Here is a 56747-nt window from a genome sequence, read left to right as displayed (position 1 = left end):
CCGGGGAGATCTGAGCGATGCGACCGCCCATTCCTCTGCGCAGGCTGCGCCCCGGGGCGGTGCCGTCAGCGGGTGTGCTGGCCGGGCTGACCGGGCTGGCCGCGCTGGCCCCCTTGCTGCTGCACCCGGCGGCCCGGGCTGAAACCGCGGGGAAGCGCATCCTGGCCGAGGTCACCCTGTCGAAGGCGATCAGCGCGGCCTTCGCGGTGCTGGTGGCCTACGGCGCCATCTTCCTGATCGAGCGGCTCACCGTTTGGCTGTCGGAGCAGGTGGCCCGCCGCTACCGGCTGCTGATCAAGCAGTCGGTGCCCTTCCTGAAGGGGCTGGTGCTGATCGCCACGGTGTCCTACCTGCTCGACCAGTTCCTCAACCTCACCCAGAACAATCTGCTGGCCCTCACCGGCACCCTGGCGGTGGCCCTGGGCTTCGCCTTCAAGGACTACGTGAGCTCGATCATCGCCGGGGTGGTGTCGCTGTTCGAGGCCTCCTACCGGGTGGGCGACCGGGTGCGCATCGGCCAGCACTACGGCGAGGTGGTGGGCTACGGCCTGCGCAGCCTGCAGCTGGTGACCCCGGACGACAACACGATCACGGTTCCCCACAACCTGGTGTGGACCGACCCGATCTCCAATGCGAACAGCGGCAAGCTCGAAGCCCAGGTGTCCACGGATGTGTACTTCGACCACCGGGTGGACGTGGACCTGGTGGTGTCCATCCTCTACCAGGCGGCCTACAGCAGCCAGTACACCCAGCTGCGGCTGCCTGTGCTGGTGGTGATGGAGGAACACCCCTGGGGAACGCAGTTCAAGCTGCGCTCCTATCCGATGGATGCCCGCGACGAATTCACCTACCGCACCGATCTGCTGATGCGGGCGAAGCGGGCTTTCGCCCACCACGGCCTCAGCTACCCCAACACGGCGCTGTCGCTGCTCGATCAGGAGCAGGAAAACAGGATCACACGAGGCAAGCGCTGAACCGGCTACGCCGAGAGGCCATGGCGCAGGCGCCGCTCCAGCTGGGTGAGGCGATGGCGGTTCTCCGCCGTGGGCTCCCGGCTGTAGCGATGGCGGAAGTCCTGCAGCATGGCCGCCATGCTGGCGGGCAGCAGGGGATGGTCATCCTCCGTGTCCAGCCCGAGCCTCAGGCTCGAGGCTGCCACGGTTTCGAGCAGGATCGGCTCATCGCCGGAAGGACCGTAGATCAGCACCTCGGCGCCGGGCGGGGCCAGGAAGGTGAGCAGTTCGAACGGAAAGATCACTCGTTCCAGCACCACCCCCTCCTCCACGCTGCAGCAGAGGATCACCAGGTGGGAGCGCTCGTTCCGGTAGCCGCAGTTGAGCATGGCCAGGATCCTCAGCTGGACATCCACTCTTGGGGAGGGAACCCAGGAAGAACAGTCGCACCCGCCACCGAACCGGGAGGATTAGGTAGGTACACCCAGCGGCAGGATCGAAAGACGCCCTGAGCCGGCCTAGATCCCCTCCCAGATCACCTGAATCCAGCGATCGGCCGCAAACAGGCCCTGGCCCCAGCGCTCCTCCAGATCGGCCAGGGGAGCGGCCGCCACCACGGCCTCCACAGCGAGACCCTGCTGCTTCAGCGCCGTGAGCCGTTGCTGCGCCGTGGCCAGCATGGTGCGGTAGGCCTGCAGATCGGCCTTGCTGCCCACAGGACCATGGCCCGGGATGATGCGGGTGTCATCGTCCGCCAGCTCCAGCACCTGATCCACTCCGGCGATCGCACCGGCCAGGGTGCCGCCGTTGAGGGTGTCGATGAAGGGGTACATGCCGTTGAACCAAACGTCACCGGCGTGGATCACGTTGGCCTGGCGGAACTGCACCACCACGTCGCCGTCGGTGTGGGCGGCAGGAAGGTGGCGCAGCTCGATCGTCTGGCCGTCCAGCAGCAGTTGGAGCGTGGTGTCGAAGCTGATCACGGGCAGCGCCTCGGGCGGTGCCGGCGGCGTCACCATGGAGAAGGCCGGGATGGTGGAGCCCTCCGCCAGCCGGCGCCGCACAGTGGTGTGGGCCACGATCCGGGCTCCGGTTCGGGCAAAGCCGGCGTTGCCGTCCGTGTGGTCGAAGTGGAAGTGGGTGTTGATCAGCCAGGCCGGATCGCCGCCCCCCAGGGCCTTCACCGCTCCACGCACGGGTGTGGCCAGGCGGGCGAACTTGCTGTCCACCAGCAGGGTGCCATCCGGACCGGTGAGCACCCCGATGTTGCCCCCCTCGCCGCCGATCACCGACACTCCCCCCTGCACGGGTGAGGCCAGGAGCGGGGTGGGGGCTTCCGGGGGCGGCGCTGTCCTGCCCGGCAGCTGGCCGAACAGGCTCACCGCCACGGCCACCGCCAACGCCAGCACCAGACGGGGAACCACGGTCGGAAGCTCGAGATGCGGCCGTTGGACGTGCAGACGGCCGGTGGGGCCACCGGAGAATCGGTGCAGCATGGAGCGCTGGGCAGGCTCGCCCATTCTCACCACTGGCCGGCACCGAAACGCCCAGCCCCAGAACGCCCAGCCCCAGGGGGTTGGTGCAGATCTGGCACCGGCGTTGCGGCACTCATGCGGCAGCAAGGCCGGTGAGCGCGTGCCACTGCTGCTGCAGGGCGGCCGGCAACCGCCGGGGCCGGTAATCGCGCCCATCACTGGGGCCGTGGCGAACCACGGCATTCACCAGCAGTGCCGGAGTGCGGCCACGGTTGATGGCGCCGTGGGGCACCCCCGGCGGGATCCGCACCCAGGCAGCCTCGTCCTCCCGCAGCGGGATCGAGCGCAGGCGACCGTCCTGCACCACCACGAGGTCGATGCTGCCGCGCAGCACCCTCAACTGATCGGTCTGGCGGCGGTGGCAGAAGAGTTCGCCGCAGGTCTGGGGGCTGATCTCGGCGATCAGGGTTTCGTCACAGGGCTGGGGATCGGAGAAGTAGGCGTGGCCGGAGTGACTGCCGGCGATCGGCAGGATCTCCACCTGGCGGGAGAGGCGCATGGGTCTGGGGTGCGTTGGAAACCTAGTGCTTGAAGTTTCACAACCATCCGCCCAGTTCAGGCGTAGTCCCTGGTACTGGATCGCCCAAGCAGGGGTCCACGGTCACGGTTCCCGCACGCGCCGGCCAGCCCCGGGTGAACGAGGGCTGGCGCGGCGATGTGCGTCAGCCCAGGTCCGCGTGCAGCAGATCCATCACGGAATGCACCGGGATGGTCACCGCATCCCCGAGTTCAAGCGTGGCGGCCAGGTTGCTGAGGATGTTGCGCTCGTCATCCTCGAGTGGACCGTCCGAGCGCATGATCTCGGCCGCCACCGCATAGGCCGTGGCCCGCTGGTTGGGGTTGAGCGCCTCGGCGGCCATCACCATCAGGTGCTGGGGCCCCTGGCGCCGCAGGATCGCCATCAGCCCGTCCAGCAGGGCCACGGTCTGGTCGGGGGCGTAATCGCGGTAGGGATGGCGGTAGTCGAGCGAATGGCGCAGGGCCCGTGACCCCGCCATGGTCAGCACGCCGTCCCAGGACACGGCGGAGAGGGCCACCGCCACGAAGGCGCTGGCCGGATCGAGGGGCTCATCGGTGCCCAGCCTTGCTGGCGAGGAGAGGGTGGTGGTCATGGGCGCAGGTCCGTAGGGGGAAGGCCACAGGGGGCCGTGGATGGTTCCACCCAACGTCCGTGGCTTCCACCCTGGCGGTAGCGAGAGCGACCGATAGCGCGAAATAGCGAGGAATACTCACCCGAGCTCTCGCCCGGTTGGCGCCGGAGGGTCAGTCCAGCCAGGAGTGCTGAATCGCCTTGATCCGGCCCGAGCGGCTCAGGCGCAGGAGGCTCACGTCCAGGGGCCGCTCCAGGGGGCTGCCGGTGGGGAACACGAAGCCGTAGGTCTCCTGCGCCAGGCTGAAGCGGGCCACCCGCATCGGCAGATCCGGATTGGTGCGCAGGTGGTAGCGCAGGGCCGGTGCGTCGTAGATCACCGCATCCACCTCCCCCACCGCCAGCTGGTTCACCGCCGCCTCCAGACTGGGCTGGGCACTGAGGCGGGCGCCGCTGCGGCGGCCCCACTTCTCGCTGGTGGTTCCCCTCACCACCGCCACCGGGCGCTGGCGCAGATCCTCCACGTCGCGGATGCCGCCGGCCGGCACCTGGGCCAGGGACACGGTGAAGGCCGAAGCCAGGCCGGCCGTGATCGACGAGACGGCCAGCAAGGTGATGATCATCCACACCCCCGTGATCACACGGCCGCTGCGGGTAACCGGCGAGCGGTCCCCGTAGCCCACGGTGGTGAGGGTCACGATGGCGAACCACATGCCGTTGCCCACACCGTGCAGGTAGGCGCGTGGAAACTGCTCCGGGTTGCGCCGCCGCTCCGCCAGCCAGATCAGGTTGCCCACCACGAACAGGGCCAGCAGCAGCACCCCCACCGAGGAGAGGGCCGCCATGCCGAAGAAGGGGCGGATGCGGCTCCAGAGGCCAGCGTCGCGCAGGGGCAGGAGCACCCCGATCCGGCCGACGAAGTAGGGCTGGGTGAACTCGATGTCCGCCTGGGCGAGCCGTTCGGGCGTGATGCTGATCGGGCCGATCGCCAGATCAAGGTCGCCGCGGGCCACGGCGTCCAGGTTGGCCTGGGTGTTGTCCTGAGGGATCAGCTCGAAGGCAAGCTCCTGCTCGCTGGCCACCTCACGCCACACGTCGGCGCTGATGCCGCCGATGCCACCCGGCTGCTCGACCAGGAAGGGCTCGCTGCCGCTGATGCCCACCCGCAGCCTGGCGGCTGCTGCCATGGGCAGGAGCAGCGCCGCCAGGGCCACAGGGACCGTGCAGCGGGCCAGACAGCGAACGCTCGGCATCAGGGCTTCGGCGACTTCCAGGGGTGACCCTAGGGGTCGCGCCCACGTCACGAGACCAGGGCTCAGCGGCGCCCGGAGCGCATCAGCGACACCACCAGCCACACCCCGAGCACATTGGCGGCCACGAAGAGGCCCTGGCTCACCTGGCGCAGCAGCTGCAGCTCCGACTGGGTGGCCATGACCGTGGCGCTCAGCAGCAGGGAGGCCACCAGGATCGCCAGGGCGATACGGCGCGAGAGCACATCCAGGTTGCCCAGCAACTTCTCCAGGCCCTGGAGCTGGAAGGCGAACACCAGCTCGTCGCCGCTGAAGCGCTGCAGCAGACCACTCAGCTGGCGGGGCGACTCCAGCAGCAGGGTGCGCAGGTCGAGACCGAGCTGCATCACGCGCTGCTGAGGCAGCAGCAGGGCCCTGGCCATCAGCCGGCTTACCAACGGTTTCATCGCCTCGGTGAAGCTGAACCCGGGATTGAGTTCCCGGCCCACCCCCTCGAGGTTGGTGATGGCCTTCACGAACAGGCCCATGTTGCCGGGTACCTGCAGTCCGGCGCGGTTGGCGATCTGGAGCAGGTCGGCCAGGAAGCGGGCGAAGTTGAGCTGGTTGAGCGGCTTGGCGAAATTGGCGCGGATCAGCTGATCGAGCTGCCGCCGCAGACGCCGCCGGTCGGCCGTGGCCCGCAGCGGCGGCGCCAGCTGCACCAGCAGGTCGGTGGCCCTGGCGGGGTCCTCGTTGATCAGCGCCAGCACCAGATCCAGCACCAGGGTGCGGGTCCGGGGGTCGAAACTGCCCACCATGCCCAGATCGAGCAGGGTGATCGTGCCGTCGGCGGCCACCATCAGGTTGCCGGGATGGGGATCCGCATCGAAGAACCCCTCCACGAAGAACTGCTCCACGAAGGCGCCGAGCAGGTTGTTGGTGGCCCCCTCGAGTCCTTCCGGGCAGGCCTCGAGGGCACCGCGGCCGGCGGGGCTGAGGATCGGGTCGCCGTCCAGCCACTCCAGCACCAGCACCGCCGGCCCGGAGAGCTCGTTGTAGACGGCGGGAACCCGCAGACCTCCGTCCCCCACGAAGCTGGAGCGGCGCAGCACCTCCGCCAGCCGTTCGGTATGGCTGGCCTCGCTGCGGAAATCGATCTCACCTTCCAGCGCACCGATCAGCTGATCGGCCAGACCGGACAGGTCGTAGCTGGCCCCGAGGGGGGTCTGGGCCGCGAGGGCGGCGATCTGGCGCAGCAGCTGGCCGTCCTCCTCCACCTGCCGCTCGATGCCGGGCCGCAGCACCTTCACGGCCACGGCGGTGCCGTCGAGGAGGGAGGCCCGGTAGACCTGGCCGATGCTGCCGGCCGCCACCGGTGTGGTGTCGAATCCGGCGAACGCCTGCTCCAGCGGGCAGCCCAGCTGGGCCAGCAGCACCGACTCCACCGCCGACCAGGGGGCCGGGGCCACGCCGCTCTGCAGCCGGGCCAGTGCACTGATGTAGGGCTGGGGGAGCAGATCGGGCCGGGTGCTGAGCAGCTGGCCCACCTTCACGAACACCGGGCCGAGCTCGGTGAGCACCCGGCAGAGCACCTCCGGCGCCGGCAGGCTGGGCTGGGCCTCGCCGGCCTGGCCGAGCTGGGCGCTGAGCAGGCCCAGCAGATAGTCCCACTGGTGCTGGGACACCACCCGCACGATCTCGAGGGCGCGGGAGGATCCACTGAGCATGGAAGGAGTGGGCCAGGTGGGGCCCCAATGTTGACCTGGGGCGGCGCAGCCGGGAAAGCAGGGCCAGGCTGGGGCCTGGTGCAGGCGCGATGGTGAGCAGGGCCAACCCAGCGGCGGCGGCGGGCCAGGGGCTGATCCGGCCCCTCGGCCGCAAGGACATCCCCCAGGTGGTGGCATGGGCACGGGCGGAGGGCTTCTGCCCGGGAGAAGGCGATGTGGCGATCTACCGCCACACCGACCGCCAGGGCGTATGGGTGAAGGAGCTCAACCAGCGGCTGATCGGCTGCATCGCCGGCGTGCGCTACAACGCCGAGTACGGCTTCATGGGGATGTTCCTGGTGGACCCGGACCACCGGGGGCGAGGCCATGGCCTGTCCTTGTGGCGCAGGGCCATGGAGCACCTCGGCGATCTGCCCTGCGTGGGGCTGGAGGCCGCCCTCGAGCGGGTGGAGGACTACCGCCGCTGGGGCTTCGAGCCAGCCTCCCCGACCCACCGCTGGCAGCTGGTCGCCAGCGGAGAGGAGCCCGCCGGAGCGGGCCGGGCGGGCCTGGAGCTCGTGCGGGGGGATCAACTGCCGCAGCGGGCAGTGCAGGCCTACGACGCCCAGCGCGAACCCAGCCCGCGTCCCCACTTCCTGGCGGACTGGCTGGGCCATCCGGCCGGCACGGTGCTGGCCCTGATGGACCGCGACGGTCAGTGCCATGGCTTCGGGCGGATCCGGCCCTGCCTGCTGCGCCAGGGGAGTGGCTGGAGGATCGGACCCCTTCTGGCCGATGACCCCGGGCTGGCGGAGGCGCTGCTGCTGGGGATGCTGGCCCGCCATCCGGGCGTGGTGCTGATCGATGTGCCGGGTGCCAACCCCGAGGGGGACCGGCTGATGGAACGCCTGGGGTTCCGCCACACCGCCACGATGGTGCGGATGTACCGCGGCCGGCCACCGGCGGTGGGACTGGCGGACGTGTTCGGCCTGGCCTGCCTGGAGCTGGGCTGAGGCCCGCCTCGCGGGGGGTGGAGCCGTGCTGGCCCGCTCACACCCGTGGCCGATCGCGCCGATCAGCACTAACCCAGGACAAGTGCAGCGATCGCGAGCGGCATGCGTTCCCCCTTCCGGCAGGCGCCGCCACTGCGGGCCCTGCGCCGCAGCCGCACCTGGGCCAGCTCACGGCTCGAGAACTGGCGCGGCGACCTCACCGGCGGCATCACCACGGCCGTGGTGGCCCTGCCCCTGGCCCTGGCCTTCGGGGTGGCGTCGGGAGCCGGGGCGATCGCCGGACTGTGGGGGGCGATCGTGCTGGGGCTGATCGCGGCGCCCCTGGGAGGTACCCCCTCCCAGGTGTCGGGACCCACGGGACCGATGACCGTGATCATGGCCGGCATCATCAGCCTGCTCGGCGCCCGTTACGGCAGTGAGTCGGGCCTGGCGATGGCCTTCACCGTGGCGTTGCTGGCCGGCGGGTTCCAGGTGGTGTTCGGGCTGCTGCGGCTGGGCCAGTACATCACCCTCATGCCCTACTCCGTCATTTCCGGGTTCATGTCCGGCATCGGGGTCATCATCGTGGTGCTGCAGCTGCCGGCCCTGCTGGGGTTGAGTCTGCGCGGCTCCGTGCCCGCCATCCTGGGGGCGCTGCCCGGCGCCCTGGGCGGCATGAGCGGCTGGGCGCTGCTGTTCGGGCTGGCCACCTTCGCCCTGGTGCGTCTCTATCCGCGGCGATGGAATGCCTGGTTGCCCGGCCCCCTGGCGGCACTGGTGCTGCTGACGCTGCTGAGCCAGCTTCTTCCCGCCGAGGCCCTGCCCCGGCTCGGCACCATCCCCCAGGGTCTGCCGCAGCTGCGGTGGCCCCAGCTGGACCTCAACGACCTGCGTCTGCTCGGCGGCTTTGCCCTAACCCTGGGGGTGCTCGGCTCGATCGATTCCCTGCTCACCTCCCTGGTGGCGGACAACATCACCCGCAGCCAGCACGATTCCGACCGCGAGCTGATCGGCCAGGGGATCGGCAACATGGCCGCGGCGCTTCTGGGTGGGCTGCCGGGAGCCGGGGCGACGATGCGCACGGTGACCAACGTGCAGGCCGGGGGGCGCACCCCGCTCTCCGGCATGGTGCACAGCCTGGTGCTGCTGGTGCTGACCGTGGGGGCCGGCGGCCTGGCCCGGCCGATTCCCCTGGCCGTGCTCGCCGGGATCCTGCTGCACGTGGGCATCGAGATCATCGACTGGGCCTTTCTCGCCCGGGCCCCCGCCCTCTCCTGGCGGACCACCGGCCTGATGTGGCTGGTGCTCCTGCTCACGGTGTTCTGGGATCTGGTGACGGCGGTGGTGATCGGCGTGTTTCTGGCGAACGTGCTCACCATCAAGGGGCAGGCGGAAGCACTGGCGCGGAGCAGCCAGCAGGTGCGCGGCGGCGGGGAAGGCGCCAGCTATCTCGATGCCCGCGAGCAGGAGCTGGTGGAACGGGCCGGCTCGGATCTGCTGCTGCTGAGTTTCACGGGCCCGCTGAGTTTCGGCTCGAGCCGCTATCTCACCCAGCTGCTGAACAACAGCTCCGCCTACGGCACTCTGGTGCTGGATCTAAGCACCGTGACCCATCTGGGGGTCACGGCGTCGCTGGCGATCGAGGCGCTGTGCCGTGACGCCGTGCAGCAGGAGCGCCGGATCCTGATCGCCGCCACCGATCCCCAGCAGGTGGAGCGCTTGCGCCGGCTGGGGCTGGGCCGCAACCGGGCGGTGCAGCTGGTGGGCAGCCGTCGTGAGGCCCTCGAGCGGGCGAGCGGTGAACAGGAGGTGATCCCGCCGACCGAACTCTCCAGCCCTGCACCCGCCCCACAGGAGCCGCCTGAGGGGATCGCAGGCGGCAGCCGCCCATCCGCAACGGCGGCTCAGCGGTAGAACCTTCAGGTTCTGTGTTGATCCCCATGGCGCGCCCACCCGAGGTCGCCGCCCCGCGGCGCCGGCGATGGCTGTTCCCCCTGGCGGCTGTGCTGGGGGGGCTGCTGACCCTGCCGCTGCTGATCGGCCGGCCGGTTCCCCTGCCGATCGGGGCGGCCCAGGCCAGGGTGCTGCCCGATCCAGCCCTGGATCCTGGCCGCCGGGCCGGTCCCATCCAGGTGGCGGTGCTGGCCGGCGGCTGCTTCTGGGGCATGGAGGCGATCTTCGAGGAGATCCGGGGCGTGCGGCAGGTGGAAACGGGCTACGCCGGCGGCTCGGCCGGCACCGCCACCTACAGCCAGGTGAGCCGCGGTGGAACCGGCCATGCCGAGGGCATCCGCATCACCTACGACCCCGGCCAGGTGAGCTACGGCGAACTGCTCAAGGTGTTCTTCGCCGTGGCCCACGACCCCACCGAGGTGAACCGCCAGGGGCCCGATGTGGGCGAGCAGTACCGCTCGGCGATCTTCACCACCGATCCGGAGCTGCAGCGTGTGGCGCGCGCCTACATCCGCCAGCTGGACGCGGCCGGCGTGTTCCCCAGACCGATCGCCACCACGGTGGAGGCCAGTGACCGCTTCTTCCCCGCCGAGGCCTACCACCAGGATTTCGTGCGCCGCAATCCGGCCCACCCCTACGTGGTGGTGCACGATCTGCCCAAACTGGCCACGTTCCGGGACACCTTTCCGGAGCTGCGCCGCCAGGAGCAAGGGACTGGAAACTAGGAGTGGGGGCCTAGGAGCCGCCGGTTTCACCACCGTGTTCCTGCCCTGCAACAGCCGCACGATGCTCCGATGCGGTGGTGCGGATGGCCTCGAGCTCCGTTTCCGGCAGCTTCTCAAGCTGCTTCATCACCAACGCCATGCGGAGATTGCGGCCCAGGGAATCGCGGTGGCGATCGAGAAACTCCCAGTACAGGGCATTGAAAGGGCAGGCAGTGGGGCCCGTGCGCTGCTTGACCTCGTAGCGGCAGCCCTTGCAGTAGGTGCTCATCCGATTGATGTAATTGCCGCTGGCGGCATAGGGCTTGCTGGCCAGCAGGCCGCCGTCGGCGAACAGCCCCATGCCGAGCACGTTGGTCTGCATCACCCAGTCGTGGCCGTCGATGAACATCCGGTGGAACCAGGCAGTGAGGGCCTGGGGATCGAGACCGGCGATCAGGCCATAGTTGGCGAGCACCATCAGCCGCTGGATGTGGTGGGCGTAGCCGCTGGTGGCGAGCTCGGCGAACACGCTCTCCAGGCAGTTCAGACCGCTGCCGCCGAGGCTTTCGAACCAGGGCGGCAGCGGGCGGTGGTGCTGGAAATGGTTCCGGGCCGGGTAGTCGGAGCCGAACCAGTGGTAGAGGCCATGGGTGTATTCCCTCCAGCCGAGGATCTGGCGGATCACCCCCTCCAGGCTGGCCAGGGGGGTGCCGCGCTCCCGGCCGGCCTGCTCCAGCCGCTGGATCACCTCCAGAGGGTGCAGCAGACCGAGATTCAGATAGGGCGAGAGCAGGCCATGCCAGAGGGTGGGCTGACCGCCCACCATGGCGTCCTGATAGGGACCGAACCCATCCAGCCGGGTGCTGATGAAGTGCTCCAGCACCTCCAGCGCCTGGCCACGGGTCACGGCCCAGTTGAAGGGGCGGGCGGTGCCAGGCAGGTCGGGCAGGGCCTCCACCCGGGCGATCACCGCCTCGGTGATGCCATCGGGGCTGAAGCACAGCGGTTCGGGCCCCCGCAGGCCCTTGGGGGGGGCCTTGCGGTTGGCCCGATCGAAGTTCCACTGCCCGCCCAGGGGTTCCCCATCGCCATCCAGCAGCACGCCGAAGCGGCGGCGGCCCTCCCGGTAGAAGAGCTCCATGCGCAGCTGCCTGTAGCGGCCCGCCCAGGCGGCGAACGCCTCCGGGCTCCAGAGGAAGGCATTGGAGGCATGCCACACCAGCCGTGGGGCACGGGGTGCCGCCTCCCTACCCTGAGTCCGCCGCTCCAGGCGCCCATGCAGGGCCACCACGGCAGCGCGGAAGGGCCGGTCGGCCGGCTCCATCAGGTGCAGTTCCGTGATGCCGTGCGCGGCGATCCAGGTCTCGAGGGCCTGCTTGAAGCTGTCCGCCATGACGTGATCCACCTGCCAGCCCGCCTCACGCAGCTCGGCGGCGAAGTGGCGCATGGCGCTCCACACCAGCACCAGCTTCTGACGGTGGTAGCGGCGCTGGGCCAGCACCGACGCGCTCTCCACCAGCAGCACACGCACCTTCGCCTTGCTGGCGGCATGGGCATCCAGGGCACTCTGCCGGTGGCTGAGCTGGTCGCCCAGAATCCAGATTCCCGTGGTCATGGGGTCAGGGTCAGGACGGGTTGGTCAGGACGGAATGGTCAGGACGGCCTTGCGATCGCGGCTGGCGGGGCTTCACCCGCCAGGCGACAGGCGCGGCGGGCCAGGGCGGCGGCATAGCCACGCTCCACGGTGCCGTCCGCCGGGCTGAGCCGCCCATCGCGGCAGTCCACCACCAGCCGCTCATGGCGCCCCTGCTGGTCGTTGAGCCGCAGCCGCAGCTGCCAGTGGTGTTTGGCGCTGCGGGTGATCTCCTCGGCACAGACCGGTCCGACGCAGAGGCCGGGGGCGGCCGCCGCAGGGGGGCTCGGCAGCACTGCCTGGAGCAGGAGCACCAGCAGCAGGATGGCCAGCGGGGCCGCCCTCCGGAGCCAGGTGCCGAGCGGCCGTGTCGTCGCGATCAACCGGCCAGCTCCAGGGGGCGTTCATTCTCCCGGTCGGAGCTGCTGCCGTCCGCAGGCTCAAGCTCCTGGGCGGGGTGGAAATAGTCCCACACCTGGCGCGCCAGGGCAGGACCCACGCCGGGGGCCTCCGCAATCTGGGCGGGGCTGGCCAGCTGGATCGCATCGATCGACCGGAAGTGGGCCAGCAGATCCTTCACCCGCTTGGGACCGAGCCCGGGGATGTCGGAGAGGCGGGACCGCTTCATCCGCTCGCCCCGTTGCTGGCGGTGGAAGCTCACCGCAAAGCGGTGGGCCTCGTCCCGCAGGCGCCTGAGCAGCTGAACCCCCAGTTGCTCCGCCTCGCTCTCCAGCGGCTGGCGGGCCCCCGGTACGAACACCTCCTCCCGCTGTTTGGCCAGGGAACACACCACCAGCTCCTCATGCAGGTCGAGCTCCCGCAGGGCCTCCATCACGGCCGAGAGCTGGCCCTTGCCGCCGTCGATCATCACCACGTCGGGCCAGTCGTTGAGCCCTTCGGTGTGCAGCGCTGAACCGGCGGCGCGACGCAGCTCCCGCAGGTCGGCCCCAGCGGCCTTGGCCTGGGCCCAGCGGCGGAAGCGGCGCCGCATGATCTCAGCCATGGCCATGAAGTCGTCGGAATGGCCGGCCCGGATGGAGCTGCTCTGAATCCTGTACTTGCGGTAGTGCTGCTTGGCGGGCAGCCCGTCGACGAACACCACCTGGGAGGCCACGGCATCGCTGCCCTGAATGTGGCTGATGTCGTAGCCCTCGATCCGCCGGGGCGGCACCGGCAGCTCCAGCAGCTGGGCCAGATCCTCGGTGGCGAGCAGATTCTGTTCACTGGCCCGCTGGGCCCGCTGCAGCTCGTAGCTGGCGTTGCGCACCACCAGCTCGATCATCTCGGCCTTCTGCTGCCGCTGGGGCACCGCCAGCCTCACCTTGCGGCCGCGCCGCTCGCTCAGCCAGGCCTCGATCAGATCCTGCTGGGGCAGGGGGTGCTGCAACAGGAGCTCGGGGGGGATCTCCACCGGCTCCACCTGGCTGTAGTGCTCCTCCACAACGCGCTGCAGGATCGGCCCCAGATCCTGCTGGTCCGGCGCCGTAGCCGGCACCTCCGCCATGTAGCCCAACCGGCCGACCAGCTTGCCTGCCCGCATCTGAAACAGCTGCACCGACGCCAGCCGCTCATCGGAAGCCAGGGCGATGACGTCGCGGCTCACGGAGCTGTCGCCGGTGCTCATCTTCTGGTCGGCGGTGAGGGTGCCGATGCCCTGGAGCTGGTCGCGCACCCGGGCCGCGCTCTCGAAATCGAGACGTTCGGCGTAGCGATCCATCTGGGCTCGCAGCAGCTCCAGCAGCTCCTCGTTGCGCCCCTGGAACACCATCGCCACCTGGCGCAGGGTGCGGTGGTAGTCCTCCGAGCTGATCTTCTGCTGGCACACCCCGGGGCAGCGACCGATGTCGTAGTTGAGGCAGGTGCGGTCGCGGTACAGCGGCTGCGGCCGCTGGCGCAGCGGGAACACCCGCTTCACCACCGCCAGGGTGCGGCGCAGCAGGCCCACGTCCACGTAGGGCCCGTAGAAGCGATCGAGCGGCGAGCGGAAGCGGCGCTGGCGGGTGATGAAGATGCGGGGGTAGGCCTCGCTCCAGGTGATGCAGAGATAGGGATATTTCTTGTCGTCCTTGAGCAGCACATTGAAGTGCGGCTGGTGGTGCTTGATCAGGTTCGATTCGAGCGCCAGCGCCTCCGCCTCGCTGTCGGTGACGATGAACTCCAGGTCGCACACCTGGCGCACCATCAGCGCGATGCGGGGGCTGTGGCCGTGGCCCCGGCCGCTCTGGAAGTAGCTGCGCACCCGGTTGCGCAGCACCTTCGCCTTGCCGATGTAGAGGATGCGGTCGGCGGCATCGCGCATCAGGTAGCAGCCGGGCTCAGTGGGCAGCTCGCGGAGCCGTTCACGCAGCCGCTCGGGTTGCTGCAGCAGGGGAAGGGCCGTCAAGGCAGCACGCTCAGCCGCCGTACTGCCAGCCGGTGCTGCTCAGCTCGAGCGCGGCCCCGTCCTTGTGCAGGGTGGCGGCCTTCACTTCCCCCACGAACACGGTGTGGTCGCCATGGGCCACCTGACCCACCAGCTCGCACTCCACGGCTCCGAGGGCGTTCTCCAGCACCGGCAGGCCAAGCTGGCCCAGCTGGAAGGGTGCGGCGTCGAAGCGGCCACCCACGCCCTTCTGGGGCTTGAAGAACACCGCGGCCAGATCCTTCTGATCGGCGCCCAGCACGTTGAGGGAGAACCGTCCGGTGCGCTGGATCATGCCGTTGCTGGTGCTGTCGGCCCGCACAGCCATCACCACCAGGGGCGGCTCGAAGGAGCCCTGGGTCACCCAGCTGGCGGTGAAGCCGTTCACCTCCTCACCCTCGGCGACCCCGCAGATGAACACACCATGGGGAATCTTGCGCAGCAGGGTCTTCTTGGCGTCGGCATTGAGGGTGGTGGTGGCCATGGCGGGCAAGGGCCCCGAGGGGGCGGGAACTGAGCCCGACTCTAGGAACGTGCCCCCGCCTGCCCGGGGTGCTGCGGCAGCTCCATAGGCTGGGCCCCATGCGCGCCCTCTACCCCGGCAGCTTCGATCCGCTCACCCTCGGCCACCTCGACCTGATCGAGCGGGCCAGTCGCCTGTTCGACGGCGTGGTGGTGGCGGTGCTGCAGAACCCGAGCAAACAGCCGGCCTTCCCGCTGGAGCAGCGGCTGGAGCAGATCCGTGGCGCCACCGGTCATCTGCAGGGGGTGGAGGTGGGCAGCTTCGACGGCCTCACCGTGGAGTGCGCCCGGCGCTGCGGCGCCCAGGTGATCCTGCGGGGGCTGAGGGCCATGAGTGACTTCGAATTCGAACTTCAGATCGCCCACACCAACCAGAGCCTCGAACCGGAGGTGGAAACCCTGTTCCTTGCCACCGCTGTCCACCACAGCTTTCTCAGCAGTTCGGTGGTGAAGGAGGTGGCCCGGTTCGGGGGCGATGTGCATCACATGGTGCCCCCCGGAGTGGCGCAGGACCTGGCGAAGCTTTTTAATCGGGCGGCAACCAGGACCCCCGGCCATGGCTGAAGCCCATATCACCGTGCTTGATCAGATCGACCAGATCGAAGATCTCCTGCTGGATGGCACCCGGGTGCCGTTCAGCGGCGGCAGGCTGGTGAATGAGCAGGACGCCATCGAGGTGATCGATGCCGTGCGCGAGGCGCTGCCGGCCCAGCTGGGCCAGGCCGTGGAGCTGCTGCGCCAGCGGGAGGAGTTCATCGCCCAGGCACGGAAACAGGCCGAGGAGATCGTGGCCACAGGCAAGCGGGAGCGGGAGCAGCTGATCAGCTCCTCCTCGATCCGTCAGGAGGCGGAGAAGCAGGCTGTGGAGATGCGGGAGCAGACCCGGCAGCAGTGCGACCAGATGCTGCTCCAGGGCCGCCAGCAGGCGGCGGCGGCGGAGCAGGAGCAGCAGGCACGCCTGGCTCAGCTGGAGCACCAGTTCGCCAGCCGGCGCCAGCAGCTGGAACAGGAGGCGGCGGAGCGCAACCGGCTGCTGCTGGAGCAGCATGAGCGCAACCGCCAGCAGGCGATGGCCGAGCTGGAGCAGATCCGCCAGGAGGGCCTGCGGGTGCAGCGGGAGAGCCAGGCCGAGGCCGAGCGGCTCCACAACGATGCACTGCAGTTCCGCCAGCAGACCCAGCAACAGTGTGATGCCCTCGTGGCCCGCAGCCGCAAGGAGGCCGCGACCGTGAGCGAAGGCGCCAACCGCTACGCCGAGCAGGTGCTGGGCGAGCTGGAAGCACGGCTCAAGGAACTGGGCCAGGTGGTGGTGGCCGGCCGGCGCGAACTGGTGCGGCTGCAGGTGCCCGAGCAGCCGGAGGTCGCCATGGCTGCCGTGGAGCAACCTGCAACGGCTACCCGCCGGCGCCGCACCCCTGCTGCGCTGCGCCAGCTGGCAGGGTGAATCGAACAGGATTCAGGCATCGTCACATCAGGGGAGCTGACACAGTCAGGAGCAGGACACCGCTGGAAGCCGTTCTCTCCCCTACCTCGCATCCCTGAGAAGGTTGTTGCTGCCAGATGGGGATGAGAGCTCGAATCAACAGCGCAGCAATGGTGCCAAGGCAGCACGTCTCGCTCGAAGCCTGGGGCTGACTCGCGAACCCATCTCCATGCCGTGCGAGCCACTTCAGGTGTGAAGTGACAGGTGTGAAGTGACAGTCGCGACGTCAAACCGATGGTCGCGACCCTATCTGCGCTGACTGGGGTTCAGCCATGGCCGATGTCTCGAGATCTGCAACCATGCGAGAAGGCCTGTCATCACAGATCCAAGCAGTGCTTTGGCCTGCCTTTCCATGATTGATCTGAGGTTATTGAGCCGCCGTGGGATGCAGGCGTTTCCATCTCTGATGTTCAGTTGGGACACCCATGGATGAGGCCCTCACGCAAGGGCGACCTGTGCTGCGCCAAGGCTAGGCTGACCCAACGAGGTGCAGCGTGCAATGTCCCTGGTCGCCGAGGTTCCCCCGATGTACGAGCCGCCGAGGCTGCATTCGGGGCTCCGTCGAACCCTGGAAACCCGGGCCATCACCTTCAGCCTCGAGGCATTGCAGCGACGCCGGGCCCGCTTTCATCTGGCTGTTCTCAGCTTGGCCCGAACCGGGATCATCGTGGTGAGGGGCGCGGCATCGGAGCAGGCCGTTGCAGCACTTGCCACCATGGCGAAGACAACCTGGGACGAGGCCATGGCCGCACCGGCCGGGGCCAGCATGGCCAACGCAATCCTCAACCGAGGGGAGGAGCGCTTCGTCAAGGGATACAAGGCTCTGGTGGAGAGCAAGCAGCCTGTGATCAACTTCAGGCATGGTCAGGATGACGGAATGATGGACATCTTTCATCCAGAAGAAATGATCGCGGAACAACGCGATGTGATTCTTTCGAGCCTGCATGAGAGCCTTGTCAAGGACATCGCCGAACGGGCTTTTGGGAAAAGTCTTGAGGTGACCTGCCGCAACTTGTACGTCAACCATGGCGTTCAGGACACTCGCTTTTACCACTGCGATGGTGAGCGAGTCAAAGTCAAGACATTCGTGTATGCCTGCGATGTTGATTGTCTTGCCATCGGGCCCTACTGTTACGTCAAGTCCTCCCATCGCAAGAAAGCCCTCCGACAGCGGAACCAGGCGTTTAACGCCAAGCACGATCTCAACAAACACGAATATCGCTTGATGGGCGATCAGGCTGGACTACCCGTCTTCTGCAGGGCTGGCGATATGGTCATCTCCGCGCAGCATGGAGCCCATCGTGGCTATCCCCAGGCTCCTTCAGCCACCAGAGCGGTACTGGTCAATGTGTTCGAACCCATCCGTTCGGGAAGCAAGATCCAAGACACGGAATAGGCCCTCCGCGTCTCAAGGATATGGACCCTGCCGGAGGGGCGAGGTGGGGCCAAGCCCCAGGAGGAGAACTGTTCAGTAACGGACTGCTCAGTACAGGCCAAACGGAACTCACGTTCAGGGGCCTGAGCTTGCGCTGCTTCACCGGAGGACGCCGCGGAGTCAAGCGCCCAGGAAGAATCCACTGCGGAAATGAATCAGGTGCGGCGATGACTCAGGCCATGGGATGGCGTCGTGATTGGCAGATCAGCAGGCCCACTCGCTCCAGACCCAGGTCGTGATGAATTGACAGAATGGCTTGATGGCTACGACTGGTCAATTCAGGGCATTTGTCAGGGCATTGGCCTGACCGACATCATCAAAAAATCCCTGGGCCCCAATCAATCGACGCCAACACCCGCAACCCGATCCTTCCCTGCCCAATGATCGTGACCTTCCCAATTCGCCAGCTGAAGACAGGAGCCCTCTGGAGCCCTCAGCCCGGACAGAGCTGGGTCTGCTGGGCCTGGCGCAACACCTGGCCAATGGTGGTGTTGGGCTGGTAGGCGCCGTTGCTGAGCGCGCTCACGTAGCGCGGACCATCGGAGGTGAGCAGCACGCCGCTGATCGAGCGCACACCAGTGAGCGTGCCGGTCTTGCCATAGAACTGGCCCTGGAGGGGAGTTCCCTTGTACAGGTTGCGGAGGGTGCCGCGCTGGCCGGCCACTGCCATGGAGGCCAGGTAGTTGCGGCCGTAGGGGTGCTGATCCATCCGCAGCAACAGGGCCGCCAGCAGGCGGCTGGTGAGACGGTTGGCCCGGTCAAGGCCGCTGCCGTCGGCCACCCGCACGCCCTGCATCGGCAAGCCCTGCTGACCCAGCCACTGGCTGGTGAGCTGCTGGGCCTGCGCCAGGTTCCAGGTACCAGCCGCCTGGCGCATCAGCACCTCGGCGGTGAAGTTGTGGCTTTCGGTGTTGGCGAGGCTGAGCAGGCTGTGCATCGGCGCCGAGGGCTCCTGGTGCAGCAGCACGGCGTCCGGTGGGAGGGGAGCGGTGGCGGGCACGAGGCTCACCTGCACGGCACCGCCCTGCTGGCTCACCGACTTCTGCAGCAGCGCCTGCAGCCGCGACGGTGGATTCATCACCGCATCGTTGATGGCGTTGCTGGTCACCGCCAACCGGGTGATGGGAGCCCCGTAGGCGTAGTAGCGGTCGTCCGGGTGCCAGCCCCGGGGCCACCAGGCCTGCTTGGGCTCCTCGGCGATCTGCAGCCGCACCAGGGACGGGGTCTGGCCGCTGGAGCCACCGGAGCCGAGGGCGAGCTTGGTGAGCCGCTGCAGCTGGGGCAGGGCCAGATCGGGATCGCCTTCCCCGGTGAGGCGGAAGCTGCCGTCCGGCAGGCGCCAGAGGCGGGTGGCCAGACGGTAATCAGGCCCGAGACGATCGAGAGCGAAGGCCGTGCTCACCAGCTTCTGGTTCGAGGCCGGCACCCGCGGCCGGGTGCCGTTCACATCGGCCAGCAGCCGACCCCGGGCGTCGGCGACGGTGACGCTCCACACCCCGGCTTCGCGGCCCAGCACGCTCTGAACGCGCTGCTGCAGAGCCGGGCAGCTCACCTGACCCTGGAGCTGCGGCAGCCCGACCGCGGGCGGGACAGGAGGCAGGCTGGCGAGCGGTGCCGGCTCCAGCTCCAGAGTGGTGATCGCCGGCCGTTGTTGGGCCAGGGCAGCGCCAGCCGTGAACGGAAGGGCGAGGGGAAGCAGGGCGACCACCCCCAACCGGCGTGCTGCGGAACGGAGAGACAGGGGGGTGGTGCGCATGGTCAGCCTTCCTGAAGGTTGATGCCGGTGACGGTGCCGTTGACGCGGTAGCCCTCGCCTTCGATCTCGATCGGGGCCCCCACTTTCACGGTCTGGTTGCCGAACACCACACCGCCACTGGCGCGCCGTCCCTGGGCCTTGAGCACGAAGCGGGCATCGAGATTGCTGAAATCACGGCCGCTGGGATCGGGGGCGGTGACCACCGAGCCATCGGGCTGAACGGCCACCAGGCGGCGCTGCAGCTGCTGGATCCGTTCGATGGCCACGCTGCCGTGGGGCTGGTTGCGGATCACGATCGCCACCTTGCCCTCGGCCCGGGCCGCCTCGACCAGGCCGGTGGGATCGGCCACGGGAACGCCGCGCACATCCACCAGCACGGTGACCGGCACCACGCCGCCCGTGGCCTGGGCCACGGCGCTGGAGAGTTTCGGGCTCCAGATCACGCCCGCCGCGGCCAGCAGCACGGCGGCCAGGGCCCCGGCATCCACCAGGCTCCAGCGGCGGGTCTTGGAGACAGGCGGCTGGCTGGTCATCGGCCGGAACAACGTCGGCCGCACTTTAAGGACGTTGTCACGGCCCCACCAGGCGCCTCCGAACAGAACGGGTCAGTGACGCAGCCCCTCGATGAGGGATTCGATCGCCTGCAGGTTGCCGGCCAGGCCAGGCCCACCCTCACCGGCCAGGGCCGCGGCCCGCTGCTCTGCATCCGGCTTCTGCTCGAAATCCGCGACGAACCGGTGGCCGTCGGGATCCCGGCGGTAGAGCTGCCAGCCCGCGGGGAAGGCACGCCGGAGCGCCCCTTCCGCCAGTGGAATCAGGGCGTAGGCGCTCTGCCAGTCGGCCAGGAAGCCGCGACGACGCTCCCGGGCCACGCTGCCGATACCCACGGCGGCATCCTCGAGACTGCCGTTGAGCATCAGCACCAGGCCGCGGTGCAGAGCACAGACCTGCTCCACCTCCTCGTAGTCGGCCGGGGTGGGCCCCACCAGCAGCAGCAGGCCACCGCTGGCACCATCGGCCTGCTGCAGCCGCATCTGGTCGCGCAGGCTGGCCAGCTGGGAGGCGAAATCCGGAGCATCGCGCTTGGCCAGTGCCGTGGCCCCGGCGTCGGGCAGCAGCATCCGGACGCCGGGATGGGCGGTGTTCAGCGCCTCCAGAAGACGCAGGGCCAGGGGCAGCAACCGAAGCCCCTCGAAGCGGAACTCCACGGTCCAGAGGCCTGTGTCACCGGTGGCCAGGGCCGCCTCGATCGCCGTGAGAGCTTCGGCCTCGGCGGAGCGGAGATCGGCGGGGAGCATGGCGTTCCCTGGGGGTGGGCTGACCCTACCCAGCTGGCGGTCCCTCAAGGGCCTCAAGGGCCCTGGTGAGCCGCTGGGGAACGGCATCGAGGTCAGCGGGCTCCAGCCAGGGGCCGAGGCTGAGCCGCACCCCGCTGGCCGCTTCCGCGGGCGGGTAGCCCATGGCGCTGAGCACCGGGCTGGGCATCCCGGCAACGGCGGAGGCACCGGCGCCGCTGCTGCAGGCCGAACCACTGCTGGCGGCCACTCCGTGGCGCCAGAGAGCCTGCACCAGGCGGCGGCCGGAGACAGGACGGCCACGCCGGTCGTTCACCAACAGGCTGATGTGGTGGGGCAGGCGCTGGGCAGGATCCCCGAAGGGATCCACACCACTGAGCCTCAGCCCGGGGTGCTGCAGCAGCTGGTGCAGCAGGGCATCCCGAAGAGGCCTCAACGGATCCTCCCCTCCCTGACGCTGCAGCCGCTCGGTGGCCAGCTGCAGGCCAGCGGCGAAACCCGCGGCCAGGGCCACCGGCTCGGTGCCGCCCCGCCGGCCGCTCTCCTGGCCTCCACCGGGCAACAGCGGTTCGAACGGCACCCCAGGGCGCACCAGCAGTGCGCCGACACCGCGGGGCCCCTGCAGCTTGTGGGCCGCACAGCTGAGCAGATCCACCGGCAGGCGGTTGAACGCCAGCGGCTGGTGGCCCACCACCTGCACCGCATCCACGTGCAGGCGCACCCCGGCTCTCCGGCAGAGCTCGCCGATGGACTGCACGGGCTGGACCGTACCCACCTCGCTCTGCCCCCAGATCACCGAGGCCAGCCGGGTGGGCGGCGCGAGAAGGGCCTCGAACCTGTCCAGATCCACGAGCCCGGCCCGGTCCACGGGGACCACGGCCACCTGCCAGCCCCGCTGTCTCAATGCCGCCGCCGCCGCCACGGTGGCCGGGTGTTCCACGGCCGTGATCACCAGCCGACCGGTCGGGTGGGCGGCGGCCATGCCCAGCAGCGCCGTATGGATGGCCTCGGTGCCCCCCGAGGTGAACACCAGGCAATCGGGATCACAGCCGAGGCAGCCGGCCGCCTGCAGCCGTGCCCGCTCCAGGGCCTCGGCAGCCTGGAGGCCGAACCCATGCAAACTGGAGGGGTTGGCCCAGGCCCGGCGATGCACGGAGGCCATCGCGTTCAGCACCTCCTCGGCCGGAGGCGCCGTGGCACAGGCATCGAGGTAGAGGGGCGGAAGCGGCGGCGCCACGGTGCGGCTCAGCCGCCGGAACTGGAGGGGCGCTCGGCGCGGGCGCGGATGCGGTTCTCCAGGGAGTTGGCGGCCAGATTCACCAGGTCGTCGAGGGAGCTGGAGCTGAGCAGCGCCTCCACCCGGGCCCGTGCCGCTGCTGAGGGGCAGTCGTCGGGCCGGATGCAGCCCTGAACGCACACCGTGGCGCAGTCCACGCTCACCGTCTCCACGACGGCTGGCTCAGGCTCCGGGGACGTGGCCTCGGGGCTCGGCGGCTGCCCATCCAGGTCGTCCACGCCCTCCGGATCCCACAGGGAGGGTGCGATCACGGCATCGAACACGGCCTCGGCCGGACCCGTCATCCACACATGGTCATCGGCAGGGTCCCAGCTGATCTGCAGCGGTCCACCGGGCAGATCGAGCCGGGCTGAGCGTTCCGCCAGCCCCAGCGCGTGGCACACCACCAGGGTGGCGCAGGCTCCGGTGCCGCAGGCCAGGGTCGGCCCCGCACCCCGCTCCCACACCCGCATCACCAGATGGGCGGGGGTGAGCACCTGCACGAAATGCACATTGGTGCGGGCGGGGAAGGCGGGATGGACCTCCAGCGCGGCACCGAAGCGCTCCAGGTCCACCGCCTCCAGATCCGGCACGGGAATCACCACGTGGGGGTTGCCCATGCCTGCGGCTCCCACCTGGAAGCTTTCGCCGGCGGCCTCGAGGCTGCCCTGGGGGATGCCCGCGTCGCCGATCTCCAGGGTGGTGGGCACCGTCTCCGGAGCCAGAAACGGCTGACCCATGTCCACCCGCACGCTGCCATCGGGCTGGAGCTCGGGCACGATGCGTCCGGCCAGGGTCTCGACCTGCCAGCGGCGGCCGGGCAGGTCGCCATCGCTGTCGGCCAGGAAACGGGCCAGGCAACGGATGCCATTGCCGCACATCTCCGGCTCACTGCCGTCGGCATTGAAGATGCGCATGCGCAGCTCGCCACCCTCCCGGGGCGGTGCAGCCACGATCAGGCCATCGGCGCCGATGCCGAAACGGCGGTCGCAGAGGCGGCGGATCCGCTCAGGGGTGAGGCCGAGGCAGGTGTCGTCGGTGGGGGTCTCGGTGGCGGCCTCAGTGGCGACGTCGGTGGCGGCGTCGGTGGCGCCGCGACCGTCGACCATCAGGAAATCATTTCCCAGACCCTGATACTTGCAGTACTGGAGCACGATGGGGCGACGTTCAGCCTGCTCCCGATCCTATGCAGAGCTTTCTCGAGCGAAGGCCCGCCGCTCTCGACACCGCCCAACCGAGCGTGCGCCACGTGCAGGAGCTGATCAGGCGCAAGCAGCCGGTGGCCCTCCTCATCGCGGGAGGCACGGAAGTCGAGGGGGTGATCCGCTGGCAGGACGTGTACTGCTACGGACTGCACCAGAGCGAGGATCTGGCCGACGGTCGGCCGCTCACCCTGATCAACCGGGAGCACGTGGCCATGATCCGCACCCTGGGCTGAGGTGGCCTGTGGCACCATCGGCTGCTGGGTTCCAGGCCTGACGTGAGCGAGAGCAGCCGCTACCAACCGCAGGCGATCGAGGAGCGCTGGCAGGAGCACTGGGATCGGGAGCAGCTGCACCGCACGCCCGATGCCTCGGGCCCAGGGGAGCCCTTCGTGGCCCTCTCGATGTTCCCCTATCCCTCGGGGAACCTGCACATGGGCCATGTGCGCAACTACGTGATCACCGATGTGATCGCCCGTGTCCAGAGAATGCGTGGCCGCCCGGTGCTCCATCCGATGGGGTGGGACGCCTTCGGGCTGCCGGCAGAGAACGCAGCGATCGAGAGGGGCGTGGACCCGGGCGACTGGACCGATCGCAACATCGCCGCCATGCGGCAGCAGCTGCAGCGTCTCGGCCTCTCGATCGACTGGGACCGGGAGGTGGCCACCTGCCACGCCGACTATTACCGCTGGACCCAGTGGCTGTTCCTGCAGTTCCTCGAGGCCGGCCTGGCGTATCAGAAGGACGCCACCGTGAACTGGGATCCGGTGGACCAGACCGTGCTGGCCAACGAACAGGTGGACAGTGAAGGCCGCTCCTGGCGCTCCGGCGCCCTGGTGGAGAAGCGCCAGCTGCGCCAGTGGTTCCTGAAGATCACCGCCTACGCCGACCAGCTGCTGGACGACCTGCCGCAGCTGGAGGGCTGGCCGGAGCGGGTGCGCACCATGCAGGCCAACTGGATCGGGCGCAGCAGCGGCGCCGAACTCAGCTTCTCCGTGGTGAACGACCGGGGCCAGGAGACCGGCGAGCGGATCACCGTGTTCACCACCCGGCCCGACACCCTGTTCGGAGCCAGCTACCTGGTGCTGGCTCCGGACCACCCCCTGGTGGCGACGCTCACCAGCTCCGAGCACAAGCTGCAGGTGGAGGCGTTCTCCGCTCTCGTGAGCCGTCAGAGTGAACAGGAGCGCACCGCAGACGACAAACCCAAACGGGGCGTGCCGATCGGAGCACGGGTGCGCAACCCCGCCAACGGCGAGCTGATTCCCCTGTGGATCGCTGACTACGTGCTGGCCGACTACGGCACCGGGGCCGTGATGGGGGTTCCGGCCCACGACCAGCGGGACTTCGTCTTCGCCCGCCAGTACGAACTGCCGGTGCGGCAGGTGATCATTCCGGCCGGCAGCGACGAGCACGCCTATGAGGGCGGAGCCTGGACCGATCCCGGCATTCTCATTCACTCCGGCCCGTTCGACGGACTCACCAGCGCCGAGGCCAAACAGGCCATCACCCGGACCGCCGAGGAGCAGGGCTGGGGCGAAGCCAAGGTGCAGTTCCGCCTGCGCGACTGGCTCATCTCCCGCCAGCGCTACTGGGGTTGCCCCATCCCGGTGATCCACTGTCAGAGCTGTGGCGTTGTGCCGGTGCCGGCCGATCAGCTGCCGGTGGAACTGCCGCGCAACGTGCCCTTCAGCGGCAAGGGCGGCTCACCCCTGGCCCAGCTGGAGAGCTGGTGGCAGGTGCCGTGTCCCTGCTGCGGCCAGCCGGCCCGCAGGGAGACCGACACCATGGACACCTTCATGTGCTCCAGCTGGTACTTCCTGCGCTACAGCGACCCCCACAACACCACGCTGCCGTTCAGCCGCGAGGCGGTGGACCGCTGGCTGCCGGTGGATCAGTACGTGGGCGGCATCGAGCACGCCATCCTCCACCTGCTCTACGCCCGCTTCTTCACCAAGGTGCTGCGCGACCGGGGCCTGCTGGGTTTCGGCGAACCCTTCACCCGCCTGCTCACCCAGGGGATGGTGCAGGGCATCACCTACAGGAATCCCGCGAGCGGCAAGTATGTGGCGCCGGCGGATGTGGCCGATCCCACGGATCCCCGCGATCCGATCAGCGGCGAGGTGCTCGACACCTTCTACGAGAAGATGTCCAAATCGAAGCACAACGGCGTCGATCCCGCCGTGGTGATCGATCGCTATGGCGCCGACACGGCCCGGATGTTCATTCTGTTCAAGGCCCCACCGGAAAAGGATCTGGAGTGGGACGACGCCGATGTGGAAGGGCAGTTCCGCTTCCTCCAGCGCCTCTGGCGGCTGGTGGATGGGGCCCTGGCCCGTGGTCTCATGCTGGGCCCTGCGGAGCAGGACGGCACGGATTCTGCGAATCTCCCCACTGCCGATCTGATCCCGGCCGAGCGGGAGCTGCGCCGTGCGGTGCACACCGCCATCGCCGCCGTGAGCGAAGACCTGGACGGCGACTTCCAGTTCAACACCGCGGTGTCGGAACTGATGAAGCTCAGCAACGCCATGGCTGACCACCTGGAGGCAAGCCGCGATCCGGTGGCCCGCGAAGCGCTGCGCACCCTGGTGCTGCTGCTCGCTCCCTTTGCCCCCCACCTGGCCGAAGAGCTCTGGGCCAGGCTCCATGGCCAGGCGGCCGGCGACGGAACCTCCCCCGGGAGCGTGCATCGTGAGAGCTGGCCGAGCCTGGATCCGGAAGCGCTGGTGCGCGACACCATCCCGCTGGTGATCCAGGTGAAGGGCAAGGTGCGGGGCTCCCTGGAGGTGCCGGCCGATGCCGACAAGGCCGCGCTCGAGGCCATCGCCCTGGCCAGCGACATCGCCGCCAAGTGGCTCGAGGGCAAGCCTCCCAGCCGGGTGATCGTGGTGCCGGGCAAGCTCGTGAACCTGGTGCCATGAGCCCGGGGGCCTCCGGGCTGCTGCAGAGCTGGCAGTTCTGGGCCAGCCTTGCGGCCGTGAGCGCTGCCCTCACCTCCCTGTTCGCCAAGCTGGGGCTGCAGGGGCTGCAGCCCGATGTGGCCACCTTCCTGCGCACCGTGGTGGTGGTGCTGTGCCTGGCGGTGGTGCTGGCGGCCAGCGGTCAGCTCCACGGCCTGGAGCTGGGGAGCCTGCCGCGGGCCAGCCTGCTGGCCCTGGCCCTGTCGGGGCTGGCCACGACCGCCTCCTGGCTCTGCTACTTCCGTGCCCTGCAGCTGGGGCCGGTGGCCCGGGTGGCGCCGATCGACAAGCTGAGCGTGGTGCTGGTGGCCCTGCTGGGCGTGATCGTGCTGGGCGAGCAACTGAGCTGGCGCAGCTGGCTCGGGGTGGCCCTGATCGCCCTGGGAGGCGTGCTAGTCGCCCTGCCGTGAGAGGTCCCCGGCAGCCGTGCGGCGCAACTGGGTGGCGTAGGGACCCAACCCATCCAGACAGGCATTGCCGCAGTGGCAGCCGAGGCTGATGGCCATCGCGTCGGTCCAGCCGGCGGCCAGGCCCGCCGTGACCCCGGCCGCGAAGGAATCGCCGGCCCCATAGGCATCGCGCACGGGGTGCTGCCGGGGCGGGGCCTCGAAGCGACCCAGGGGCCAGGCCTCACCACCCTCGCCGCCGGCGGTGGCGATGCGCAGGCGCGGGGGAGGCTGCAGGGCCTCCGCTGGCAGCTGCTCGGCCGGATCGAGTGCACTGCCGATCAGGGCATCGAGCCGCACCCCGGCCTGCCGCAGCACCGGCAGCCGCAGCCGCGGCGTGGCCGCCAGCACCCGCGCCGAGCGGCAGCGCTGCAGGGCCGGTGCATCGGCGGCGGTCACGAACATGCCGTCGCAGCTGCCGAGACGGTGCCAGGGCAGGGAATCTGAGGCCGCCGGATTGAGACGCTCACCGATCACCGTGATGGTGCGCTCGCCGCTGCGGTCGCTGTAGGTGATGCCGCGGCGGGTGGGCTGCTCGCGCCAGGCCACGTGCAGCTCCAGGCCGAGCCTCTCCAGCTGCTCAGCGGCACGCTCACCGATGGCGTCTCTGCCCAGGGCGGTGAAGAACGGCACCCGGCGGCCGGTGAGACGGGCCAGCTGCACCGCCACCACGGCGCCGCCGCCGGCAGGAAGATCGAGCGCGGCAGGGCAGGAGAGGATCTCCCCGGCCGTGGGCAGATGGTCGACCTCCAGGAAGGTCACCACCTCCACGTGGCCCACCACCGCCAGCTGCAGGGGTGGCAGGGGCGGCAGAGCCGCCAGGGGGAGGGGGGAGAGGCTGGACGCCATGGACGCTGCGAGCGGACCGGAACAGCGGCAGGCCCCCCACAATGACGGGCAGCGATGGCCCCCTGGTGCGACTGCTGCACACCTCCGACTGGCACCTGGGCCGCAGCTTCCACGGCCATGACCTGCTCAGCCACCAGGCCGAGGCCATGGATCGGCTGGTGGAGCTCAGCCGCGAGGCGGCCGTGGACCTGGTGGTGATCGCCGGTGACCTCTACGACCGGGCCATCCCGCCCGCCGAGGCGGTGCGGCTGTTCACCGACACCGTGGCCCGGCTGCGGCAGGGCGGAGCGGCCGTGGTGGCAATCGCCGGCAACCACGACTCCCACGTGCGCGTGTCGGTGTACGACGAGCTGCTGTCGGCCCTGGACGTGACGATCCGGGGCCGCTGGCAGCGGGCCGATGAACCGGTGCTGGTGACACCCCGGCAAGGGGGTCAGGCCGTGGCGGTGTACCCCCTCCCCTACCTGGAACCCATCCTGGACGGCCCCGAACTGCAGAGGCTGCTGGAGCCGGAGCCGGAGCCCGAGGGTCAGCGCCTGCGCCATCCGGAGGTCACCGCCCTGGCCGTGGAGCGGATCCGGGCCGATCTGGCCAGGCGGGCGGGCACCCGCTCGGTGCTGGTGGCCCATGCCTTCGTGGCCGGCGGCAGCAGCTCGGAATCGGAACGGGAGCTGTCGGTGGGCAACGCCGAGGCCGTGCCCGTGAGCACCTTCGCGGGCTTCGACTACGTGGCCCTGGGCCATCTGCACGGCTCCCAGCAGCTGGACGGCCCTCGGCTCGCCTACAGCGGCACCCCCCTGGCCTATTCCTTCTCGGAGCAGCATCACGTGAAATCCGTGCGGCTGGTGGAGCTGGCCGAGGATGGAACGCCCCGGGTGGAGGTGGTGCCCCTGGGGGTCGGCCGTGCCCTGCGCAGCCTCAGCGGTGAGCTGGAGGCGCTGCTGGCGGATCCCGGGCTCGAGGATTCCAGGGGGGCCTGGGTGCGGGCCGAGCTCACCGACCCGCTGCTGCCGCCCCAGGCGATGGCCCGCCTGCGGCAGCGCTTTCCCCATGTGGTGGAACTGCGGCACCGCCGGGCAGAAGGGGACGCCGCCGGGCCGAGCGAACGCAGCCGCCGGATCCGCAACGCCCAGGGGCCCGAGCAGCGGATGCTCGCCTTCTTCGCCGATCAGCAGGGCCGGCCTCCCCGGCCGGAGGAGGCGCGACTGCTGCAGCAGGCCCTGGCCGCCGCAGGCCGCCGGGCGGACTGAAGGAGAGCGACCCATGCGCCCCCACCTGCTGGAGATGGAAGCCTTCGGTCCCTACGCGGAACCGGTGACGATCTGCTTCGACACCCTGTGCCGGGACGGCCTGTTCCTGATCCACGGCAGCACGGGGTCCGGCAAGACCTACCTGCTCGATGCCCTCTGCTTCGCGCTCTACGGCGAGGTGAGTGGCGAGCGCAGCCTCAAGGGGCTGCGCTCCGATCACGCCCCGCCCCAGGCACTGCCGCAGGTGAGCCTGGAGTTTTCGGCGGCGGGCGGCCGCTGGCGGGTGGAGCGCCAGGCCGCCTGCGAGGTGCCCAAGAGTCGCGGCCAGGGCACCACCAGCAAGGGCGCCAAGGCGGGGCTGTGGCGGTTGCTGGGCGGGGAGCCGCAACCGGTGGCCGCCGGCGTGCAGGAGGTGGGGCGGGAGGTGGCGCGGCTGGTGGGTCTCGATGCCGCCCAGTTCCGCCAGGTGATCCTCCTGCCCCAGGGACGCTTCGCCGAGGTGCTGCGCGCCCGTGACGAAGACCGCGAGGCCCTGCTCAAGACCCTGTTCGACACGTCCCTCTACGAGCGGGCCATGGGCTGGCTGGCGGGACAGGCCAAGGCGGCCGAGGAGGAGCTGCGGGAACGGCAGCGGCAGCAGCGCCACCTGCTGGAGCAGATCGCCGCAGCCTGGGAACCCTGGCAGCGGGAAGGGCAATCCTCCGAGAAGCCGCCAGGGGAGGCGCCGGAGGAAGCGTCACCGGATCTCCCGTCAGAACTCCTTCCCGAGCATCTCCCCACGGTGCAGGGAGCGATGGAGGCCCTGCAGCAGCAGGCAGCGCTGCACCTGGATCGGGCCGAGGCCCGGTTTCTGCAGGCCCAGGCGGGCCTGGCCGAGCTCCGGAGCCGGGCCGAGCTCTGGGACCGCCGCCAGCGCGCCCAGGCGCGACTGCAGGAGCTGGCGCAACAGCAGGAGCCCATGGTCGCGCTGCAGGCACGGCTGGCGCTGGCGGAACGGGCCGAGACGGTGCGCGCCAGCATGCTGTCCGAAGCCGACGCCCGCCAGCGACGGGAGGAGGCGGAGACCCGGTGCCGCCAACGGCTGGAACGGCTACGGCGCCAGCGGGATGCCGCCGACCAGGCCCCCGATGCCGTGATGGCGCTTGGCCTGCTGGAGCTTCCCGAGCCGGCGCGACTCACCACAGCGCTGAACGCTCTGGCCGTGCGGCAGGGAGAACTGGAGCAGGTACTGGCGCTCGCCGAGCGGCGACGGGGGGCGCGGCGGGAGGAGGAGCGAGCCCGGCAGGAGCTGCAGGAGGCCAACGGCCGCATCGCCCGCGGTCAGGAGCTGCTGGCCCAGGAACAATCCCGTCTGGATGGCCTGCAGCAGCCCCTGCTTCAGGCCCGCAGCGCCCGTGATGGGCTCACAGGCCTGGAGCTGGCCGCCCGCCAGGCCGCCCGGATCAGCACGGCCCTCCAGCAGCAGGAGGAGGCGGTCCGGCAGCTGCAGCAGGCCACCGCCGCGGTGCTGGCGGCCGAGGCTGCCCAGCACCAGGCCCGGACCCACCAGCTGGATCTGCGCGAACGCCAGCTACAGGGCATGGCGGCCCGGCTGGCCGCGGATCTGCAGGAGGGCGAGCCCTGCCCGGTGTGCGGGTCGCGGCAGCACCCCCAGCCGGCGCCGGTGGCTGCCGATGCCGTGGCCGACGCGGCCCTGGCGGCGGCCGAACACCAGCTGGAGGAGACCGGCCGTGCCCTGGTGGCCGCCCGCGCCACGCAGGCAGGGCTGCAGGCACAGCTCGAGGCGCTGGCTGATCAGCTTCCAGAGGGCCCGCTGCCCTCTTTGCAGGCGGCGCAGGCTGAGGCCGCCAGGGCCGTCGCCGAGCTGGAGGGGGCCCGCAGGCTGGCCGGTGCCCTGGACGGACTGGAAGCCGAACGGCAGCAGGCGGAGCACCGCGTCCAGCAGTTCCAGCAAAGGCTCAGGCAGAGGGAAGAGGAGACAATCGGTTGCCGCCAGGTGTTGGCGGAGAAGCAGAAGGGACTGGCCGACCTGAACCAGCGCATCACCGCGGGCCTGGGGGGAGACCATGACCCCGCCACCCTGCTCCTGCAGATCCAGGGCCTGATGCAGGCACTCGAGACCCTGATCGAAGCCGCCCAGCAGCGCGCCCTCGCCCTCAGCCTTGAGACGGAGGCCCAGCGCCGTCTGGCCGGCGATCTGGCCAGGGCGGGATTCAACGATCCCCAGGCGCTGGTGCAGGCCCTGGCCCCCGAAGCCGAGCGGCTCGCCTGGAGCCGCACCCTGCAGCAGCACGCGGCGGATCGGGCCCTGGCGCAGGGCGTGCTGGCCGAGCTGGCCGGGCAGGAGCTGCCCGAGCTGCGGCCGGATCTCCAGGCCGCCGAGACGGGGCTCGCTTCGGCGGATGCGGCCCGTCGCGACGCTCTGGCCCGCTTCACCCGGGCTGAAACCGCCGTCACGGCGATCACCGGGCTGATCCAACGCCACGGCACGGGTGCTGCGGAGCTGGCCGAGCAGCAGCGGCAGGCTGATCTGGTGCAGGGCGTGGCCGCCCGCTGCCTGGGCCAGAGCGATCCCCACATCTCCCTGCAGCGCTGGGTGCTCTCGGCCTACCTCGAGGAGATCTGCGGCTATGCCAACCACCGCCTCAGCCAGATGACGGCCGGTCGCTACGAGCTGCGCCTCTCGGACGCCTCGGGGCAGCGCCGCGGCAGCAAGGCGGGTCTGGGCCTGCGGGTGCTGGATGCCTACACCGGTGAGGAGCGGGAGGTGTCGAGCCTCTCGGGAGGTGAAACCTTCCAGGCCTCCCTTGCCCTGGCCCTGGGGGTGGCGGATACGGTGCAGGCCCACAGCGGCGGCGTGGTGCTGGAGGCCTTGTTCATCGATGAAGGCTTCGGCAGCCTCGATCCCGACAGCCTGCACCTGGCCATGGACGAGCTGGACCGCCTGCGGGAGGGAGGGCGCATGATCGGCCTGATCAGCCATGTGGCGGCGTTGCGCGAGCGGATCCGCACGGGTCTGGAGGTGGTGGCCAGCGAGCGGGGATCCCGGGTGGTGGTGGGCACCCTGGAGGCCACATGAGGCGCGCAGCGTCCCTGGCCCTGCTGCTGGCCCTGCTGCTGGTGCTGCTGCTGGGTCTGCCCCACGGGCTGGCCCAGCGGGTGCCGCTGCCCAGGGGGACGCCCACCAGGCCGCTGCCGCAGAGCAGTGAGGAACTGGCGAGCCGCTCACCCTTCAGCCAGCCGGCCTACTACCCCCTGGATCGAAGGCCCGATCCGGCGCTCTACCGTCCCCATGCCAGCTGGATCGGTCGCCTGATCCTGCCCTCGGCGGCGGACACCGCCGGGCAGCCGGGGGACTGGGTGTGGGTCGATGTGGAACAGGCGCCTGAGGGGCAGGGGGCCCTGATCGGCCGCCGGCTGAGGCTCACCTGGGCGGATCGCCCCCGCCTGCAGGAGCTGGTGGACACCGTGTCCACGCCGGTGCGGCTGGGCAGCGCCGCCCGGGAGGCCGCCGCCGCCGCCAATGTGGTGCCGGAGCGGCTGGATGGACGCCTGGCGGTGGGCCCGCTGCAGTCGCTGGCCGGTGCCAGGCCCCGCAACGACATGGTCGTGCGGCTCGAAGGTGTGAGCAGGGAGGAAGACACCCTGCGGATCACCCGGCCGCCGGTGCAGACCGCCGGCCGCTGGATGGGCCTGGTGACGGTGCTGGGGACGGCCGCGGGCAGCGATGAGCCCGATCTGTGGCGGGTCCGCCACTACGACGCCAGCCAGCGGGGCTTCCTCGGCCCCGAGGAGACGATCCGCATCCCGCGCCTGCCGCCCGACCGCTTCGGGCGCGTGATGATCGACACCGAGGGGCTGATCGCCAGCCCCCTCAATCCGCAGGGCTGGCGCATCTTCGGCGCCCCGGGCCCGGATGGGGTGTTCACGGTGCAGGCCCTGCAGCCACGCGCGCTCACCCGTCTCGATCCGGATCGGGTGGTGCGGGGCACCGCCGCGGGTCTGGGGGCCATCAACCGCGACAGCTGGTCCGCCGCGGCCCTGCACCGGGGCACGCTGCAGAGCACGGCCCTCATCCCCGATGGCGGCGGCGAAGCGCTGCCGCTCAGCCGGGTGGGCCAGCGGGCCCTGCTCGTGCACCTGTTCGGCGGCATCGGCGGCCGCGATGGGGAACCCACGCCGGGCTGGACGGTGACCGGGCACTTCGCCTTCGGCGAGGCCGAGGTGGTGCGGGATCCGCTCAGCGGCGAACCGGAGCTGACTCTCCGCTACCACCAGATCTACGCCAACAATCCCAACGGGATCGTGGCCGGCAGCCAGGACTGGAGTGCCTACAGCGGCAACCTGCAGCGGGGATGGCTGGGCACGCGCCCCATCTCCGATCTGCTGGTGCCGCTCGAAGGGCGCCTGCTGGACGCCCTGGCCCTGCAGGCGGAGATCCTCAGCGCCCGCTACCGCAGCGGGGATGGCACCGGCGTGGCCCTGGTGACGCCGGCCACCTCCTGCGTGCAGGACTCCAGCCAGGCGCTGTGGATCGCCCTCGATGGCCTGCGTCAGCAGAAGCGGTTGCGGCCGGAGTCCGCCGGCGGCGACACCCGCCTGCAACGGCTCGAGGACGGTCTCAATGCCCTGCTCACCCCCTTCGGCATGGTGCGATCCGACTGGCGCCACAACGCCATGGTCACCCTGAGCGCCGGCACCGGCCGGGATCCGACCATGCCCGTGGGCGGTCGGTTCATCAGCAGCCAACGGCTCGAGGCGGTGCTGCTCAGCTGGCGCTCGATGCTGCCCCGGCGGGCCCATGACGGCATGGCCACGGTGTTCCTGAAAGCGGGGCTGCCGCTGTGGATCCTGCGCACCAATCAGATCCCCGGAACGGATCCGTTTCTGGCTCCGCTGGCCCCCACCACGCTGCTGGGGCAGCTGCCGGTGGTGGGGACCCTGCTGCAGCGGCTGAGCGATGCCCTGTTCCCGCCGGTGCTCGGGCCACCGCTGCTCCAGTCGTTGCTGGTGCTGGTGGTGTATGGAGCTCTGGCCCTGCTGCTGGGATTCCGCAGCGGCTTTCTACAGGGGCCCTGGCAATGGCGGCCGTGGCGGGTGGTGCTGCGGCACGCTCTCGCCCTGCTGGTGATGCCGGCGATCGGGGAAGAGCTGATCTTCCGGGTGCTGCTGCTGCCTCACCCGCTCGAAGGCGTGGTACAGGCCTCCATGGCGGCCTGGGGTGCCCTGAGCGTGGGACTGTTCGTGCTCTATCACCCGATCGCGGCGCGGTTCTGGTATCCCCGCGGCCGGGTGCTGTTCCGGGATCCGCGCTTCCTCAGCCAGTGCACCCTGCTGGGGGTGGCCTGCGTGCTCGAGTACAGCCTCACCGGTTCGCTGTGGTCGGCGGCGGGACTCCACTGGATCGCGGTGGTGATCTGGCTGGAGCCCCTCGGCGGCCGACGGGAGCTCGGACCCGGAGTGCCGTGAGGTCAGTCCCGTCAGTCCAGCGGCACCTCCACAAACTCCACCAGGCCTTCGCGCAGAAGCACTTCGGCAATGGCGGGACCGGTGGACACCCGCCGGATCCGCTCGGTGACCCTGGCCAGCGCCTTGTGGGGGTCGCTGCCGAGGGGGAGGGTGGCGAGAACGTCGGGCAGGGCCAGCTGGCCGATGGCGATCACCGGCTGACCCGCCACCACGCCGGCCTGCAGAAACTGGGTGAGGGTGAGAATCCCGAGCGGCGAAGCCGTGCCCGTGGCCAGGGCCAGATTGGTGAGCCGGGTGGCGATCGAGGTGCAGCGGTGGGCCACCGTGCCGGCACCCACTGCCCCGCTGAGTTCGGCGACAGGGGCCAATCCCGAACCCTGGAGCGGGGGCACCGCCATCGGATTCACCACCACGTTGTAGGTGGGACGGGGGATCAGTCCGAGGCCGATCCAGTAGCGGCCGGCATCCTCCACGCAGCCGAAGCCGTACACCGCCTCACCACTGAGCCGCGACACCCCCGGTTCCCCCACCTGGGGAGCGGGCATGGGGGCGGCCATGGCCGACTTGCCCAGGGGCTCGGCCGGCAGGCCCAGGGCAGCGGCCAGGCAGAAGGCGGCGGAGAAGGGCTTCACGGGCAGTGGGGCGTGGCTGCGGGCATGTTGGCCCAGCCCGTCAGCGGCGGCGATAGCGGCGGGAGAAGGCGGTGGTCAGTCGGCCGGCCGGTCGCTCCGGCAGCCAGTGGGTGAGGCCGGCGATCAGGCGGTTCACCAGGCCGGGCACCACCAGCGTGCGTCGACCATCCAGGGCGGCCAGGGTGCGCCGGGCCAGATCGTCGGCCTCCATCCACAGCAGCCCGGGAAGGTTGCGGCGGATGCGCTCCTCCACCCCGAGCACGGCGTGGAACTCCGTGTGCACGTAGCCGGGGCAGAGGGCGATCACCCGCACACCGCTCTGCCGGTTCTCCAGGGCCAGCGACTGGGAGAAACGGATCAGGAAGGCCTTGGAGGCGCTGTAGAGCACACTGCCCGGCAGGCCCGGGACCAGTCCGGCGAGGGAGGCCACGTTGATGATGCGGCCGCCACCGCCGGTCTGCATCGCCGGCAGCACGCCATGGCAGAGGGCGGCGCAGCCGGTCACCATCAGCTGCAGCATCGCCTCGGCGCGCTCCCAGGGCAGCCGCTCGAAGGGTCCGCCGAGCCCGAAGCCGGCATTGTTCACCAGGGTGTGCACGGTGAGCTCGCGCTCCTGCAGCTGCCGCAGAAGCCTCCAGGCGGCCCCGGGCTCGGCCAGATCGCTCACCAGGCAGTGCACCTCCACGCCCTGGTCCCGGCGCAGCTGGGCCGCATGGGCTTCGAGGCGATCGAGACGCCGGGCCACCAGCACGAGCGGGGCCGCAGCGTGCTTCGCCTGGCTGGCCAGGCCCCGGGCCAGGGCGGCACCGATGCCACTGGAGGCACCCGTCACCAGGGAGCAGGCCCGAGAGCCCGGCGAGGCCCGCAGCACCACGGGTTCGGTCTGCCCCTCGATCCTCTCGGCCAGATGGAGGCAGGCGTCCATCTCCTGCCACAGGAGCTCACGGCGCTCCGCCGTCACCGCGTAGGAACGGTGGTGCAGATCCCGGCCCATGTAGCGGAGGGCGGCGCCGATGCGGTGCCAGTCCTCCTGATTCAGCCCAGGGGCGAGCCCGCCGGACTCGGGGTGGGGATCGGCAGACACGGGCTGGCACCTGGGGCTGCGGCAGACGCTACGGAAGCGCGGGCACGTGCAGGTCCTGGTGGCGGGTGGCTCGGTTTCGGGCACGTCCGGACCAGTTCGGCCTCTGTCGTGATGGCAGGGAGCCCAGGCGTTCCCCTGCTTTCCAGGCCTGCCCCAGAGCCCGCCAGCCATCGATCAGCCAGACCACTGCGGTGAGCAGCAGCAGCACCAGCTCCTGATGAGGCGGAGCATCCTTGATGGCCGCGGGGAGGGCCGAAGGAATGGCCAGGTCGTCCGCCAATGCGGGAGGCTCGCTTTCCGGCATGGGCGCAGCTGTCGCGGAGGCTGTTGTTGCTGTTGGGGTGGTGCCCGCCTCGAGCACCTGCAGCGCCAGAGGCTGTTCCAGGGCGACGCCCCAGCGAACGGGCGGATGGGCCCGCCAGTAGGGCTCCATGCGGCGGGCTCGCAGCCGTTCGGAGAGGGTGGGGTTCATGGACCAGGTCAGGCCGTGGCGGCCAGCCGCTGGCGCAGCAGGGGCAGTTCGCGGTCGATCAGCTGGCGGGCCTCGGCCAGGTTGGCGGCTTCCCCGAGGGACACGCCGCTGGCATGGGTCACGCGGAACAGGGTGTGGTGGGTGGAGTCGGCAGCCAGGTCCACATGGCAGCCACGGTGGCGCCAGGAGGCTGGGGCTGAGGGCATCTCCATCACGCTCTCCCGATGGAGCCACTGAACTGGAGCGGAGCGGCTTTGGCAAGAGCATCTGCACCTAGCGCCGGCCGGCCCAGGCCCGCTCCCCCCATCCCGGGGCGCCAGGATGGATGGCATCAGCGGAACGGAATCAGGCCCATGCAAGCGAGCTGGAAGGGGGCGGTGATCGCCAGCAGCGACGACATCGTGATGGTGGAGGGCAATGCCTACTTCCCTGCGGAGGCGCTGGATCCGGCCCATGTGCAGCCCTCCGAGCACCGCAGTGTCTGCGGCTGGAAAGGCGAGGCCCACTACTACGACGTGGTGGTGGACGGCGCGGTGAATCCCAACGCCGCCTGGTTCTATCCCGAGCCCAAGGACGCCGCCCGCCAGATCCGCGGCCGGGTGGCGTTCTGGAAGGGTGTGACGGTGCAATGACCCTGGCCCAGGGGTTCACCGGTCCCGACGACGACGCCGCAGTGCTCGATGTGGATCTGCTGCGGTTCGAGCGGGGCGACAGCGCCGCCCGCGCCGCCGTGGTGGATGGGGTGAAGCGCAGCCTGGCCACCGGTTTCGTCACCACCAGCCACGACCTGTCTTCCGCGCTTCTGGATGACGCCTATGGCCTGCTGGAGCAGTTCTTCCGCCTGCCGGAGACGCGCAAACAGGCCTTCGTGGCGGACGGGGCCTGCGGCCAGACGGGCTACACGGGCCATCTGGTGGAAACCGCCGCCGGCGCCAGCCTGGCCGACTGGAAGGAGATGCTCAACTGGGCCGAGCCCCTCCCCGCGGGCCACCCGCTGCGCCGCCGCTTTCCCGTGCTCTACCCGCAGCAGCTGCTGCCGGAGGAGGCCGTGCCGGGGATCAGCGCCGTGCTCGGCGCCTTCCACCGGGCCATCGCCGATCTGCAGCGACGGTTTCTGCGGGTGATCGCCGTGGGGCTCGGCGTTCATGAGGCCCTCTTCGACGCCATGGTGGAGGAGGCGCCCACGCTCACCCGCGCGGTGCACTACCCGCCGATCCACCAGGCACCGGCGGAGGGCCATGTGTGGGCGGCGGCCCACGCCGACATCAATCTGATCACGGCCCTGCCCAGGGCCACGGCCCCCGGACTCGAGGTGCTGGTGGGGGAGCGCTGGGTGCAGGCCACTCCCCCCGATGGACATGTGATCCTCAACAGTGGCCTGATGCTGGAGCGGCTCAGCAACGGGCTGATCCCCAGCGGCTGGCACCGCGTGGTGGCTGAGCCCGGTGAAACCGGCGGGCGCCTCAGCGTTGTGCAGTTCTGCCATCCGCGGCCCTCCACGGTGCTGCAACCGTTCCCCAGCTGCTGCAGCGCTCACCATCCCCAGCGCTTTGCCGCCGAGCTGGCCGCGGATGCCCTCGAGGCCGTGCTGCACCGCATCAACCTGACCGGTTCGGCATGCTGAGAGGCCTGATGCCACTTCCTGTCGATGGCGTGTCCCAGCTGCGGTAGCTGGTCGGTGAAGGCCGACCGCAGCCTGGCCGGGCGGTACGTATGCGGCCGCTGCGGTCGTCCCCTGGGCCTCCACGCGGAGCGGCAGGTCCGCCGCCAGACGAGTCCCGGCGGACGGGTCCGGGGCCTGCGCCGCAGCTGGTGGCTGGTGCTGGGCCTGCTGGCGATCGGTGCGGGGCTTGCGGCGCTGGAATCCTCCCGCCGTCCACCCGGCCGGCTCCCTCCCCTTCCGGCCCCCCAGCGACAGCCCCAGGGCTCGTTGGAGGCCGCACCGCCGGGACGCACGCTCTGAGGCTCGCAGGGGAGGGCGATAGGTTTGCGCTGCTGTACAGCCACTCCCTGCACTCTGCCGATGCGTTTCCTGGCCCTCCACCTCGAACCCGGCACCGATGTGCGCCAGGCACTCGAGCAGGTGGCGGCCCAGGAAGGGGGCTCGGGCTTCGTGCTCAGCGTGGTGGGCAACCTCTCCCAGGCGGCCTTTCAATGTCCCGGCAAGGCTGGCCCCACCCTCCTGGCCGGGGAGCTGGAGATCATCACGCTGCAGGGCACCATCGCCGCCGGGGGGGTGCACCTGCACCTGAGCTTCTCGGACGATGCCTGCCAGGTGTGGGGCGGCCATCTCGAGCCGGGCACCCTGGTGCTCAAGGGTGCCGACCTGCTGGTGGGGCTGTTCGACCCCGAGCCGATCCAGCTGGGTCCCGAGGCCGGCGCCACCGCTCGCCCCGCCATGGCCGCTGCGCCGATGCCACCGCAGCCCGTGCAGCCCCAGGAGCCACGGGTGGAGATCGCGGTGCTGCCGGGCTGCCCCTTCTCGGCCCGGGCCCTGCGGATGCTGCGCACCCTCAGCATTCCCCACCGGGTCACCGAGCCCGGTCAGCCCGGCAGCGTGCCCCAGGTGTTCATCGATGGGGCCTTCATCGGCGGCTATGACGCCCTGGCGGAGTTGCACGCCCAGGGCCAGCTGGAGCACCTGCGGGGCTTCTGAGCCCCGCACCGCCATGGCCGATGCATCCTCCCCAGCCAGCAGCAGCAGTGTGCGGCTCACCACCCTCGATGACTGCGGCCTGGCGATCGGCCGCTACCCCCGCTTCCGCTACGACGCCCGCGGTGGGGGGGGGATCGCCCTGGCGCCACCGGCTGCCGTTCCGGCGGCAGGCCCGTGGCCGCTCCACTTCGATCCGGCCCTGCTGAGGATTCCCGATCTCAGCTGGCGCACCACGCGGATCCTGGGCGTACCGATCCCCCCCGGGGTGCGCATCGGCATCGAACCCCTGGAACTGGACGGCCAGCTCGATCCGGCCTCAGGAGCCGTGGACCTCCACTTCAGGGCCCGCTTTCACTGCAGCCTGGCCGGCCTCTACCGCCCCCCTGCCCTGCAGGTGAACACTCTGCTCAGCACCGGGGAGGTGAGGGGCGAACGGCATCGGGGGCAGGGCGCACCGCTCGGGGCGGATGGCCAGGCCCTGCTCGTGGGGGTGGCCCGGGTTCCGGCCAGCGGCGATGCCGTGCTGGATGCCTTTCTGGGCCTGCCGGATGATGCCCTCGCCGTGCTGCGCTGCCACATCGCCCTTCAACCCGGACCTCGGGCCTAGCCCTGTGCCATAGGTTGACGGCGAGCCCAGCCTGCTCCCGCCATGCAGCGCCATCCCGTTCAGGATTTCCTGCTGTTCCTGGTGGGCGGCAGCCTCTTCGGCGCGGGCATCTTCCTGTTCAGCAACCAGGTGATGGTGGGATCCGCCCTGCGCTTCGGCATCGGCCGCGGCGGCGGTTACGGCTCCTTCTTCTCGGGCACCCTGGCGCGGGGCGTCGGCGACGGGTTCGGGCTGCTGATGGTGCCGCTGGCGGTGGGGGTGGTGCTGCTCTTCGCCGGCCGTTGGCAAAAGGCGGGCTGGTTCCTGATCTGGGCCTCCCTTGCGGCCGTGGCCGCCGGCGTGCTGCAGAGCCTGTTCTTCAGCTTCCGGGAGACCAGCCTCTGGAGCCTGCTCACCATGGTGGTGCTGATGGCCTCGGGTGGTGGTTTGATGTTCCGTTCCCTCGGCGGCTACGACGGTCACGACAGGCCGGGCGGATCCGGTCCGGGTGCCTGAGCCAGACCCGATGTTCTTCCGGATCCATCACACCCTCCACTACCACTACGAAAAGCCGGTGTTCCTGGAGCCGCACACCCTGCGGCTCACGCCCCGCCAGAACGGCGCCCAGCGGCTGCTGAGCCACAGCCTCACGGTGCGTGAACCCGCCGCGGGCTGGACGGCCGTGGAGGAGCCCGGGGGCAGCGACACCACCGAGATCTGGTTCACCGGACTGCGGCAGGAGCTGTGGATCCACACCACGGCGGTGGTGGAAACCCTGCGCTCCAACCCCTTCGCCTGGATCCTCACCGACCCCTCGGCCCAGGAACTGCCCCTGCGCTATGCCCCGGCCACCGCCCAGGCCCTGGCCCCCTTCCTCGGAGGCGCCGAAGCGAGCGTGGCGGCCTGGGCCGCCCAGCTGGCCGCCGAAGCGGGACACCGCACCACCGATCTGCTGATGCTGCTGGCGGATCGGATCCACCACACCTTCGACCACGTGGGCCGCTTCGACGGCGAACCGCTGCAGCCGGAGGAAACCCTGGCCCAGCGCCGGGGCGCCTGCCGCGACACGGCCATGCTCTACGTGGCGGCCTGCCGCAGTCTCGGCCTCGCCGCCCGGTTCGTGAGCGGCTACTCGATGCACCACCCGCCCGAGGTGAGCGAGCACGAGCTGCACGCCTGGGCGGAGGTGTGGCTGCCGGGCGGGGGATGGCGGGCCTACGACCCCAGCCTCGGGCTGGCGGTGGCCGATGGCCACGTGACCCTGGTGGCGGCGGCCGATCACAGGCTGGCCGCCCCGGTGAGCGGCCACTACCGGGGCACGGGCGTGGGCTCGCAGCTGCACTACCGCGTGCGGGTGGAGTCCAGCCCCGACGGGGAGCGCTTCCTGCGGCCCGAGGGCACCACCCTGCTCGCCGACCCCCGACACAACCGCGACACGGCCTTCAGCCGCGAGGAACGCCAGCTGCTGCGGCTCGACGCTCTGCTGCCCGCGGCCGTGGAGACCCTGGAGCAGCAGGTGGAGCGGGCGTGGCGGGGGTTTGAGGCTCTGCAAGGAGAGCTGGAGCGGTTCGTGTATCTCGATCGGCTGCGCCGGAGCAACCGCACCCTCTTCCATGCCTTCCTGCAGGAGCACATCGAGGCCGCCCTGCCCGTGGTCTACACCCCCACCGTGGGCCGGGTGATCCAGGGCTACAGCCACAGCCATCAGCCGTCCGACCTGGGTGTCTTCCTGACGCCGGAGCAGCAGGACCGGCTGCCGGAGCTGCTGCGCCAGGCGAGCGATGGCCCCGTGGACCTGCTGCTCATCACCGACGCCGAGGGGATTCTGGGCCTGGGCGACCAGGGCGTCGGCGGCATCCACATCTGCCAGGGCAAGCTGGCGGTGTACACGCTCTGCAGCGGCCTCCATCCCAGCCGCGTGCTGGCCGTGGTGCTGGATGTGGGCACCGACAACCCGCAGCTGCTGGCTGATCCGCTCTACCCGGGTCGGCGCCAGCCGCGGTTGCGGGGCGAGGCCTACGACCGCTTCCTCGATGCCGTCGTTGCGGCCGCCACCCAGGTGTTCCCCGGCGTGTTCCTGCACTGGGAGGACTTCGGCAAGTCCCAGGCCCGCCGCGTGCTCGACCGCTACCGCGACCGGGCCCCCAGCTTCAACGACGACATCCAGGGCACCAGTGGCGTGGCCGCCGCCGTGGTGCTGGCGGCCTGCCGCGGGTTGAACGCCGGCCTGACGGACCAGCGGATCGTGATCTTCGGGGCGGGCACCGCCGGTTGCGGCATCGCCGAACGGCTGCTGCGGCTGCTCCAGGCCGCCGGTCTGAGCGCCGACCAGGCCAGGGAGCGGCTGTGGGCCCTCGACCGCCATGGCCTGATCGTGGAAGGCCAGCCCGGACTCGGCGGCCCGGCGGGGGGCCTGGCCAGAGCTGCCCAGGAAGGAGCGCACTACCAGCGCGACGCTGACGGGCGGATCGGCCTGCTGGAGGTGGTGCGCCAGGTGCGGCCCACCGTGCTGATCGGCACCTCCACGGTGGCCGGGGCCTTCAGCCAGGCCGTGGTGGAGGCGATGGCCGCCGGCTGCGAGCGGCCCCTGATCCTTCCCCTCTCCAACCCCACCGCCCTGGCGGAGGCCACCCCGGCCGATCTGCTGGCCTGGAGCGGCGGCCGCGCCCTGGTGGCCACCGGCAGCCCGTTCGCACCGGTGGTGTGGCACGGCCGGGAGCGGGTGATCGGGCAGTGCAACAACTGCTTCCTCTATCCCGGCCTCGGCTTCGCCGCCGTGGCCGTGGGTGCCGAGCGGGTGAGTGAAGCGATGGTGGATGCCGCCCTGGAGGCCCTGGCCGCAGCCATCCCTGCCGCCCAGGACCCCGAAGCACCCCTGATGCCATCCCTGCGGCAGGTGCGGGCGGTGTCGCGGGCAGTGGCGGAGGCGGTGGCCACGACAGCGGTGGCCGCAGGGCTGGCCCGGTTGGCCACCACCCCCGAGGAGGCCCGGCGCTGCCTGGATCAGGTCACCTGGGAGGCCACCTATGGGCAGGGCGGCTACGGGTAAGGCGGCTTCGGGTCGGGCAGCTACGGGGAGACGCCCTGAGGCGCAGACCGGAACGGCAGCAGCCTCCAGAGCGGTTGGGGAGACACCGAGCCCGAACGAAGCGGGCGGTGTCCCAGCCGGATCGGCAGCAGGCTGCGCCGGAACCAGCCATCGGGAGGAACGGGCTGGAACAGCCGGGCCAGCACCACGATCAAGGCCACGGGTTCCAGCGGTGCCCGGCGCTGCGGCCAGAGCCCCGGCTGGCGGTAGAGCAGCTGCTGCAGCCGCTCGCGCTGAAGGTCGGTGAGCTCGCCCCACACACAGCCGAGGCTGGAGCCGCGCCGAGCTTCCACCCGCACCGGCCAGCCGCCGGGTTCGGCATCGGGCCCGGCGGCGCCCCAGCGCAGCACGGCCGTGGCTCCGGGGCTGAGCAGGGCTCCGCTGAGCTCCACGCCCCCCTCGCTGATGGCGCCAAGCTGGCAGGGCAGTCCGTTCAGGTGGGCGGAGGCCTGCAGCGAAAACCAGGGGAGCTCACTGCCGCGCGGCCGGTCCCAGCAGCTGCGCAGGGCCAGGGCGAGCAGCAGGCTGTTCAGTCCACTCCACGCCAGGCCCAACGCGAGGCTGGCCGGACTGATCGGATCGAGATCCGGCATGCTGGGATCCGGGCTGGAGCCCAGCAGGTTGACCAGGGCCACCAGCTGCACCACCAGCAGGCCCAGCAACGGCACCCACAGCCGCGGGTCGGCCCCCACCACCCTGCCGCGGGCCAGGCCCTTGGGGGTCACCTGGAAGTGGGCCGGGCGCCGGCACAGCCAGCGGGCGATGGTGGCCACCAGCGGCAGCAGGAAGGTCCAGCGATACAGCTCGGGCATCAAGCCGGTGCGGGCCTGGCCGCTGAACCAGCGGGCCAGCAGCAGCTGGGCAGCGAAGAAGGGCAGGGCGTAGCGCAGCAGGCCGTCGGCGCTCACCTGCAGCGGCAGCACGCCGAACAGTCCGATGGCAAGGGGCGTCAACGCCAGCAGCAGCTGCGGCAGCGCGTTGAACCAGTGCAGGATGCCCTCCAGAAAGGCGATGCGCTGCAGGGGCGTTAATCCGGAGATGGTGAGCGGGTTGGCGCCGCTGCGGAGGGTCTGCAGGGTGCCACTGGCCCAGCGGCAGCGCTGCCGTGCCATCGCCGCGGCAGTGAAGGGGGCGAGTCCGGCACTGAGCTTCTCGGGCACGAACAGGCACTCCCAGCCGGCGGCTGTGAGCCGGATGCCGGTGGAGAGGTCTTCGGAGGAGGTGGCGGTGTCGAAGCCCCCCAGCGCTTGCAGGGCGGAACGGCGCACCAGGAACGATGTGCCGGCGCAGACCACCGCCCCCACCCCCTGCCGCACCGGTTCGATCCAGCGGTAGAAGCTCTCCTCATCCGGCATCAGCCAGCGCTCCAGCCGCAGGTTGCGGATCACCGGATCGGCGTTCATGTAGGTCTGGGGGGTCTGCACCAGCCCCACCTGCTCCTCGGCGAACAGGCCCACGCTGCGGCGCAGGAAGCTGCCGAGGGGCACCACATCGGCATCGAACACCGCGATCAGATCGCCGCGGAGCTGGGGAAGCACGTGGTTGAGATTGCCCGCCTTGGCATGGTGCCGCTCCTCCCTGGCGCTGTAGCGGCAGCCCAGAGCCCGGCACAGTGCCGCCAGCTCCGGCCGGGCCGCGTCATCCAGCAGCCACACCGTGACATGGGGATAGTCGAGGGCCAGACAACCGCGAAGGCAGCGTTCCACCACCTCCAGGGGCTCGCCGTAGGTGGGGATCAGCACATCCACACTGGGCAGGGAGAAGGCGGGCAGGGAGGACACGCCTGGTGCCGCGCGCAACCCCGTCCGGGCGGCATCACTGGCCTGCAGCCGCTGCTCGAGCACCAGCGCAGCCCGCTCGACCCGGGCGCGGATGCCGGGGTCGGGGGCGAGGCTGAACAGCAGCTGCAGAAAGCTGTGGACCAGGAGCCAGAGCTCGGCCAGCAGCACGAGCACGCTCAGGCTGCCCACCAGGAGATCATCGAGCACCAGGGTGCTCGTCACCCGCCAGTGCACGTAGCGGGCCGCCAGCAGCAGCAGCAGCCCTACAGCCCAGGGAAGTCGCATCAGCCTGGACGGTCAGGGGCGACGAACACCGATCCCTGGGCGATCACGGCTGAGCCGGGGCGGGAGGCGGACAGACCTTGTTGGCGAAGTCACAGGCGTAGACAGCCGGCTTCTGCCAGCTCAGCGGGATCTCGAGCAGATCCCGGGGCCCGCTGATGCCCTGGGCCAGGAAGATCAACGCGGCAAGCGCGTTGGCGCTGATGTGCAGGCGCCGCCAGCGGAGGTGACGCAGGATTTCGGGGCGGGCCGCCACCGAGAAGAGCATCAGCCCGGTGAGGCCGATGCCACCCCAGAAGTGGGACTGCCAGAAGGCGGGATCGAGGGGGTTATCGCTGAGCCGCCACACCTCCGGCTGCATGCCCAGCCCGATCACGCCCGCCCAGCACAGAAGCGCGAAGGAGGCGCGGTAGATCGCTTCCCTGGAACGCCACAGAGCCACCAGCGCGGCCACGGTGCCGGCCAGCACCAGCAGCAGCAGGCCCGAGCGGCCCGGGGTCAGCTCGGACGGGGTCTTGGTGGCGATCACGACGGCGATGGCGATCAGCTCGATCGCCACGACGGCCGCCGCCAGCCAGCGGCCCAGATCGGCATGCTCCGCGCCCACCGTGGGGGGCAGCTTCACCTTCTCGACACGCCGCTGGCGCGTCTGGCTCGCAAGGCGGAGCACCATCCCGAGCAGGGGGTACACCAGCAGCACGGCAAGGGCGGGATGGAGCACCCAGAGCCAGTCGGTGGGGGTCATCGATGGGAAGCGGACGGAACCGGAGTGGCATCAACCTGTACAGGCTAGGAAGCTTTTCGGTTTGCCCCCTCCGCGCTGAGGCTTCCAGTACTCCCGCCCGACTCAGACCATCAGATCTTCGGCATCCACCTGCCTGCAGAGAAGCGCAGGGGCAGCTTGGCTCTACCCGCCCAGGCTGTCTGCGAAAAAGCCCGAGGAATTGGACAGTGGCTTGGAAGTTCATCAGCGCTGAGCGATCCCTTCAGGCCCACACACCACACCCGGATCTCCTCGTCTGATGGAGTTTGACTTGTCACCAGCTCCCTCTCCACACAGAGCCCCTTGTGAAGTGCCCTGACAGTCAACGGAAAGGCTTGGGTTCAATGCGAGGCAGGTGAGAGCGCCGGCCGATTTCGCGCAAGAAGCCGATCTCGACAAGAGTCCCAGGAAAGAAAGGCGGAAGACTGAAGCACAGGGTGGACGATGCAGCAAGCGGTATGAGAGTGGGGTTTTCTGGAGCGGACTCAGTACCCTCCGACAAAAGCCGAGCCCCAGGATTCCGGTGACCTTCCGATCGTTGTTCTCGGCAACCCCTGGCAGTTCCGCGACCTTTCGTCTGCTGCTTTTTCGCGCGCTCTTGGCCTATCTGGCGCGCTTTTTTCCCAGCCCGGATACCGACATAACCCCTCCGTCGGTGGCCATCACCTCCGCGCCACTCACCAACGACAGCACCCCCGTCATCAGCGGCACGGCTGAGGACGGCGCCCGGATCTCCCTCGTCATCGGGGGGGCCACCTACACCACCACCGCCAGCGGCGGCACCTGGAGCATCGACACCACCACCGCGCTTCCCGTCAGCGGTGCACTCGCCCTTGATGCCAATGGCAGCAACGCGATCTCCGTCACCGCCACCGACGCGGCGGGCAACATCTCGGCCCCCGTTCTGCTCGATCTGACCATCGACACCACCCCTCCGTCGGTGGCCATCACCTCCGCGCCACTCACCAACGACAGCACCCCCGTCATCAGCGGCACGGCTGAGGACGGCGCCCGGATCTCCCTCGTCATCGGGGGGGCCACCTACACCACCACCGCCAGCGGCGGCACCTGGAGCATCGACACCACCACCGCGCTTCCCGTCAGCGGTGCACTCGCCCTTGATGCCAATGGCAGCAACGCGATCTCCGTCACCGCCACCGACGCGGCGGGCAACATCTCGGCCCCCGTTCTGCTCGATCTGACCATCGACACCACCCCTCCGTCGGTGGCCATCACCTCCACGCCACTCACCAACGACAGCACCCCCGTCATCAGCGGCACGGCTGAGGACGGCGCCCGGATCTCCCTCGTCATCGGGGGGGCCACCTACACCACCACCGCCAGCGGCGGCACCTGGAGCATCGACACCACCACCGCGCTTCCCGTCAGCGGTGCACTCGCCCTTGATGCCAATGGCAGCAACGCGATCTCCGTCACCGCCACCGACGCGGCGGGCAACATCTCGGCCCCCGTTCTGCTCGATCTGACCATCGACACCACCCCTCCGTCGGTGGCCATCACCTCCGCGCCACTCACCAACGACAGCACCCCCGTCATCAGCGGCACGGCTGAGGACGGCGCCCGGATCTCCCTCGTCATCGGGGGGGCCACCTACACCACCACCGCCAGCGGCGGCACCTGGAGCATCGACACCACCACCGCGCTTCCCGTCAACGGTTCGCTGGAGCTGGGCTCAGTCAACACGGTTGTGGCTGTGGCGACCGATGCCGCCGGAAATGCATCGGGACCGGCGCAACAGGACCTACTCCTCTATTCGCCGGTTCAACTCGCGCAGATCACCGCCGGCAACGGTGGCTTTGTGATCAACGGCGAGGCGTCCTTCAACAACAGCGGCTACAGCGTCAGTTCTGCAGGGGATGTGAACGGGGACGGCCTGGCTGATCTTTTGATCGGTGCACCCTTCGCAGGGCCCTACTCCAATGGACGCTCCTACGTGGTCTATGGAAAGTCGGTCAATACCAACCCTGTCGAACTCGCAGACATTGCGGCTGGAATCGGTGGATTTGTCATTCTTGGCGAGCAGTCAGCTGATTTCTCCAGTGATGCCAGCGGCTGGAGTGTCGCCGGAGCCGGCGACGTGAATGGGGACGGGCTTGCCGATCTCCTAGTGGGCTCCTATGGCAACGATGCCAATGGCAACAATTCCGGGCGCTCCTATGTGGTGTTTGGAAAGTCTGACAACACCTCCTTCGTTGAACTCTCCACGATTGCTGGGGGAACTGGTGGTTTCGTCATCACGGGTGAGTCCGCCTACGACACCAGTGGCCGCAGCGTCAGCGCGGCGGGTGATGTCAACGGCGATGGCCTAGCCGACCTCATTATCGGCGCCAACAATGCCAAGCCCGATGGCGCGACTGTCACAGGCCGTACCTACGTGGTGTTTGGCACCTCCAGCACCGCTCCTGTCAGCCTCGCCCAAGTGGCGGAAGGAATCGGAGGCTTCGCGATCGATGGTGAGACGGCATACGACCAAAGTGGATTCAGTGTCTCCTCGGCGGGAGATGTCAATGGGGATGGACTGGCAGATCTCCTCGTGGGTGCCTACAGCGCCACCGGAAATGGCAGCGCTTCCGGGCGCTCCTATGTGATCTTCGGCTCCACCTCCGGCGCCTTCTATCAAACGGCCGTCGATCAGCTCGGGGGCAGCGGCGTTGACACCCTTCCCGGCACTGCCGCGGCTGAAACCCTCGCGGGTGGAGCCGATGATGACACCCTTACAGGTGATGGCGCCGATGTTCTGCTCGGTGGCGCCGGTGATGACACCTTCACCGTCACCAGTTCGATGATCACGGCGCTGCAGTCGCCCTTCGGCACTGGCGGCAACACCGAACAGCTGGGCCGTATCGATGGCGGCACAGGCTTCGACAGCATCAGCCTCGCTGTCTCCGGCCTAACGCTGGATCTCGCCGCCATCGCCAACCAGGGCGCCTCCACCCCGTTTTCGACCTCACGGCTCGAATCGATCGAGCGCATCGACCTCACCGGGAGCGGTGACAACACGCTCATCCTTTCCGTTGCCGCCATCCAGGATCTGGCCGGCTTCAACACGCTCAATAGCACCATGGCCGCCGGCCTCGGCTTCTCCAGTGAGACGTACAGCCTCCCGGCCACTGAGCAGCGGCATCAGATCATCGTCACGGGCAATGCCGGCGATGCCCTCAACCTCATGGATGGCACCTGGTCCTCCGCCGGCACCATCAACGGACCAGTGGGTCTCACTGGAGCTGGCAGCAGCTCCTACACGGTGTTCAACAGCAGCAGCGGCCTGGCCCAGCTGATTGTGGCCGCCGACGTGAGCGTGAACCAGCTGACCTCCCCCCTGGTGCTCGATCTCGATGGCGGAGGTATCACCACCACCGCCCTAGATCCAGCCGGCTCCCTGGTCTTCGATCTCAATGCCGATGGAACCCCGGAAGCCAGCGGCTGGATCGGTGCCGGCGAGGCCTTCCTGGCGCTCGACCGCGATGGCGACGGCCTGATCAGCTCGGGTGCTGAGTTGTTCGGCAACAGCACTCCCCTGCCCGGCGGCGGCACCGCCGCCCATGGCTTCGAGGCCCTGGCCAGCTTCGATGCCATCGCGCAGGGCGGCAACGGCGATGGCGCCATCGATGCCAACGATGCCGTGTTCAGCAGCCTGCGCACCTGGCGCGATCGCAACAGCGACGGGGTGAGCCAGAGCGATGAACTCACCGGCCTGGCCACAGAGGGCATCAGCCGCATCGGCCTGAGCTACAGCGTGGATCCGCGCCTCGATCAGGGCAACCTGATCCGGGAGGCGGGCAGCTTCACCGGCAGCGAGGGCAGCACCGGCCTGATCGCCGATGTGTGGCTGAGCACCAGCCCACTAGCCACCACTGCCTCCGGCAACCTCGATCCGATCACCGGGGAAACGCTCGGCGCCAATGCTGCACCCACCACCCTCGAAAGCAGCCCCCTGGCTCTCTCCACAGGCGAGGGCTTGAGCACCGCCAGTCCCGCCGGCGGTGGCAGCAGTGATCCGATCACCGGTGAGCCGCTCAGCAACGCCTCCCAGGCCAACCAGTCCCCCGAGCCCGCCACCATCGCTGCGGAGTCTCCCGGCCCAGCCGCCATGGAGAACGAGCCCATCGTCTTCACGCCGCCGCCGCCGGAAACCCTGCTGCCGCCTCCCGACAGCAGCAACTCCAATCCCCTCGATCCCAGCCTGATCGCCGCTGATCCGCTCAACCCCGCTCGGGCCTTGGCACTCTGAGCAGTCCCGCCAGGGCCGCCACCGTGAGCTGGGCGCCATACCCTCGAAAGCACTGCAGCGCCTGATGGTGCTGTTCCAGGCTCTCCGCCATGCAGGCATCCGTGAGACACACCATCCGATAGCCACGGTCAGCACCGTCCTTGACGGTGTGATCGATGCACTGGTCCGTGAGCAGCCCGATCACCACCAGCGTGTCGATCCCGATGTTGCGCAGCACGTAGTCGAGGGTGGTGGAGCTGAAGGGCGAGGAGGAACTCTTGGGGAGCACCAGTTCATCCCCCACCGGCGCCAGCGGAGGGATCACGCGGCTGGCCAGGGACCCGGGGGGAAACCCCATGCCGCAGCGCTTGTAGTCGGCACTGCGGTCGCGGCCATCGGCGGTGAGGTTGGCCATCACCGTGTGGATCACCTCGAGGCCGTGCTCGCGGGCCAGGGCGAGGGCGCGCTGTGCTGCCGGCAGGGTCTGGCGCGTGAACAGGGCGTCGAATCCCGGCCTGGTGCGGGGCTGGGCCCTGCCACAGGTGCCCTCCTGCAGATCCACCAGCAGCAGGGCGGTGTTCGGTGGCATGGGGACAGCCCATCCGGCTGACGCCATGCTGAAGCGTGCCTGCCACCGCCGCCATGGTTGCCAACGATGACCCGACGGCTGCCCAGCTGGCGGCGCTGGCGGAGCAGCTCTCCGGCCGCGGCCTCACGCGCCTGGCCGTGACCTGGGTCAACCATGCCGGCGCCACCCTGGTGAAGGTGGTGCCGGCCACGGCCCTGACCGCCGTGACCCGCCGGGGCGTGGGCTTCTCGCCGGTCTCCGATGCCTTCCGCAGCGACGGCGCCATCGATCCGGAGCACCGGCTGGCCCGCCCCGACGGTGACCTTCGGCTGGTGGCGGACCCGGCGAGTGTGTCGCCGCTGGAGCCTGCCAGCGGCTGGGCCTGGGCCGCAGGCATGCGCCGCTACCGCGACGGCCGCTCCTACGAGGCGGACCAGCGATGCTTCTGCCAGCGCCTGGAGAGCCGTCTGGCCGCCGATGGGGTGAGCCTGCAGGCCGGATTCGAGCTGGAGTGGATGGTGCTCGGCGGCCATGACGGACTGCAGCCCGCCGTGGCGGGCGGCCCCTACGGCGCCGACCGGCTGATGGAGGCTCTCGACTACGCCACGGCGCTCACCGAGGCCCTGGATGCGGCGGGACTGGCCTGGGAGCAGCTGCACCCGGAATATGGCCAGGGGCAGTTCGAACTCTCGCTGGCACCGGGATCGCCGCTGCAGGCTGCCGACAGGCTGGTGCTGGCCAGGCTTCTGATTCAGCGGGTGAGCCGCCGCTTCGGCTGGCGCTGCAGCTTCAGCCCCAAACCCTTCGCGGAGCAGGTGGGGAACGGCGGCCATCTGCATCTGAGCGTGCGCCGCCACGGCCAGCCGCTGCTGGAGGGGGGCGAGGGCCCCGGGGGACTTGGGCGGGAGGGCACCGCCCTGCTGGCCGTGCTGCTCCGGCACCTGCCCGCCCTGCTGCCCTTGGCCTGCAACAGCGCCGTGTCGTACCGGCGGCTGGCGCCGGGGACCTGGTCGGCGCCGTTCCAGGCCTGGGGGATCGAGAACCGCGAGGCGGCGTTGCGGCTGATCCCCGCCGAGGCCGACGGTGCCTCCGCCCACCTGGAGCTGAAGGTGGCAGATCTGAGCGCCAACCCCTACCTGCTGCTCGGCGCGGTGATGGCCGTGCTGGCTGAAGCGCCCGCCGACGTGCAGGAGAGCACGGCGTGGCCAGCGCTGCCCGAGCCGGTGGTAGGGGATCCGGCCCGCTCGGGCGAAGCCGCCCCTCCGCGGCTGCCAGCCACCCTCGCGGAGGCCAGCCAGGCCTTCGCCGCAAGCACCCTGCTGCGCCGGGCCCTGGGAGATCCGCTGCATGCCTCCCTGATCGATTCCCAGCAGGCGGAGATTCGCCGGGCCGAGGGACTGGGCGATGAAGCCCTGCTGGCGGCCAGCCGCTGGTGGCCCATCGTGGGGGGGCTCTAGGCCGGCCGGATCCCCATGCTGCAGTCGCTGCTGGCCATCGCCGGGCTCACGGCCGCTGGCTGGTGGCTGGCCAGCGCCACCGCCATCGGTCGCCAGCTGGGGGTGACCCTGCTGGTGCTGTTCCTGGGTCTGGTGGCCACCAACTTGCTGGGCTGGCGGCCGGAGCCGGCCGCCGAGGCGCTGGTGAACGGTCCGCTCACCTCGCTGGCGATCGCGCTGCTGCTGCTGGCGGTGGATCTGCGCCGGGTGTGGCCCGGCGCCCAGCGGCTGCTGCCGCCGTTCGCGGCTTCGGTGGTGGCCGCCGTGGTGGGCACCTCCCTGGGGGCACTGCTGCTGTGGAGAGCGCTTGGCAACGACCTGCCGGCCCTGAGCGGCCTGTTCACGGCAACCTTCAGCGGCGGCAGCCTCAACTTCGTGTCGGTGGCACGCACCCTGCGGCCGCCGGACAGCCTGCTCCTGGTGGCCACCGCCGCCGACCACGTGGTGTTCAGCCTCTGGTTTCTGATCTCCCTGGCGCTGGGACGGCGCACCGACGTCGGTCAGGCCGAACGGGCAGCCAGTCCTGTGGACGACCCGTTGACCCATCCGGAGCAGGCCCTGCTCAGCCGGGCGGGCGCCGTGGCTCTGCTGTGGGGCGTGGTGATCGTGGTGCTGAGCCAGGCCGCCACCGGGGTGCTGCAGCGCTGGTGGAGCGGCCTGCCCGGAATCCTGGTGCTCACCACCACCGCCCTGCTCGCGGCCCAGATCCCTGCGGTGGCACGGGCCCGTCTCAGCTACCCCCTCGGCCTGCTGCTGATCCAGCCCTTCTTCACGGTGATCGGGCTCAACTCGCCGGTGCAGGGACTGCTGGGGGAGGGGCGCTGGGTGCTGCTGCTAGCCGCCCTGGTGGTGGCGACGCAGGCCGTCTGCGTTCTGCTGCTCGGCCGGATCTGGCGATGGGGGCGGGCCGAGAGTCTGGTGGGCTGCCAGGCGGCGGTGGGGGGCCCCAGCACGGCCCTGGCCCTGGCCGGTGCCGTGCGCCGCCCCGATCTGGCCCTGCCGGGGGTGGCCATCGGGCTGCTCGGCTATCTGGTGGGCACCTATCTCGGACTGATCGTGGCGGCGGTGGTGGCGGCGCTGGTGGCGGGCCTGGGCTCGTAGAGCTCCGGCCGGCGGTCGTCGAGGTAGCGGGTGGCGGCTGGGTGCAGGGGTGGGTAATCGCCCGGCACGCAGTCGGCCACCAGCAGGGTGGGCTCGGGCCGGGCCGCCACCAGCAGGTCACCGTGCGGACCGGCCACGACGCTGTTGCCCAGATAGGCCGCCATCACCCGGCCGTTCACGGTCTCCTCGCCGCAACGGTTGGCATAGGCCACGAAGCAATCGTTCTGGATGGCATTCGCCGGGATGAGCGAACGCGACACGTCGGGATAGGGACGGTCGGTGTGCTCTCCGGTGCTGAGCATGGCCCAGGCATCGGCGGCTGTGGGGATCAGGATCAGGCGCGCCCCCTCCAGAGCCAGGCGGCGGCTTAGTTCCGGGAACTCGGCCTCGTAGCAGTTGAGCAGTCCCACGGGAACGCCGTTCACCGGTTGCACCGTGAAGGCGGACCCCTCCTCGTCCAGCAGGTAGCCGGGGCTCCAGCAGCGCTTCTCGTCCGGACCCCACAGGTGGGTCTTGCGGTAGTTGCGCAGCAGCGCTCCATCCCGGTCGAACAGGGCGATGGCGTCGTAGAAGCGCTCCTCACCCCCCACCTCCGCCCGTTCCGGATAGGGACAGGCGATCGCCAGGCCATGGCGGCGGGCGGCGGCGGCCACGCGGCCAAGGCTGGGACCATCCAGCGGCTCTGCCAGGGCCCTGGCCAGCGCAGGCGTGACGATGTAGCCGCTCAGGTACAGCTCCGGAAAGGCCAGCAGCTGCACCTGCTGGGCGGCAGCCAGCGCCGCCACCTGCTCCAGCCGCTGCAGGTTCTCCTCCAGCGCCTCGGGCGTGGCCGCGGTGCCGGTGCCCTGCCAGAGCGCCAGCCGCAGCCCCTCCCCCGGCTCAGGGGGCTGGGGGAGGACATAGGTCTGCAGGCGGTAGCGCTCGGGCATCGAGGGGGGGTCAGTCATGGTCAGTCTCCGCCGGGAATTGCGCTGGTGGGGCGGTTGGCCAGGCCCTGGCGCCGCTGCCAGACGGCGCTGGCCAGCAGGATCAGGGCCATGGCCCCATAGCCCGCCGCCCAGGACCTGCCCACGCCCCAGCCCAACTGCAACACCGTGTCAGCCTGGTCGAAGCGCCAGGCGTGGATCACTCCGAACCAGGACGCCAGTGCCGCCACGCCGGCACAGAGGGCGGCGGCCAGAAAGCGCTGCTCGATCACGTACACCAGCAGGGCCGAGAGCAGCATCGCCGTGATGATCAGGCCCTGCTCCAGGGCGAAGGCGCCACTGGCCCACACATCGGCCCGCTGCAGGGGCTCCAGCAGGGCCGGGCCGAAGGGTGCGGCCGCCGTGCCGGCGCCGCCGGCCCGCAACCCGGCCTTGAGCATCAGCGCCCCCCAGCCCGCCAGCCCAGGCAGAAGCCCGAGCACCACCGCCGGCGCATGGCGGCGCGGTGTGGCCTCGAAGGCCTGCGCCGCCATCACAACGCCCAGATAGAGCACGATCGCCATGCCGGCCTCGATCGGCACCAGCTGGCCGATCACCCCGAACGCTCCCAGCAGGCAGGCGGCGCCCATCAGCAGGCCGTTCACCCAGGAGTAGCCGATGCGCGCTCCCATCGCCTTCCAGCCGGGATGGCCGATGTAGATGGTGGTGGGGAAGCAGGAGCCGAACAGGGCCGCCGCCATGGTGCCCACCCCATTGATCAGCAGCGATTCCCGCACCGGATAGCGATCGCCTGCCGCCTCGGCGCTCTCCAGGTTCTGCAGGGAGCCGATCACGTTGAACAACCCCATGGGCACGATCACCCCCAGCCAGGGCAGCAGCTCACCGCGGGCCTCCCACAGGGCCTGCAGCTGAAGCACCGGCAGGTGCAGACCCAGCTGGGCGGTGGCCAGGCTCCAGGCGGCCGGCTCGATCCGCAGCAGCCCGCTGCTCCAGGCCAGTGCCATGCCCAGCAGCACCGCCACCAGACCGCCGGGCAGGGGCAGCCGCAGCCGGCCGAAGTACACCACCAGGATCACCGCCAGCACGGCCAGGCCCACCAGGGGCTGGGCATAGGTGCGCAGCAGAAAGCCCAGGGCGATGTAGCCCAGGGCAATGCCCGCCAGGGTGGAGAGCAGGGCGGCGCGGGGCAGCCAGCGGCGCAGCACCTGGGCCACGAAGGAGCCGCCCGTCTCGATCAGGCCCGAGCCCAGGCAGGCCATCAGCCCCGCCTGCCAGGAGAGGGTCACCGCCTGGGCCTCGGACAGGCCGGCCGCGAGGCCGGAGAGTTTCACGGGCAGCATCACCAGGAACATGTAAGCGAACAGGCTCACCGTGTTGATGCCGTAGGGCAGCGCGGTGCGCACTCCCCGGCCCTCCAGCCGGTCGAGGCGGTGCGCCTGGCGGGCATAGGCCAGGTTGCCCACCACCAGGCTGAGGCCCGTGGCCGGCAGGATCGTGCCGAACACCAGTCCATCCGGGTACCCGAGCAAGCCACGGCACAGCGCCAGGATCAGCAGGATCTGGATCAGGTTGTCGAGGGCGAGGCCCAGCAGCCCGTCCCAGTCGCCCCTCACCCACCAGCGCGGCTTGATCGGGGCCATGACAACCGGCTGGGGCGCCCCCCCAGAATGCCGCCAGAAGAGCCGGCGCCGGGAGTGGGCCGCAACCCGATGCCGATCAGCGCCAGGCCGATCATCGACGTGCGCCAGCTCAGCAAGCGCTACCGGGTGGCCGAGAAGCGCCCCGGGCTGGTGGGCACCTTCCAGCACCTGCTGCAGCGCCGCTACCGGGAGGTGTGCGCCGTGCAGGGCGTGAGCTTCGCGATCGAACCAGGGGAGATGGTGGGCTTCCTCGGCCCCAACGGTGCGGGCAAGACCACCACCCTCAAGATGCTCACCGGCCTGATCCACCCCAGCGGCGGCTCGGTGCGTGTGGCGGACTGCGTTCCCTTCGAGCGGCGCGAACGGTTCCTGCAGCAGATCACCCTGGTGATGGGCAACCGCCAGCAGCTGATCTGGGATCTGCCCGCCCTCGACTCCTTCCGGGTCAATGCGGCGGTGTACGGCATCGACAGCGCCACGGCCGAGCGCCGCATCGGCGAGCTGGCCGAGATGCTGGAACTGGGCCCGGAGCTGCGCCGCCCCGTGCGCAAGCTCTCCCTCGGCCAGCGGATGAAGGCCGAACTGCTGGCCGCCCTGCTCCACCGACCTGCCGTGCTCTTCCTCGATGAGCCCACCCTGGGGCTGGATGTGAATGCCCAGGCCCGCGTGCGCGACTTCCTGGACGACTACAACCGCCGCACCGGCGCCACGGTGCTGCTCACCAGCCACTACATGGGCGACATCACGGCCCTGTGCGAACGGGTGCTGCTGATCCATGAGGGCCAGCTCTTCCACGATGGTCCGCTGGCCCGCCTCACCCAGGACCTGGCCCCCCACCGGGAGGTGCGGCTGGAGCTGGAGGAGCTGCAGCCGGCCGGCAGCTTCGCGGCCTATGGCCTGGTGGATGCGCACCAGGGCCACCACGTGCGGCTGCGCATCCGGCGCGAGCAGCTCACCGAACGGGTGGCGTCCCTGCTGAGTGCCTTCGCCATCAGCGATCTGGAGGTGAGTGATCCACCCATCGAGCAGCTGATCGGCGACCTCTTCCGCCGAGAGGATCGCCAGGCCCAGGGCACGCCATGAGCCCCACCGTCACGAGGACCGTCGCCAGGGCCGTCAGCAGGGCGGGCAGGATCGCCCGGGTGCTGCTGGAAACCCAGTACGCCTACATGCTCGAGTACCGCGCCGAGATCGCCCTGTGGGTGCTCTCGGGGGTGCTGCCCCTGATCATGCTCGGCGTGTGGAGCGGTTCGGGCGCCTCCGAGGCCGCCGGGCTCAGCCCGGTGCAGCTGCGCCGCTACT

Annotated in this window: 50 protein-coding genes and 1 pseudogene (1 of these 51 only partly in view); 26 read left to right on the top strand and 25 right to left on the bottom strand. The window is 70.1% G+C overall.

All coding sequences use genetic code 11. The annotated features are described in order from the left end of the window. Both CPCC7001_RS02455 and CPCC7001_RS02450 read left to right on the top strand, forming a co-directional pair. Window positions 1-14, top strand: partial view of a hypothetical protein gene (locus CPCC7001_RS02455; RefSeq protein ID WP_006910167.1) — the 3' end only. The gene continues 1255 nt to the left of window position 1, outside the view; 14 of the gene's 1269 nt are visible here — the last part of the coding sequence; its start codon lies off the left edge, out of view; the stop codon is at window positions 12-14. Between the two features lie 3 nt (window positions 15-17). Continuing rightward, on the top strand, window positions 18-974 hold the full coding sequence (locus CPCC7001_RS02450) for a mechanosensitive ion channel family protein (RefSeq protein ID WP_006909814.1): 957 nt from the start codon (window positions 18-20) through the stop codon (window positions 972-974). Between the two features lie 5 nt (window positions 975-979). Here the strand turns inward: CPCC7001_RS02450 and CPCC7001_RS13925 are convergent, their stop codons facing one another. The 6 genes from CPCC7001_RS13925 to CPCC7001_RS02420 all read right to left on the bottom strand — a co-directional run bounded on the left by CPCC7001_RS13925 (window position 980) and on the right by CPCC7001_RS02420 (window position 6534). Further along, window positions 980-1369: a DUF1830 domain-containing protein gene (locus tag CPCC7001_RS13925; RefSeq protein ID WP_006911159.1), complete on the bottom strand. Its 390-nt coding sequence runs from the start codon at window positions 1367-1369 to the stop codon at window positions 980-982. A gap of 102 nt (window positions 1370-1471) precedes the next feature. Further along, window positions 1472-2377 (bottom strand): MBL fold metallo-hydrolase, encoded by a 906-nt coding sequence (locus CPCC7001_RS02440; protein WP_006909390.1) that lies wholly within the window; start codon window positions 2375-2377, stop codon window positions 1472-1474. A gap of 184 nt (window positions 2378-2561) precedes the next feature. Next, the gene (locus CPCC7001_RS02435; protein ID WP_006910979.1) at window positions 2562-2987 is read right to left on the bottom strand and encodes a cupin domain-containing protein; all 426 of its coding nucleotides are present in this window, start codon (window positions 2985-2987) and stop codon (window positions 2562-2564) included. Window positions 2988-3150: 163 nt separating this feature from the next. Further along, entirely contained in the window at window positions 3151-3600 is a 450-nt protein-coding gene (locus CPCC7001_RS02430) for a tellurite resistance TerB family protein (RefSeq protein WP_006909096.1), read from the bottom strand. A 151-nt stretch (window positions 3601-3751) separates the two neighbouring features. Next, window positions 3752-4831, bottom strand: coding sequence for a transporter substrate-binding domain-containing protein (locus CPCC7001_RS02425; protein WP_050757040.1), 1080 nt, complete (start codon window positions 4829-4831; stop codon window positions 3752-3754). Between the two features lie 62 nt (window positions 4832-4893). Further along, a complete protein-coding gene (locus CPCC7001_RS02420) occupies window positions 4894-6534 on the bottom strand; it encodes an AarF/ABC1/UbiB kinase family protein (protein WP_006911221.1) in 1641 nt (546 codons plus the stop codon). A gap of 89 nt (window positions 6535-6623) precedes the next feature. Between CPCC7001_RS02420 and CPCC7001_RS02415 the strand changes: the two genes are divergently transcribed. The 3 genes from CPCC7001_RS02415 to msrA all read left to right on the top strand — a co-directional run bounded on the left by CPCC7001_RS02415 (window position 6624) and on the right by msrA (window position 10183). Further along, a complete protein-coding gene (locus tag CPCC7001_RS02415) occupies window positions 6624-7526 on the top strand; it encodes a GNAT family N-acetyltransferase (protein WP_006910662.1) in 903 nt (300 codons plus the stop codon). Window positions 7527-7628: 102 nt separating this feature from the next. Further along, window positions 7629-9419, top strand: coding sequence for a SulP family inorganic anion transporter (locus CPCC7001_RS02410; RefSeq protein WP_006909634.1), 1791 nt, complete (start codon window positions 7629-7631; stop codon window positions 9417-9419). 89 nt (window positions 9420-9508) lie between these two features. Beyond that, window positions 9509-10183 (top strand): peptide-methionine (S)-S-oxide reductase MsrA, encoded by a 675-nt coding sequence (gene msrA / locus CPCC7001_RS02405; protein WP_006910384.1) that lies wholly within the window; start codon window positions 9509-9511, stop codon window positions 10181-10183. A 10-nt stretch (window positions 10184-10193) separates the two neighbouring features. Here the strand turns inward: msrA and CPCC7001_RS02400 are convergent, their stop codons facing one another. From CPCC7001_RS02400 to CPCC7001_RS02385, 4 genes are read right to left on the bottom strand one after another with little or no spacing between them, the layout of a single operon-like run. Then, window positions 10194-11777 carry a cryptochrome/photolyase family protein gene (locus tag CPCC7001_RS02400; protein WP_006911515.1) on the bottom strand — a complete coding sequence of 528 codons (1584 nt, stop codon included), beginning with the start codon at window positions 11775-11777 and terminating at the stop codon, window positions 10194-10196. A gap of 38 nt (window positions 11778-11815) precedes the next feature. Then, window positions 11816-12127, bottom strand: a complete 312-nt coding sequence (locus tag CPCC7001_RS02395; protein WP_050757169.1) for a hypothetical protein — start codon at window positions 12125-12127, stop codon at window positions 11816-11818. A gap of 47 nt (window positions 12128-12174) precedes the next feature. Beyond that, window positions 12175-14178 carry an excinuclease ABC subunit UvrC gene (gene uvrC / locus CPCC7001_RS02390; protein ID WP_006909753.1) on the bottom strand — a complete coding sequence of 668 codons (2004 nt, stop codon included), beginning with the start codon at window positions 14176-14178 and terminating at the stop codon, window positions 12175-12177. A gap of 10 nt (window positions 14179-14188) precedes the next feature. After that, entirely contained in the window at window positions 14189-14680 is a 492-nt protein-coding gene (locus tag CPCC7001_RS02385) for a flavin reductase family protein (RefSeq protein ID WP_006911074.1), read from the bottom strand. Between the two features lie 98 nt (window positions 14681-14778). Between CPCC7001_RS02385 and coaD the strand changes: the two genes are divergently transcribed. The 3 genes from coaD to CPCC7001_RS02370 all read left to right on the top strand — a co-directional run bounded on the left by coaD (window position 14779) and on the right by CPCC7001_RS02370 (window position 17597). Then, a complete protein-coding gene (coaD, locus tag CPCC7001_RS02380) occupies window positions 14779-15282 on the top strand; it encodes a pantetheine-phosphate adenylyltransferase (RefSeq protein ID WP_006910063.1) in 504 nt (167 codons plus the stop codon). Further along, window positions 15275-16162 carry a hypothetical protein gene (locus CPCC7001_RS02375; protein ID WP_006909835.1) on the top strand — a complete coding sequence of 296 codons (888 nt, stop codon included), beginning with the start codon at window positions 15275-15277 and terminating at the stop codon, window positions 16160-16162. The genes coaD and CPCC7001_RS02375 overlap by 8 nt, the downstream gene beginning before the upstream one ends. A gap of 538 nt (window positions 16163-16700) precedes the next feature. After that, the gene (locus CPCC7001_RS02370) at window positions 16701-17597 is read left to right on the top strand and encodes a hypothetical protein (RefSeq protein ID WP_006909933.1); all 897 of its coding nucleotides are present in this window, start codon (window positions 16701-16703) and stop codon (window positions 17595-17597) included. A gap of 472 nt (window positions 17598-18069) precedes the next feature. Here the strand turns inward: CPCC7001_RS02370 and dacB are convergent, their stop codons facing one another. The 5 genes from dacB to dapF all read right to left on the bottom strand — a co-directional run bounded on the left by dacB (window position 18070) and on the right by dapF (window position 23117). Then, window positions 18070-19392 carry a D-alanyl-D-alanine carboxypeptidase/D-alanyl-D-alanine-endopeptidase gene (gene dacB, locus CPCC7001_RS02365; protein ID WP_050757039.1) on the bottom strand — a complete coding sequence of 441 codons (1323 nt, stop codon included), beginning with the start codon at window positions 19390-19392 and terminating at the stop codon, window positions 18070-18072. A gap of 2 nt (window positions 19393-19394) precedes the next feature. Next, entirely contained in the window at window positions 19395-19925 is a 531-nt protein-coding gene (locus CPCC7001_RS02360; protein ID WP_006910676.1) for a DUF4330 domain-containing protein, read from the bottom strand. Between the two features lie 72 nt (window positions 19926-19997). Continuing rightward, window positions 19998-20690, bottom strand: a complete 693-nt coding sequence (locus CPCC7001_RS02355) for a DUF1995 family protein (RefSeq protein WP_006911518.1) — start codon at window positions 20688-20690, stop codon at window positions 19998-20000. Window positions 20691-20715: 25 nt separating this feature from the next. Beyond that, on the bottom strand, window positions 20716-21924 hold the full coding sequence (locus CPCC7001_RS02350) for a cysteine desulfurase family protein (protein WP_006910651.1): 1209 nt from the start codon (window positions 21922-21924) through the stop codon (window positions 20716-20718). Window positions 21925-21932: 8 nt separating this feature from the next. After that, window positions 21933-23117, bottom strand: a complete 1185-nt coding sequence (gene dapF / locus CPCC7001_RS02345) for a diaminopimelate epimerase (RefSeq protein ID WP_006909471.1) — start codon at window positions 23115-23117, stop codon at window positions 21933-21935. Window positions 23118-23149: 32 nt separating this feature from the next. Between dapF and CPCC7001_RS02340 the strand changes: the two genes are divergently transcribed. Genes CPCC7001_RS02340 through CPCC7001_RS02330 form a run of 3 tightly spaced genes read left to right on the top strand, consistent with a single transcriptional unit; the run spans window position 23150 to window position 26535 of the window. Beyond that, window positions 23150-23401: a hypothetical protein gene (locus CPCC7001_RS02340; RefSeq protein WP_006909362.1), complete on the top strand. Its 252-nt coding sequence runs from the start codon at window positions 23150-23152 to the stop codon at window positions 23399-23401. 21 nt (window positions 23402-23422) lie between these two features. Beyond that, complete coding sequence (gene leuS / locus CPCC7001_RS02335; RefSeq protein WP_050757038.1) at window positions 23423-26086, top strand: leucine--tRNA ligase; 2664 nt, start codon at window positions 23423-23425, stop codon at window positions 26084-26086. Further along, window positions 26083-26535, top strand: coding sequence for an EamA family transporter (locus tag CPCC7001_RS02330; protein WP_043368507.1), 453 nt, complete (start codon window positions 26083-26085; stop codon window positions 26533-26535). Before leuS ends, CPCC7001_RS02330 begins: the two co-directional genes overlap by 4 nt. Here CPCC7001_RS02330 and CPCC7001_RS02325 read toward each other — a convergent pair. Further along, window positions 26518-27420: a PfkB family carbohydrate kinase gene (locus tag CPCC7001_RS02325; protein WP_006911143.1), complete on the bottom strand. Its 903-nt coding sequence runs from the start codon at window positions 27418-27420 to the stop codon at window positions 26518-26520. The genes CPCC7001_RS02330 and CPCC7001_RS02325 overlap by 18 nt on opposite strands. A gap of 41 nt (window positions 27421-27461) precedes the next feature. On the opposite strand from CPCC7001_RS02325, the gene CPCC7001_RS02320 reads away from it, so the two are divergent. The 3 genes from CPCC7001_RS02320 to CPCC7001_RS02310 are packed head-to-tail and all read left to right on the top strand — an operon-like array spanning window position 27462 to window position 34139. Then, on the top strand, window positions 27462-28670 hold the full coding sequence (locus CPCC7001_RS02320) for an exonuclease SbcCD subunit D (RefSeq protein ID WP_006911302.1): 1209 nt from the start codon (window positions 27462-27464) through the stop codon (window positions 28668-28670). 13 nt (window positions 28671-28683) lie between these two features. Continuing rightward, entirely contained in the window at window positions 28684-31749 is a 3066-nt protein-coding gene (locus tag CPCC7001_RS02315; protein WP_006910141.1) for an AAA family ATPase, read from the top strand. After that, entirely contained in the window at window positions 31746-34139 is a 2394-nt protein-coding gene (locus CPCC7001_RS02310; protein ID WP_006909981.1) for a type II CAAX prenyl endopeptidase Rce1 family protein, read from the top strand. Before CPCC7001_RS02315 ends, CPCC7001_RS02310 begins: the two co-directional genes overlap by 4 nt. Before the next feature lie 11 nt (window positions 34140-34150). On the opposite strand, the gene CPCC7001_RS02305 is transcribed toward CPCC7001_RS02310, so the two are convergent. From CPCC7001_RS02305 to CPCC7001_RS02290, 4 genes are read right to left on the bottom strand one after another with little or no spacing between them, the layout of a single operon-like run. Further along, window positions 34151-34771, bottom strand: coding sequence for a hypothetical protein (locus CPCC7001_RS02305; protein WP_006909942.1), 621 nt, complete (start codon window positions 34769-34771; stop codon window positions 34151-34153). A 40-nt stretch (window positions 34772-34811) separates the two neighbouring features. After that, a complete protein-coding gene (locus CPCC7001_RS02300) occupies window positions 34812-35855 on the bottom strand; it encodes an SDR family oxidoreductase (protein ID WP_006911468.1) in 1044 nt (347 codons plus the stop codon). 28 nt (window positions 35856-35883) lie between these two features. Continuing rightward, entirely contained in the window at window positions 35884-36327 is a 444-nt protein-coding gene (locus tag CPCC7001_RS02295) for a hypothetical protein (protein ID WP_006911185.1), read from the bottom strand. Window positions 36328-36335: 8 nt separating this feature from the next. After that, window positions 36336-36533: a hypothetical protein gene (locus CPCC7001_RS02290; protein WP_156796651.1), complete on the bottom strand. Its 198-nt coding sequence runs from the start codon at window positions 36531-36533 to the stop codon at window positions 36336-36338. Between the two features lie 147 nt (window positions 36534-36680). Between CPCC7001_RS02290 and CPCC7001_RS02285 the strand changes: the two genes are divergently transcribed. The 7 genes from CPCC7001_RS02285 to maeA are packed head-to-tail and all read left to right on the top strand — an operon-like array spanning window position 36681 to window position 42618. After that, window positions 36681-36959 carry a DUF427 domain-containing protein gene (locus CPCC7001_RS02285; protein WP_006911077.1) on the top strand — a complete coding sequence of 93 codons (279 nt, stop codon included), beginning with the start codon at window positions 36681-36683 and terminating at the stop codon, window positions 36957-36959. After that, window positions 36956-37951 (top strand): isopenicillin N synthase family oxygenase, encoded by a 996-nt coding sequence (locus CPCC7001_RS02280; protein ID WP_006909612.1) that lies wholly within the window; start codon window positions 36956-36958, stop codon window positions 37949-37951. The genes CPCC7001_RS02285 and CPCC7001_RS02280 overlap by 4 nt, the downstream gene beginning before the upstream one ends. Window positions 37952-37975: 24 nt before the next feature. After that, window positions 37976-38290, top strand: a complete 315-nt coding sequence (locus CPCC7001_RS02275) for a hypothetical protein (RefSeq protein WP_156796650.1) — start codon at window positions 37976-37978, stop codon at window positions 38288-38290. Window positions 38291-38350: 60 nt separating this feature from the next. Further along, a complete protein-coding gene (locus CPCC7001_RS02270) occupies window positions 38351-38983 on the top strand; it encodes a PCC domain-containing protein (RefSeq protein ID WP_006910280.1) in 633 nt (210 codons plus the stop codon). Between the two features lie 13 nt (window positions 38984-38996). After that, complete coding sequence (locus tag CPCC7001_RS02265) at window positions 38997-39590, top strand: hypothetical protein (RefSeq protein WP_006909845.1); 594 nt, start codon at window positions 38997-38999, stop codon at window positions 39588-39590. Between the two features lie 42 nt (window positions 39591-39632). After that, window positions 39633-40085, top strand: coding sequence for a hypothetical protein (locus CPCC7001_RS02260; RefSeq protein WP_006910490.1), 453 nt, complete (start codon window positions 39633-39635; stop codon window positions 40083-40085). After that, window positions 40078-42618 (top strand): oxaloacetate-decarboxylating malate dehydrogenase, encoded by a 2541-nt coding sequence (gene maeA / locus CPCC7001_RS02255; protein ID WP_225867149.1) that lies wholly within the window; start codon window positions 40078-40080, stop codon window positions 42616-42618. The genes CPCC7001_RS02260 and maeA overlap by 8 nt, the downstream gene beginning before the upstream one ends. A gap of 20 nt (window positions 42619-42638) precedes the next feature. Here maeA and CPCC7001_RS02250 read toward each other — a convergent pair whose 3' ends face one another. Further along, on the bottom strand, window positions 42639-44723 hold the full coding sequence (locus CPCC7001_RS02250; RefSeq protein ID WP_006910288.1) for a glycosyltransferase: 2085 nt from the start codon (window positions 44721-44723) through the stop codon (window positions 42639-42641). 43 nt (window positions 44724-44766) lie between these two features. Then, entirely contained in the window at window positions 44767-45465 is a 699-nt protein-coding gene (locus CPCC7001_RS02245) for a DUF4079 domain-containing protein (RefSeq protein WP_006910649.1), read from the bottom strand. 673 nt (window positions 45466-46138) lie between these two features. Here CPCC7001_RS02245 and CPCC7001_RS13920 point away from each other — a divergent pair. Then, window positions 46139-49735, top strand: a complete 3597-nt coding sequence (locus CPCC7001_RS13920) for an S-layer family protein (protein ID WP_050757036.1) — start codon at window positions 46139-46141, stop codon at window positions 49733-49735. On the opposite strand, the gene CPCC7001_RS02235 is transcribed toward CPCC7001_RS13920, so the two are convergent. Then, window positions 49707-50303, bottom strand: coding sequence for a cysteine hydrolase family protein (locus CPCC7001_RS02235; RefSeq protein ID WP_006910331.1), 597 nt, complete (start codon window positions 50301-50303; stop codon window positions 49707-49709). The two genes, CPCC7001_RS13920 and CPCC7001_RS02235, sit on opposite strands and share 29 nt — an antisense overlap. Before the next feature lie 35 nt (window positions 50304-50338). Between CPCC7001_RS02235 and CPCC7001_RS02230 the strand changes: the two genes are divergently transcribed. Further along, window positions 50339-51739, top strand: a complete 1401-nt coding sequence (locus CPCC7001_RS02230) for a glutamine synthetase family protein (protein ID WP_006911546.1) — start codon at window positions 50339-50341, stop codon at window positions 51737-51739. A gap of 15 nt (window positions 51740-51754) precedes the next feature. Then, window positions 51755-52879, top strand: a complete 1125-nt coding sequence (locus tag CPCC7001_RS02225; protein ID WP_006911111.1) for a DUF819 family protein — start codon at window positions 51755-51757, stop codon at window positions 52877-52879. Here CPCC7001_RS02225 and CPCC7001_RS02220 read toward each other — a convergent pair. Together CPCC7001_RS02220 and CPCC7001_RS02215 are read right to left on the bottom strand one after the other, a co-directional pair. Further along, window positions 52819-53826 (bottom strand): carbon-nitrogen hydrolase family protein, encoded by a 1008-nt coding sequence (locus CPCC7001_RS02220; protein WP_225867148.1) that lies wholly within the window; start codon window positions 53824-53826, stop codon window positions 52819-52821. The two genes, CPCC7001_RS02225 and CPCC7001_RS02220, sit on opposite strands and share 61 nt — an antisense overlap. 2 nt (window positions 53827-53828) lie before the next feature. After that, the gene (locus CPCC7001_RS02215) at window positions 53829-55445 is read right to left on the bottom strand and encodes a hypothetical protein (protein WP_006909743.1); all 1617 of its coding nucleotides are present in this window, start codon (window positions 55443-55445) and stop codon (window positions 53829-53831) included. 69 nt (window positions 55446-55514) lie between these two features. Between CPCC7001_RS02215 and CPCC7001_RS02210 the strand changes: the two genes are divergently transcribed. Continuing rightward, window positions 55515-56528: an ATP-binding cassette domain-containing protein gene (locus CPCC7001_RS02210; RefSeq protein WP_198006501.1), complete on the top strand. Its 1014-nt coding sequence runs from the start codon at window positions 55515-55517 to the stop codon at window positions 56526-56528. Beyond that, window positions 56525-56747, top strand: a pseudogene (locus tag CPCC7001_RS02205) (hypothetical protein); the annotation flags it as partial. The gene CPCC7001_RS02210 and the pseudogene CPCC7001_RS02205, both read left to right, overlap by 4 nt.

Origin of the sequence: Cyanobium sp. PCC 7001, assembly GCF_000155635.1 — a bacterium.
Lineage (GTDB): Bacteria > Cyanobacteriota > Cyanobacteriia > PCC-6307 > Cyanobiaceae > NIES-981.
This window is presented reverse-complemented; position numbering and strand designations above follow the sequence as displayed.

Coding starts and splice junctions, on each gene's coding strand:
- CPCC7001_RS02450 (WP_006909814.1), top strand. CDS start 18: ATGCGACCGCCCATTCCTCTGCGCAGGCTGCGCCCCGGGGCGGTGCCG.
- CPCC7001_RS02435 (WP_006910979.1), bottom strand. CDS start 2,987: ATGCGCCTCTCCCGCCAGGTGGAGATCCTGCCGATCGCCGGCAGTCAC.
- CPCC7001_RS02430 (WP_006909096.1), bottom strand. CDS start 3,600: ATGACCACCACCCTCTCCTCGCCAGCAAGGCTGGGCACCGATGAGCCC.
- CPCC7001_RS02425 (WP_050757040.1), bottom strand. CDS start 4,831: ATGCCGAGCGTTCGCTGTCTGGCCCGCTGCACGGTCCCTGTGGCCCTG.
- CPCC7001_RS02420 (WP_006911221.1), bottom strand. CDS start 6,534: ATGCTCAGTGGATCCTCCCGCGCCCTCGAGATCGTGCGGGTGGTGTCC.
- CPCC7001_RS02415 (WP_006910662.1), top strand. CDS start 6,624: ATGGTGAGCAGGGCCAACCCAGCGGCGGCGGCGGGCCAGGGGCTGATC.
- CPCC7001_RS02410 (WP_006909634.1), top strand. CDS start 7,629: ATGCGTTCCCCCTTCCGGCAGGCGCCGCCACTGCGGGCCCTGCGCCGC.
- CPCC7001_RS02400 (WP_006911515.1), bottom strand. CDS start 11,777: ATGACCACGGGAATCTGGATTCTGGGCGACCAGCTCAGCCACCGGCAG.
- CPCC7001_RS02385 (WP_006911074.1), bottom strand. CDS start 14,680: ATGGCCACCACCACCCTCAATGCCGACGCCAAGAAGACCCTGCTGCGC.
- coaD (WP_006910063.1), top strand. CDS start 14,779: ATGCGCGCCCTCTACCCCGGCAGCTTCGATCCGCTCACCCTCGGCCAC.
- CPCC7001_RS02375 (WP_006909835.1), top strand. CDS start 15,275: ATGGCTGAAGCCCATATCACCGTGCTTGATCAGATCGACCAGATCGAA.
- CPCC7001_RS02370 (WP_006909933.1), top strand. CDS start 16,701: ATGTCCCTGGTCGCCGAGGTTCCCCCGATGTACGAGCCGCCGAGGCTG.
- dacB (WP_050757039.1), bottom strand. CDS start 19,392: ATGCGCACCACCCCCCTGTCTCTCCGTTCCGCAGCACGCCGGTTGGGG.
- CPCC7001_RS02360 (WP_006910676.1), bottom strand. CDS start 19,925: ATGACCAGCCAGCCGCCTGTCTCCAAGACCCGCCGCTGGAGCCTGGTG.
- CPCC7001_RS02355 (WP_006911518.1), bottom strand. CDS start 20,690: ATGCTCCCCGCCGATCTCCGCTCCGCCGAGGCCGAAGCTCTCACGGCG.
- CPCC7001_RS02340 (WP_006909362.1), top strand. CDS start 23,150: ATGCAGAGCTTTCTCGAGCGAAGGCCCGCCGCTCTCGACACCGCCCAA.
- CPCC7001_RS02330 (WP_043368507.1), top strand. CDS start 26,083: ATGAGCCCGGGGGCCTCCGGGCTGCTGCAGAGCTGGCAGTTCTGGGCC.
- CPCC7001_RS02325 (WP_006911143.1), bottom strand. CDS start 27,420: ATGGCGTCCAGCCTCTCCCCCCTCCCCCTGGCGGCTCTGCCGCCCCTG.
- CPCC7001_RS02320 (WP_006911302.1), top strand. CDS start 27,462: ATGACGGGCAGCGATGGCCCCCTGGTGCGACTGCTGCACACCTCCGAC.
- CPCC7001_RS02315 (WP_006910141.1), top strand. CDS start 28,684: ATGCGCCCCCACCTGCTGGAGATGGAAGCCTTCGGTCCCTACGCGGAA.
- CPCC7001_RS02310 (WP_006909981.1), top strand. CDS start 31,746: ATGAGGCGCGCAGCGTCCCTGGCCCTGCTGCTGGCCCTGCTGCTGGTG.
- CPCC7001_RS02295 (WP_006911185.1), bottom strand. CDS start 36,327: ATGAACCCCACCCTCTCCGAACGGCTGCGAGCCCGCCGCATGGAGCCC.
- CPCC7001_RS02290 (WP_156796651.1), bottom strand. CDS start 36,533: ATGCCCTCAGCCCCAGCCTCCTGGCGCCACCGTGGCTGCCATGTGGAC.
- CPCC7001_RS02285 (WP_006911077.1), top strand. CDS start 36,681: ATGCAAGCGAGCTGGAAGGGGGCGGTGATCGCCAGCAGCGACGACATC.
- CPCC7001_RS02280 (WP_006909612.1), top strand. CDS start 36,956: ATGACCCTGGCCCAGGGGTTCACCGGTCCCGACGACGACGCCGCAGTG.
- CPCC7001_RS02275 (WP_156796650.1), top strand. CDS start 37,976: ATGGCGTGTCCCAGCTGCGGTAGCTGGTCGGTGAAGGCCGACCGCAGC.
- CPCC7001_RS02270 (WP_006910280.1), top strand. CDS start 38,351: ATGCGTTTCCTGGCCCTCCACCTCGAACCCGGCACCGATGTGCGCCAG.
- CPCC7001_RS02265 (WP_006909845.1), top strand. CDS start 38,997: ATGGCCGATGCATCCTCCCCAGCCAGCAGCAGCAGTGTGCGGCTCACC.
- CPCC7001_RS02260 (WP_006910490.1), top strand. CDS start 39,633: ATGCAGCGCCATCCCGTTCAGGATTTCCTGCTGTTCCTGGTGGGCGGC.
- CPCC7001_RS02250 (WP_006910288.1), bottom strand. CDS start 44,723: ATGCGACTTCCCTGGGCTGTAGGGCTGCTGCTGCTGCTGGCGGCCCGC.
- CPCC7001_RS02245 (WP_006910649.1), bottom strand. CDS start 45,465: ATGACCCCCACCGACTGGCTCTGGGTGCTCCATCCCGCCCTTGCCGTG.
- CPCC7001_RS02235 (WP_006910331.1), bottom strand. CDS start 50,303: ATGCCACCGAACACCGCCCTGCTGCTGGTGGATCTGCAGGAGGGCACC.
- CPCC7001_RS02225 (WP_006911111.1), top strand. CDS start 51,755: ATGCTGCAGTCGCTGCTGGCCATCGCCGGGCTCACGGCCGCTGGCTGG.
- CPCC7001_RS02220 (WP_225867148.1), bottom strand. CDS start 53,826: ATGACTGACCCCCCCTCGATGCCCGAGCGCTACCGCCTGCAGACCTAT.
- CPCC7001_RS02215 (WP_006909743.1), bottom strand. CDS start 55,445: ATGGCCCCGATCAAGCCGCGCTGGTGGGTGAGGGGCGACTGGGACGGG.
- CPCC7001_RS02210 (WP_198006501.1), top strand. CDS start 55,515: ATGCCGATCAGCGCCAGGCCGATCATCGACGTGCGCCAGCTCAGCAAG.